Origin of the sequence: Chryseobacterium sp. CFS2 (assembly GCF_036543225.1) — a bacterium.
Lineage (GTDB): Bacteria > Bacteroidota > Bacteroidia > Flavobacteriales > Weeksellaceae > Chryseobacterium > Chryseobacterium culicis_A.
In genome coordinates this window covers 403,701-461,371 of the sequence record NZ_JAZHQU010000004.1, presented here as the reverse complement: position 1 = coordinate 461,371, position 57,671 = coordinate 403,701, and the positions used below count along the sequence as shown (strand labels likewise).

The window sequence follows — 57,671 nt, the reverse complement described above, 5'->3', positions numbered from 1 at the left end:
TCATTGATGGTGTAGGTAGATTGGTTTTTAGGAACCATTGCTAAAAAGACTTCCCCAAGACGGTCATAATTATCACACAATGCTGCGATGGTTACCCGCATAGCGATCTTAGCCTTGAAAGCGTCTAACTCTGCATCAGTAAGTTTTCTCGTATATCTGGCATTATTCAGTCTGGTTAAACCTGCAGGTACAGGGTTGGATACCGTGGCAGCATAGCCATCATAGTATACTGCATCTGAAATTATATTGGTCATGGTCGTTTGGGCGAAAACGAGATGGGCAATGAAAAAACTGAAAAAGAATAGCTTTTTATACATATTATTGATGTTTAGTGTAAATGTATGAAATATGTATTAAAAATGGCTTTAATTTATTTTATTTTTATGGTATTGAGTGTTTTTATTGTTAAATGTTTGTTGTTTTTAATTTTGAATGTATTTTTTGTTTAAATAATTTCTTGGTGTTTAAATATATAATGAAATATGTTTTTTTTTGCTATTATGAAAGTATTTATTATTAAATTAGCATGGTATTATAAATAAATGTTATTAATAATGAAAAGAATTTTACTTTTGGCTTTATTTTTTGTAGTGACGGCGGTGAGCGCCCAGATCAATATCAATATTGGAAGTTCAAATGTAGGTGTCGCTCCTATAAGCAGTTTTTTTTCCTATTCCTATGTACAGCAAATCTATCCTAAACAGGAAGTAAATGCCAATGCAGCAGGAAATATCACAGGACTCACATTTTACGTGGATTCTTCATCAACGATTACTGAATCTTCTAACTGGACAGTATATCTCGGTCATACCTCGAAAACGGCTTTTGCCTCCGGTACAGACTGGATTCCTGCCGCACAACTTACGCAGGTATTCGCAGGAACTGTTACCAAAAACAATAATAAGGTTGAAATTATTTTTACAGCACCATTTGCTTATAATAATGTAGATAATCTGGTTATTGCCGCAAAAGAGAATTCTCCGAATATGGATATCAATACTTTTGATGAAGCTTTTCATGTCTATCCTCATATTCCCTATTCAACCCTGTATTATAAAGGTGACCGCGGAGTCGTAGATATTGCATCTCCTCCAGGAGGAATCAGAGCGGATTATAAATCGGCAGTTACCATTTCAGGTCTTACACCAAGCGCCGGGCCGGCATGTCCTTTTGTTGTTTATCCGGTAAATAATACTCAGAATATTTCTTTAACTCCCAATTTCAGCTGGCTTCCGGCTTCAGGGGCTACATCCTACAAAGTTTCGTTGGGAACAAGTTCAGGAAGTGCTGATATTATTAATCAGCAAACAGTTTCAGGAAATAGCTTTACCCCTTCCACAGTGCTTACAGCCGGAACCACTTATTATTTAAAAGTGACATCCGTTTCAGGAAGTACTGGATCTTCCGGGTGTTCAGAAATTGTTTTTAAAACTGTTCCTCCAATACCTGCAAATGATACGTGTACTGGAGCATTGCAGGCATCAGTATTTCCTTACACCTATACTCAGGATGATGCTGTATCTACAACAAATAATACAGGAAATATAAGCGTATGTACAAGTAATGGAGATACAGGAATGAATGATGGTACCTGGTTCAAATTCACAGGAGATGGCAGTCAGTTTACCATTAAAGTGACCATGCCTTCTGGCAGCAGCTATGATCCGCAGATAGGCGTTTATAGTGGCAGCTGCAGTAATCTGTCATGTACCGGAACTGTAGATGATGGTGGTGGAGGTACTGCGGAAACGCTTACTATTACCACGGTATCAGGAACAGAATATTTTATAAATGTCGGAGCGTATGAAGATACTACTGATGCTCCCGAAAATATATTTACCATTACAATAACCAAGCTTTAAAATTAGATAATATAGTTTCAGATTAAATATTAAGAAGATAAATTAAAATGTTGCAAAAGTGATTTTGTGACATTTTTTATGAATTATAATAAAATAAAGATATACCTTGATATAATTTGAATTCTGAATTTGTTTATACCTAAGAAATTCAGCGTTATAGCTTTAAATATCTCGTCAACACCGGATTTTTAACAAACTTTAACTCAAAAATGGCATTTATTATGTTGATTAATGCAAGTATTTATCAGAAATTTACCACTTATTTTAAATGAAGCTATGTCAGAGATATATCAAGCTGAAGATATCCGCCAATTGACGGAAAAAGTAAAGGAAAAAAACTACTTATTTTCTCTTCTGAGACAGGAAATCAACAAGGTTATTATTGGACAGGAATACATGATAGACCGTCTTTTGATAGGACTTTTGGGAAACGGTCACGTTCTTTTGGAAGGGGTGCCCGGGCTGGCTAAAACCTTAGCGATAAAAACACTTGCAGATGCTGTGCATGGAGAGTTTTCAAGGATTCAGTTTACACCGGATTTACTTCCTGCAGACGTAGTGGGAACTATGATCTATAATATCAAAGACAACGACTTTTCTATAAAAAAAGGACCTGTATTTGCCAACTTTGTATTGGCGGATGAGATCAACCGTGCGCCGGCAAAAGTGCAGTCAGCTCTTCTGGAAGTAATGCAGGAAAAACAGGTGACGATTGGTGATGAAACCATGAAGCTTCCAAAACCATTCCTGGTATTGGCAACACAAAACCCGATTGATCAGGAAGGAACTTATCTGTTGCCTGAAGCACAGAGCGATCGTTTTATGCTGAAGTGTACCATAGACTATCCTTCTTTTGAAGACGAAAGACAGGTGATGAGAATGGTTTCAACGTCACATCAGCCAACGGTGAATCCAGTGATTTCCCTTCAGGACATTGTAGACGCTAAAGAATTGATCAACCAGATTTATCTGGATGAAAAAATTGAAAAATATATCCTGGATATGGTGTTTGCAACCCGTTATCCGGAAAACTACGGTCTCTCTGAACTTAAAAATTATATTAGTTTCGGAGCTTCCCCAAGAGCATCCATTAACCTTGCTATTGCTTCAAGAGCATATGCGTTCTTAAAAGGAAGAGCATTTGTCATTCCGGAAGATGTAAAAGCACTGGCAAAAGATGTATTAAGACACAGAATGGGCTTAACATTTGAAGCAGAAGCAGAAGAGATTTCAACAGAAGAAATTATCAATAGAATTTTAGCAAAAATACAGGCGCCATAATGAGTGATGTGATCATAAGAAAAGCAGTTGTGGAGGATTGTGCTTCCATGCTGAACCTAATTAAAGAACTGGCAGAATATGAAAAAGCGTTGCATGAAGTAACAGTGACGCTGGATGAATTTATTCAGGATGGTTTTGGTTCTTCTCCTGTTTGGGGAGCTTTTGTTGCGGAATATAATGCTGAGATTGTTGGAATATCGTTGTATTACGACAGATATTCGACATGGAAAGGAAGAAGGCTGTATCTTGAAGATCTTGTAGTAACGGAAAGGTTGAGAGGAAAGCAGATCGGAAAGAAATTATTTGATGCCACATTGGAGCATGGAAAATCAAATAACTATAGTGGAATGGTATTTCAGGTATTGAACTGGAATGAGCCAGCCATCAATTTTTATAAAAAATACAATACAAAGTTTGATAATGAGTGGTCGAATGTTTCTATTGAGTTAAAAGATTAACCCCAAAACCATATTTCACATTCAACATTAAACTTTGAATTTTAAACCTTGAACTCGTTTATGCAGATAAAAGATATTGTAAAAAAAGTAAAGCAGATTGAAATCCGTACCAGAAAAAAGACGGAAGCTACTTTAATGGGGCAATATCACAGTGCCTTCAAAGGGCAGGGAATGACTTTTTCGGAAGTACGCCCCTATCAGTTTGGAGATGAGATCAGAAGAATAGACTGGAATAAAACAGCCCGCTTCCGTGAGCCGTTTGTAAAAGTAATGGAAGAAGAAAGAGAATTGACGATGATGATTCTCGTTGATATTTCCGCTTCCATGGATTATGGTACGAAGGTCCAGTTGAAAAGAGAATATGTAGCCGAAATTGCAGCAAGTTTAGGATTTTCGGCAGCCGGAAATAATGATAAGGTAGGATTGATCCTGTTTGCAGATAAAGTATACAAGGTAATCCCTCCTCAAAAAGGAAGAAAACACATTCTATCCATTATCAGTAATATTCTGACTGCAGACTATATTCCTGCAGAGTCTAAAATAGATAAGGCTATGGAATATATGATGGGTATTTTTAAAAGAAAATCGCTGGTTTTTCTGTTCTCAGATTTTGAAGATGAATATGATTCTAAAATGTTGAGAGTAGCTTCAAAGAAACATCAACTGCTGGGAATGAGGATTTATGATGAAAAGGATAATGAAATTCCTGACGTAGGATATGCCCGTCTGCTTGATGTGGAAACCGGAAAAGAAATATGGGCCAATACTTCCAGCGCAAGGTGGCGGTATACCTTTGCGGAAGCGCAAAAACAAAAGTTGAGAACGCTGGAAGAAGACTTTACCAACAGCTCTGCCAGTTTTATGAATATTAATACCGGCTCAGATTATTCAAAATTATTGTATAATTACTTTCAGAAAAAATAACACCGGGCTTTGCTCGTACTAAAAAACATGAGGCGTTTTGCCTTTATTATTTTAACATTGAGAAAAATACTTTTAATATTATCTTTTCTGATCTGTGCAAATGCTTTTTCACAGATATTATCCTCTAACGTAGAAAAGAAAACCCTTGCTCTGGGAGAAACCAATCATATTACCATAAAGATTGATAATCTTAATGAACAGCAGGTAACTTCGGCACCCAAAAATGAGCTTCTCCCGTTTCATTTTGAAGAAACTAAAGACAGTATAGGGCAGAATGCCAATACCTATGAGAGAAAGATAGAATTTGCAGTTTTTGAGGAAGGAAAATTTACCATTCCGGAACTGGAATTCAAAGTGGGAGATAAAATCCTTAAAACAATTCCTTACGAAATAGATGTCATTAATACAGCTCAAAAAGCAGATCAGATTAATGATATCATGAATAATAAGCAGGTGAAACTTGAAGCGAAAGATTATTGGGAACTTTATAAGTTTTATATCCTTGCAGCATTGGCCGGTATTGCACTGGTTATTGCCATTATTATGTTCGTAAAATGGGGTAGAAAATCAAAAAATTCTCCAGTAGTAGCGACCAATCAGACGTTGAAAGAACTGGACTCTCTTAAAAAGAAAAAATATATTGAAGGAGGAAATTTCCGCTCGTTTTATGTGGAACTGATTGATATTTCCAGAACCTTCATTACGAAACAATACCACCTTCCGGCAGATGTACTTCTTACTGATGATCTTATAGATGTTATGAAAAAAAATAATACCATCTCGCAGGATAACGAAAAAATAGTAGAGGATGTATTCCTTAGAGGTGATCTGGTAAAATTTGCCAAAACATTCCCTGATCAGGAAACAATGGAAAGAGATTTTGCCAATATCAGGGATTTTGTGAAAAGATCATCCAAAGATTTAGAATTCGAAAATTTAAGAAAGGATGTTTAATTTTGAGTTTTACAGTCCGTGGTTCTTATTGCTTTTTCTATTGTTTATCCCACTTTTCATTAAAGATGCAGGGAGAGGCAAAAGAAAAGGTATAAAAGTTCCTACCATAAAAAATATGGATCATAGCGGAGGGATTCAGGGCGTACTTTTTTTACTTAAAATTTCAAAGTATATCATTCTTTCGGCTTTGATCATTGCTATGGCCAGACCGAGAACATTCACGGTTTCACAGGACAGAGATGATACAAAGGGAGTGGATATAATGTTATCTATTGATGTTTCTTTAAGTATGCTCGCCAAGGATCTTAGTCCGGACAGAATTACAGCGTTGAAAGATATTGCTGTAAAATTTGTCCAGAAACGTCCTAATGACAGGATAGGTGTAGTAGCATATGCTGCAGAAGCCTTTACTAAAGTTCCGGTTACTTCAGACCATCAGGTTGTTATAGATGAAATTAAAAACCTTAATTCTGCAGGTCTTGAACCGGGAACAGCAATCGGGGAAGGACTTTCCGTTGCAGTGAATCATTTGATTAAAAGTAAAGCCAAAAGTAAAGTGGTGATCCTGATGACAGATGGAGTGAGCAATATTCAGAATGCGATTCCTCCACAGTTAGCCGCAGAATTGGCAAAAAATAATAATATAAAGGTATATTCAATCGGAATAGGAACCAATGGTTATGCTCTGATGCCAACATCACAGGACATCTTTGGAGACCTTATCTTTACTGAAACAGAGGTTGCTATCGATGAAAATACCTTAAGAGAAATTGCACAGACTACAGGAGGAAAGTATTTCAGAGCTACCTCAAACAGCAGTCTTGAAGAAGTATATGATGAGATTAATCAACTGGAAAAGTCTGATGTGAAAGTTTCCAAGCTGTACAATTATGAAGAATATTTTAAGATATTCCTGTGGATTGCTTTAGGAATGTTGTTGTTGGACGCACTGTTGAGATGGGTGTTTTATAAAATTTTAAGCTGATGAGTTGGTCTTTAGGAAATTATTGGTATTTATTTTTACTGTTGCTTCTGCCGCTGTTAGCTTCTTTTTTGATCCGTTTTTTAAAATGGAGAAGCCAGAAAAGAGAAATTTTTGCTGCCAGCCAGTTTCACGAAAACTTATTTGAAAAAAGATCAGGATTTACAAAGTTTTTCCCTGCACTATATTTATTGGGAACCTTATTTCTGATATTCTCTATCATCGACCTGCTGAACGGTTCAGAAGAGGTGAAGAGCACCCAGAAACTGAATAATGTGATCTTTATGCTGGATGTATCCAATTCTATGAATGCCGAAGATATCGATCCAAGCCGTCTTACAGAAGCGAAGAATCTGATGCTGGCCACCATGAAGAAAATGAATAATGACAAGGTTGGGATTGTTATTTTTGCCGGAAATGCAATGTCTATCATGCCTCTGACAACGGATTATAATTCTGCAGAAACCTATATCAGCGGTATTGAAACAAGCTCTATGCAAATTCAGGGAACGGATTTTCTGAAAGCAATGCAGGCTGCTGCTGAAAAATTTAAAAATGTAAGCAAAGGATCCAGAAAAGTGATTCTTCTGAGTGACGGTGAAGATAATGAAGGAAATGATAATGCTGCCATCAGATTAGCTAATAAAGAAGGAATAAGCATTACTTCTGTAGGAGTGGGTACGGATGAAGGCGCTCCGGTTCCGGAGTATGTTTTTGGACAGCTTATGGGCTACAAGACTGATGTAAACGGAGGAACAGTGATCTCAAAGAGACAGACGGAAGCTTTAAAGAAAATGGCCGGATCTACGGACGGAACTTATATTGATGGCAATAATATCAATGAAGCTCCGGACAGAATTGTAGATGCTGTCAATAAAAAGTCTGCAGGGGCTGAAACCTTGGTGAAATCACAGAATGCCAATCATTATTATCAATATTTCCTTGCGGTATCTATTCTGTTTTTCTTTTTAATTTATATTTTTAATCCTAAAAAAGATTTTAATGTGTAGATTTCCCTTATTTATAGAAGAAATTCTACAAGTACTTTAACCGAATTTTAACAAATAAAACTCTGTTTCTTAACATATAAAGGAATAATTTTGCAAGTGATGAATACTAAAATCATATTTTTATCGTTTATTGTTGCCATCTCGTTCTCAGGCTTCCTGTTTGGGCAGGAAAGCTATAAGAATTTAGTGTATGAAGGCAATCAGAAATTTGACGGTAAAGATTATGACGGAGCCTCCTCAAAATACATGGAAGCGATGAAATCCAATGATAAAGATTTTACTGCTCACTATAATATGGGGAATGCATTGTATAAAAGTAAAAAATACGAAGATGCAAAGGCCGAATTTGAAAAAGCGGAAAAACTTTCACAAACACTTCCTGATAAGGCTGCAGCCCTTCATAATTTAGGGAATGCTTATATGCAGATGAACCAGCCGGAAAAAGCTGCTGATTATTATAAAAAAGCCCTGAAACAGGATCCTTACAGTGAGGTAACCAGAAAGAACTATGAGATTGCCAAACTGAAAGAGAAAGAAAAACAACAGCAAAAAAAAGAACAAAATAATTCAGGAAAAGGCGGCGGCGGAGATGATCAGAACAAAGGTGATGATCAGAAAGGCGACAAAGACAAAAAACAGGATCAGGGTAACGGCCCACAAAACGAAGGTAAAAGTGACCAGGGTGACAATCCTAAGCAGAATCAAAATAATGAAGGCAGAATGCCAAAGAATCTTGAAAATGCGATCTTAGATAAAATCAACGAAAAAGAAAAAGAAACCGCCAGAAGAATTTTAAACAAAAATTCTTATTCGATGCCTGAAAGCAACGAGAAAGATTGGTGATGCAGCAAAAATTGATTTACATATTGCTTACTCTAGCATCCGTAATTACTTACGGACAGGTAAATCTTTCTATGGATGCAGATAAATCTGAATATGCAGGTAAGGATATTATCAATCTGACCATTGTTCTTGAACTTAACGGAAGTGATCTCGTACAGCAGACAGGTTTTCAGCTTCCGGATCTTTCAAAATTTAATATTATAGGAAGCGGATCCGTTACCAATACTGTTATTGATCCGGCTACCAATACTTTAATTACCCAAAAAGTTTCCAGAATTGCCCTTGAGCCTAAGAAAAAAGGGAAAATAAAAATCGGATCTGTTCTGGTTACCGTAAACAACAGAATCTACAAAACAGAACCTTTTGATGTCAGCATCCGCGATATTGTTGACAAAAGATCACTGGCTGCCAATACCTCCAATGATGTTTTTCTGAACATGGAGATTGAGGACAGGGATGTGTATCAGGATCAGCCCACAGTAGCTGTTCTGAGAGTGTATTCTAGAAATATGGATAACCTGAGAAAGGTGAAAAATATCCATCTTCCGCAACAGGATAATATCAATGTGCATCCTATCAATTTTGATAAGTCTGAGATTGATCCGTCCGGATATGCAAACATGCCTTCACAGGTACTGGCCATGTTTATGGTATTTCCGAATGAAGCAGGCTATGTGGAAGTTCCCGGAGTATCGGCTTCTGTAAGTACTTATTCCAATAAAACTAAAATTGTTTCCAATAAAGTAAAAATTAATGTAAGAAAGCTTCCTGAGGGAGCTCCTGAATGCTTTAAAAACGCTGTTGGAAACTTTAATGTCAACGTATATAACGCTTCCAAAGAAAAACCGGAAGCTAAAAAGCCTCTGAATGTGGTAGTAAAAGTTTCAGGAGAAGGTAACTTGTCTGATATGGAACTTCCTAAAATTGCCGCCTCTCCGGATTATGAAATTTTTGCTCCGAAGATTACCTCTAACGTTGCTCCGGGAACTGCAGGAATGAAAGGCGAAATTCTGGCTAATTATGTGATTATCCCTAAAAAATCAGGTGCTATTTCCATTAAAACAGAACAATTCGCTTTCTTTGATCCTGCCAGTAAAGAATATGTAGATCTTGGACAGAAGACCTTGGATCTGAATGCCTTCTCTCACGATCAGATTATGGAGGCCCGTTCTACTGTAGAAAAGGTAAATGAATACACCAATAACCTTCTGGAGACCGTAAATACTCCGGTGTTAAAAACAACTTCATTTAAAGTAAAAGAAAAAAGTAAATTCCACTGGAATATTCTTCTCATCAATATTGCTATTCTGATAAGCTTATTTGTGGCGTATATGCTATTTAAAAATTGGCAAAAAAAACGTACATTAGTTAGGGAAACTGTACCGTCAAAACCTTTAGGTTCAGTGGCTGAAACAGAAAAAGAGATCAGAGAATTGATGAAAACGGATGTGAATGATTATTTCGGATATCTGGAAAACCTTAAAGATAATGGTGAGTATGAAAAGTTCTTTGTAACGCTGGAAGAATTGGATGAAGAAGTAAGAAGTCAGTATTTCCAAGGCTCTGCTTCCGAGTTTAAGACTTTTCTTGAAAAGCACAAAGGCGCTTCAGTAGCAGAAGAATACAGCAAACTGCAGCAAAAGGTTCAGATCGAAAAATACCATCCTGTGAAATCTGCTGAAGCTCTTGAAGAACTTTTGAAAACAATTGTTAATTTATATTCACAAATTAGCAAATAATCAGTTTATTTTCATATTTTTGCGAAATTATTAATTACAAAGAGATGGAAATTTTTGATGGTTTCTCTTTTAAAGAGATCGTTACCAGCTTTATGGTTCTTTTTGCCGTTATCGATATCATCGGCTCAGTTCCTATTATAGTAAGCCTTCAGCAGAAGTTTGGACAGATTGAAGCCGGAAAGGCAGCCGTTACTGCGGGAGCTATTATGATTGTTTTCCTGTTCGTAGGAAATAAGATCCTTAAACTTATTGGTGTTGATGTAAATTCCTTCGCCATTGCCGGAGCTTTTGTGATTTTTGTCATAGCCCTGGAAATGATTTTGGGAATTGAAATCAATAAAACCACCGAGGCAAAGGCTGCATCTATTGTACCCATCGCATTTCCGCTGGTTGCCGGAGCTGGAACCTTAACAACTGCCCTGTCTCTTAGAGCTGAATTTCATGATATTAATATTATTTGCGGAATTATTCTTAATACAATTTTCGTATATTTGGTGCTGAAATCAGCGAAATGGCTGGAGAAGAAAATTGGGGATGCTACTTTGATGATCCTTCAGAAAGTTTTCGGAATTATCCTTTTGGCAATTTCAATTAAATTATTCACCGCAAATTTTGCTCAACTGGTGCAGAATTATATTAATTTTTAAGAGTCATGAAGAAGTTTTATAAAGTATTTTTAGTACTGTTTATTGTATTCATCACCATCAATCTTTATGCTATCAACTGGCAGGCAACTGATATTCTAGGAGATGAAGATAACATTAGGTTCGCATTCTCAGCCGGAGCTGCAGCAATAGGCCTTATCCTGCTTTTTGTTATGGATACTTGGAGCAGAATCGGTGTAAAGAAATAAATTGAATATTTCATTATAGATATAGCCTCTTTCTTTTTGAAGGAGGTTTTTGTTTTTTGTTAGGTAAGAGGTGTTAGGTAAGAGGTGTTAGGTAGCAGGGAATAGGAATTAGGGAATAGATTTGCTATCAATATCCATATTTGTTTTTCTTATTCAATAGGAGCGGGCTTTAGCCCGTTCAAAAAAAGATAAGAGATCAATTGGTTTTAGCCAAAACTTATGAATACAACGCAAAGCTCACAAAGGTTTTATTCATAGCTTTAAAATCGTTCGCAAAGGCGTTGCACTAAGCAAAGAAAATATATACAACTATCTGTGCAAGTCTAACAGTATCAATCCATATATTACATAAATAATTGATCTGATTAATTCAGTAGGAGCGGGCTTTAGCCCGTTTAAATAGAGGATAAAATTCAATAGGCTTTAGCCAAAACCTACATTATTGAGCAAAGCTTGCAGAAAGATGATAAATGGCTTTAAAACCGGTTCGTAAAGGCGTTGCACTCAGCAAAGAAAATAGATACAACTATTTGCAAGTCTAACAGTGTCAATCCATATATTCCATATATTACATAAATAATTGATCTGATTAATTCTGTAGGAACGGGCTTTAGCCCGTTTAAATAGAGTATAAAATTCAATAGACTTTAGCCAAAACCTACATTATTGAGCAAAGCTTGCAGAAAGATGATAAATGGCTTTAAAACCGGTTCGCAAAGGTGTTGCACTCAGCAAAGAAAATAGATACAACTATCTGTGCAAATCTGACAGTATCAATCCACATATTACATAAATAATTGATCTGATTAATTCAGTAGGAACGGGCTTTAGCCCGTTTAAATAGAGTATAAAATTCAATAGGCTTTAGCCAAAACCTACATTATTGTGCAAAGCTTGCAGAAAGATGATAAATGGCTTTAAAACCGATTTGCAAAGGCGTTGCCACTGAGCAAAGAAAAATGAGCGTAAACACTTCTAAAAATCTGTGAAATGTGTTGGGAAATTCTCACATATAAAAAAAATATCTTTTAAGAAATAACCAGGTTTTTCAATATGGCTTCAGACTTCAGTTCTGTTTCTCTCCATTCCTTTTCCGGGTCACTTTGAGCTGTTATTCCTCCTCCTACAAAAACATGTACAGCATCTTTATAAAGTCTGGCACAGCGCAGATTGACAAAGTATAAAATACTATCTTCTGTTTCAACTTTTATATAACCGGCATAGAATTCGCGGGGAAATTTTTCGTATTTACGGATATTTTCGTTACAAAAATCTTTTGGAATCCCACAGACAGCGGGAGTAGGGTGCAGATCCTGAATAATGCTGTCCAGATCTTCAGGTTTTATGCTGGTTTTAAAATCGGTTCGTAAATGTTTGATATTACCGGAAATATGGTCATAGGTTTCCGATTGTTGTACCGTGTCTGAATAGTTTTTAAGGATATCCTGAATGTAAGTCGTAACCGGCTTCTGTTCTTCAATTTCTTTTTCAGACCATTCCTCAGATACAGGAAGAGTTCCGGCAAGAGCCATGGTTTCAAACTCGTGAGTCCTTTTATTAAACTTTCCTAATACTTCAGAGAAAGCACCCATCCAGGCATTTTGTCCGTCATTAAACAAGTACCTGAATGCATTGGGATAGGATTCACATAGATTTTTAAAGCTCTCTTTATAATTGATGAGTGTAAAGTCTATAAAGATCTTTCTTCTGGAGTAAACAAGCTTTGGCAGATTATGATCTTTAATCACCTCAATCACTTCCTGTAGTGTTTTGCAGTATTCTTCTTTAGTTTCGGCAGGAGAATTTGTAGGATCATTGGTTAGGTCTTCATTTGTAATTGAAGTATGGGAAAATTCTACAGAATTAATTTCAAAAATATCTCCGCTGAAGCTAATTTGATCTAAGCCATTATAGGAAAAAAAGCTGACTGCATTCTTTGAGTTTTTTTCATCAGCAGACAGAAGTCTTTCATCGAAAGGAAGTTTGAAATAAATCATGAGTTAAGAAGGATTTTGAAAATCATCAGCGGGAAATAATATAGGAAATTCCCAGGTTGATTTTCCTTTCTGCAAAGGTATTATTAGTCTTAAAGATGTCAAAATAAAAAGAGCTTAAATTTATTTTAAGCTCTTTATTTTTTATATGTTGTTACAACTTATCTGTGAATAATATTATTTGTCATGGTTGTATGGTTGATCAAAACACCCTTTTCATCACGGATTTCAATTTCAGAAACATGCATTGTTTTGCCTTTTCTGATAAAACGTGCTGTAGCCGTTACAATACCCTCTTTTTTGCTTCTTAAATGGTTAGAATTGATATTGGTTCCCACTCCGTAATATTTTTCGCCATCGATAAAAATATTAGACAGGCTTGAACCCAAAGTCTCAGCTAAAACACAGCTCGCTCCTCCATGCATGATTCCAAACGGCTGGTGGGTTCTTGGAAGAACAGGCATTGTTGCGGTAAGGGTTTCATTTTCGAGATCAATATCGATGAATTTTATTTCAAGTGTCTTGGCAAGAGTTACATCTCCCCAGTTATTGATGAATGCTAATATTTCTTCTTTTGTCTGACCTTTCATTTTTATAATTGATAATTAATTTTGCCTCTTGCCTCTAGCTCTGTTCGGTTCCCATAATATTGGGATTCCAGTTTTCCGGAACTTTAGGAACGATATCATTTTTCACGTAATAGTCCTGAATTTCCTGCATAATTTCTGAAAAAGGTACTGATGCTATCCTTTCGTAAGGAATGGTGTAGCCCAGGTAAACAATGTTTCTTTTAAAATCACCTGCTGCCAGCACAATAGGAACTTTTGCAGCCAAAGCCATATGATAGAATCCTTTTCTCCATTTCGGAACCCAGCTTCTGGTTCCTTCCGGAGTAATAACAAGGCTGAAATCTTCTTTGGAAAACTGGTTGGCTACGAAGTTTACAAGATCGTTTTTCTGGCTTCTGTCTATACCAATACCTCCAAGTCCTTTTACGATACTTCCATACCAGGCTTTGGTGTGTGCATCTTTAATGATAATTTTCAGAGGTTTTTCCAAAGACCAATAGGCGAAATTTCCTAAAATGTATTCCATATTATGAGTATGCGGTGCTACCACAAGGATACACCTGTTGAGATTGTTGACATCGCCCTGTAGAACGACTTTCCAACCTAATACTTTTAACATTGCTTTGCCTAACAGCTTTTTCATAGATTTCTTGAATTAAAAACAAAAAAGTATAACCAAACTTTGGTTATACTTTACAAATATATTGAAATATTATTGCTCTTAAAACAAACCGCTAATTAAATCTACGATTTTCATTACGAATTCCATTGCAAATTGTATCATGGTGAAGCTGTGTTTTTGGTTGATTGGTTATTAAATTTTAGCTTTACGAAATTAAACCTTTTTTTTCACATAAGAAACTAAATAGCGTTTTATTTTCACTTTTCTGAGAGAAGAAGGGTGTGAATTTCAAACGGTTGCCATCCACTCACACCTTCTACCACTCTCTGAAGTTAATTATTTAGTTTGTATGGAAATTTCGTTTTTTCCGTCTTTGATTTTGATGTCCATATCTTTATTTGATTTTTTGATATTGGATACTGCAGAATCAATAACTTTCTTTGCCTGGTTGTTCGGAACTTTTTTTCCATTTACGATGATACTGTCCTTATCATCAGAGTTGTACTCAATACTGGAACCGTTTACCGTGATTTTATTTTTTTCAATTCTTACATTGTTGTTGTCTTCATCCTGGTCCTGATCTTCATCATTGATACCGTCTCCGTCTAAATCTCCATACATGTTGATATGGTCTTTTTTCATGGATATAACCACTGTTTTTTGCGGAACTACAAGTTCATAATCCAGTCTGTAATCTCTGAATCTGTGCTCATAAGGATACTTTATATAGTTTGGAAGAAGAACTTTATTGTTTACCACTTCTACAGGAACAGTAAGCTGGATTGGGAAATTATAGCCTTTTCCTTCTTTTTTAATGATCAGATATGGTGTTTTGATATCTGGTTTTCTTGTTACATCTACAGACACATAGTCTTCTTCGTAAACAGATCTTTTATCAGAATAAATATCATTGTTATAGGCTTTAAAGTTCTGAGGAATGTTGATTTGTTTTACATCTACATACACTGTATCTGAAGTAGTGTTGATGGCTACGTTTTCTACATCTTCCTTGTTTCCTTTGTAAATCATGTCTTTTTTAGCCATGCTGATTCCGAAATAAGTTCCAAGTCCGATCAAAAGAAGGAATAAACCACCTACAACCCATCCGATATTTCTCAGTTTTGTTTTCGGAGAGAAGATCTTGATGCTTAATAAGCTGAAAAGGATTGCCGGAATTAAGCTTCCGATCACCATCATCGCAGCCAGTACTTTATCAAGTCCCTGGTCATCCATGTAGAATCTGATTTCATTAGCTCCGGGGAAATCTGTATCCATTCCGAAAAGTCCGAATAATACAAATACTCCAATAATACTTCCTACAGCCATTAATACAAAGAATCCTCCTACGATATACTTGAATACATTCCAGATTCCGCTGCTTGCATTGTTGATATAAGGTTTGTTTTCTGTATAGATTTCTCCGACCCTCTGAGTAGATTCATTGGCAAATTGTACCAATTTATTAGACTCATTCTTAAGATTGTCGAAGTTCATAGGCTTTCCCTGCATTTTCAGGAAATCTGCTGCGGTTTCAGCTTTTGGAAGTACGATCCAAAGGATTACATATAAAAGACCTATTAATGAAGAGGAAATTGCTGCGGTAAAAATTCCTAATACGAAGATTCCCAGCCAGATTGCTCTCATGGTAGTAATATCCATTCCTACATATTGAGCTAAACCTGCACAAACCCCTGCTACTTTTTGTTTTTCCGGATCACGGAACAGTTGTTTTTTATCTGTATAACCGGTTCCTGAATTATTTTTTCTGGTAGATGTTTTTTCAGAAAAATAAGCCTCTTCCTGTTCTTCGATTTTTTCAGGGCTTCCGATTTGTGCGATTACCTTTTCTACATCGGTATCGTTAATCACTTCACGTTTTCCTAAAGAATCTTTGAAAATCTCCACCATTCTTATTTCTATGTCATGCATTACCTCATCTGCTTCTGAAGCTTCAAGTGAGCTTCTCAGTGCATTCAGGTAATCGCTGAGCTTTATATATGCGTGTTCTTCTATGGTAAAAGAAAAACCTGCGAGTCCTATTGAGAGTGTCTTGTTCATAGCTTTGTTTTTTAATTTTGTTGGGTGATTTGGTTTACTGAGGCTGTCAGCTCATTCCATGTATTTTGAAGTTCATCCAGGAAAAGTTTTCCTTTTTCTGTGATCTGATAATATTTTCTGGGTGGTCCTCCTGTAGATTCTTCCCATCTGTAAGAGAGAAACTCTCCGTTTTTAAGTCTTGTAAGAAGAGGGTAGAGGGTTCCTTCCACTACATCCAGTTTTCCTTTTTTCAGTTCGTCAATAAGATCGGAAACATACATTTCGCGGTTATTGATGAGACTTAGAATACAGAATTCCAGAATTCCTTTTCGCATTTGCGCTTTGGTATTTTCGGTATTCATCTTTGATAAGTTTTGTTAATTAGTTATATAATTTTCGAAGTTCGGAACCTAGCTAGTTGTACCTATTTCGATTTTACATTACAAAGATATGTAAATAAAATGGTATTATGCAATACAAAGTAGTGTAATTTTTAAAATAAATCATTTAAAGTATTGAAAATCAATATAATAATTTTTGTCGTCAATTTTGAGTAAAACGAATTTTACAAGAAAATGTCTGAAAATATTTAAATTTTTAAATAGAATTTTGAAAATTGGAGAGAAAAAATGATCTTTTATCACTTATCACTTATCACTTATCACTTATCATTTATCACTCATTACTCATATCATAGCCCCGATAGCAGTGGTTACCCCGCAGCAGCAAAGGCATCGTAGAGAAGCGAGGAGTATGAACGGATAGCGGGAAACAGCTTCTCAGAAATAAATAAACTTCTATTTCAAAGGATTTAGTTGTTTCAAACTCGGGGAGATAATGACTTCTGAATTTTGAGATCGGCCTTAAGATTCGTATTTTTGTTAGGAAAAAAACACCTAAATCATTTACTATTACCATGAATTTATTCAATAAGTATAAGCATTTACCGACTTTTGTTTTACTAGGACCTGCCTGTTTTGGACAGTATCAGTTTGAAGTTAAAAATGCATCGAAGAGTTATGATGCCATCATCCAGGTGGAGAATTGCTATGATGGACAATGCAGCGGAAAAGGAACTGTAGAATTGTACAATCATAAAAATACAAAGGTACAGACTTTTATATCTGATCATCTTGTGCTGAATCTGAATCAGGGCGAAAAGCTAATACCGGGAAAAATGCTTCCGTTAAAGAATGAACAAAGCCCTGTGATCATTGATGATTTTAATTTTGATGGAACAGAGGATATAGCAGTAAGGAATGGGAATATGGGAAATTACAGTTCTGCCTCTTATGATGTATACGTATTCAACAGTACAAGAATGGCTTTTGTGAAGAGTAAGGAGCTTACGGAGCTTGCTTCCAATTCCTTTGATATTTTCGAGGTTGATGCTAAACGTAAACGCCTTATTACTTTTGGGAAATCAGGATGCTGTGATCTTTTTACGACAGAATATGCTGTAATTCCGAATAAGGGACTTGATAAGGTCTTTGAAAAAGAGGAAGATATGACCGTTGAAGGGCGCGTGAAAGTAACCACTAAAGAAAAGCTTAATAATAAATGGATTACCAAAATAAAGGTATATCCTTCAGATCAATATAACAGAAATAAGAAGTAAGATGAAAATTCAGAAAGAGATAGATTTTATCCTGGCTGTAGATGCGCTTAAAAATGTACAGCGAAGAAATTATAATGCAGACGATTCCCGAAGAGAGAATACGGCGGAACATTCCTGGCAGATTATTATTCTGGCTCAGATCCTTTATCCGTATGCTAAAAACCGTGCGGATATTGATCTATTGAGAGTGATAAGAATGCTTTCCATTCATGATCTGGTGGAGATAGAAGCCGGAGATACTTTTATTTTTGATGAAAAAGCAATGGTAGGTAAGTTTGAAAGAGAGAAAGCATCTGCTCAAAAGATCTTTGGAATTCTGGATGAACCTTTGCGTTCAGAATTCTTTAATCTATGGCTGGAATTTGAAGATGAGAAAACACCTGATGCTATTTTTGCCTGTGGAATCGACAGAATCATGCCGTTTATTTTAAATTCCCATACCACAGGAAAAAGCTGGACGGAAGCCGGAGTTACCGAAAAACAAATCCGGAATATGCTTGAAAATGCCATCAGTAGAGCATCGGATGAAATGGGAGAGGCTTTTGAACTTTTACTGAACAGAAGTCTGGAAACAGAAAAAGTGTTGAAATAACCTTAATGAAAATAAAAAGAATCGGGCGGCCTCTGGCCGCCCGATTCTTTATTTATAGTATCTGGATTGGTTTCTTGAATTCGTCAATCGCTACAAAAGTAAAATCACCTACGATGGCTTTCTCTCTTTCATACGAATACATCTGCTCTGTGTAAATTTCAACGTTCACTTTCATACTGGTTTTCCCCACGTATGAAACTTTCCCGATCAGTTCAACAATCGTTCCGGCAGGAATCGGTTTTTTGAAATCTATTTTGTCGCTGCTTACCGTTACCACTCTTTTTCTGGCAAAACGGGTAGCGGTAATAAAAGCTACTTCGTCCATCAGCTGCATAGCCGTACCACCAAAAAGGGTATCATAATGATTGGTTGTGTTTGGGAAAACCGCTTTAAAAATTCTGGTTTCGGAGGCTTCAATTCTTTCTTCTGTAGTCATATTTCATTATTAATTAAAGCGAAATGAAATAATATCAAACAACAGAATAATAACAGGAAATTCGGAAATTCCTGAAACAATTCATCAGATCAATACAACTTCAAATCGCGAAAGTTACTTGTTTAAGAAAAAGGCAGGTCTCCTGACTTGTAACATCTTTTATCTCCTTCCCATGCCTCGCACAGTGGATCTTTGATAAAGATTTCAGTTACTTACAGTTGCGCGACAGTCCGTGATTTTCACACGGTTCCCTTTTAATCTGCAGTGATGCAGAACCAATTTCTATGATGAATAAGCGTAAAACTTTTTCGGGTGCAAAAATAATGAATTTATTCCGGATTATGATAAATAATCTGGCTGATTACTCTTCCTTTTTTGATTGTCCAAAGAGTTGTATATCTGTTTTCTCCTGAACCATTGATCATATAAAGGAAAATATTATCGTTGTCAAGGGAAGTTACTCCAATGTTCTCAAAATCCATGGTAGGCTGGAACATATTTTTGATGGCTTCTCTTACAAAAACAGAACCTCTTCCGGGCTGTTGTACTCTGATGGATTTGATTTCAGTCATTCCTTCAGGAAGATCATTTCCTATTCCCCATGGTTTTACTTTATCAATGGTAAGAATTTTTCCTTCAGCATCTTTTTCCTTTTTACGGTATCCTGCATTGGAAGGATAGACATCAATCACTACTTTGCTTCTTTGGGCGGTAGGGATTTTAGGATCGGAATTGTCTGTGAAAATAATTGATCTTCCGTTTTTAGATTTAGAAGGAGTATAGGCGGGAAGCTGATCTACATAGGCAATACGTCCTTTATTTACCATTCCTTCTTTATCAAGAGTTTCATAACGTACAAAAGGCTTGTCATCATCCTGTTTCTCCGGATATTTGATCCAGATCCACTCTGTTTCTCCCGGAGCCGGTTTTACATAAACAAAAACATCTCCTTTACGCATACGGATCTTGTCTACAATTTTTCGGTAGTCGTCTTTATGTACACGTACGTTGGCATATCCTTCTTCAGCTTTTACAACTCCAAAAGGAACTTTTGTCTGCCCTTTTACAAAAGCTATAGATAAAATACTGAATGCGGATAAATAGAATGCTTTATTTATAAAAGTCATCATGAAATTTTTTTTGATCCCCAAATATATAAATTAAATACTTTTCGGGAGATAATTATACCGCTGCAGTTCTTTAAAATCTTGTATTTGTTTTAGATGGCCGTCAGAAAGCAGATATATATGGTCTGAAATATCCAGAACATCCTGGTAATTGTGATCAGAAATAATAAAACCTTTATACTTTGACTGCTGAAGAATGATTTTCTTTAATTCTTCACAAACTTTTGGAGAAAGGCTGTGGAATGGTTCGTCCAGTAAAACAAAATCTGTTTCAGAGTAAATGATCATCAGGGTTTCAATAGTTCTCTGTTCGCCTTTAGAAAGATTTTTAATTTTTTCATGAAGAAAGGGCTGTATGAGTTCCAAGGCAAACAGCAAATTGGTGTTTTCTTTATTACAGAAGAAAGGAATCAGCTTTTTAACGGTTTCATATTTAGGTAAGAAAAGGTCCTGGGGTAAATATGAGATTTTGTTTTTTCTGTCTGATATACTTTTCAAAATCTTGTTGCCACATTTTATAAACTGGGTATCACCGCTGATAACCCCGAAAATAATTTTTAATAAAGTTGATTTTCCACTTCCATTTCTGCCCAGCAGCCCTGTAATCTGTCCGGTTTCGCATCCTATATAAACATCCTGCAAAATTTTCCTTTCATTGAAGGACTTTGTCAGACTATCAACATGCAGTTTGCTCATAAAAACAATGTTATAATTTTTACAATAATCCCCGATAATATCGTTCCTGCCCAAAGAGAAATCCTTGAAAACCCTACATTGGCATAAAAGTAATATTCGTTTTTAAACCTTAATTCATAAATGAAATAGTGAAGAACGGGAAGGATTAAAAGGAAATTCAGTCCAAAATTTTTAATACTGAATGATGATAAAAAAGAAATCAATAAAGAAAATCCCAAAGTTGGAAACATTATTTTTTTATAAAAAATCCAGAGAATAGAAAAACTTTTGATCATGGTAAAAATAAAAATGGAATATCTATAAAGTATATTTTTTACAAGATTAATTTCAAAAGTATTAAAAAAAGCATAATAATATAGGGTTGTTTGGGAGATATTCCAAAAAATCTCTTATTTTTCAAGGGAATTTTAAAACTAATAAACATGACAAAAAAACTACTGTATGTATTCTCTTTTATTTTGGGAGTTTCCAGCTTTCAGGCAAACAACAAAGTAGAAGAAGAATCCCAACCCTTATTTTACTGTGATACCAATGCTCCTACTGGCGTGCAGGTGTCTACAACTCTTACCTCAGGAACTGTTACCTGGACTGCTGATCCCAATACTCCGAATAATTTTATCAGATATAGAATACCTGGATCCACTATCTGGATGGTGGCTACCCCTGTAGCTGGGCAAAATTCTTATACTATTACTAATCTGCAGCCTTGTACAACTTATGAAGTGCAGGTGGTAAAATTGTGTACCGTACAGGGAACATGGTCTAATCCTGTATTTTTTACAACAACGCTTAATTATTGTGCAAGTGCATCTACAGATACCAGCCTGATGCATATTTCCAATGTGACCGTAAATTCTGCAGGAATTACCACTCCAATGGTCAGCAATTCCGGGCCTTCCAATTATACAGATTACAGAAGTGATGTAAGCCGTAAGGTCAAGTTTTTTATAGGAAGTACAGGAAATACACTTTCAGTGACCAATACGTGGACGGGAACTCCGGGGACAACCACTGTAACGGCATGGATTGATCTTAATGCCAACGGAATTTTTGAATCCAGCGAAAGAGTTATGGTGGCGAATAATATCACTCAGACTGCTCCGGCAGTGTCTGTTTTTACAATTCCAAGTTTGGCAGCAGTGACATTGTGTGGTGTAACCATGAGGATTGTTTCCAGTCAAACAATGCCAGCAGATGGCTGTAGTACATTTACCTATGGAGAAGTTGAAGATTATGGAGTAGAATTACTCAATCTCACCCTTGGAGTTGAAGAATCAGGGAAATCTGCAAAACCTGAAATTTATCCTAACCCTGCATCCGATGTTTTAAATATCTCAGGAATTTCAGACGTAACGGATTATGAAATTTATAATGCTGTGGGACAGAAAACGGGAGAAGGAAAAGTTTCTGACCATAAAGTAAACCTTAGTAATTTGTCCAAAGGAATTTATTTTATCCAGCTGAAAGATAAAGACAATACAATCCGATTAAAATTCATTAAGAAATAAAGATCAAAAAAGAGAGCACCAGAAGGTGCTCTCTCTTACTATTTGCATTACATTAATTTCAGATGAATTAAATTCTCTCAAGTTCATCCGCATTAATTGTTGTTTTGAAAGTTCCGTAATTGACAATCACTTTATTGCGTGAAATTTTTTCAATGGTTCCTACACTGGTGCTTCCCGTAATACGAACACGCTGCCCAATTTTCATCCACACTGCCCGGTCGGTTTTACGCTGTTCCTCCAGTCTTTCATTGGTTTCTGCAATTTTTTCAATAACGTCTTCTTTTTTCAGCTGTTGGGTAATTTTTCTCTTAACCACCTGCAGACGTTTTGATTCATCTTTGTCATTCCCCAGTTTTCTGAATTTCTCCTGTTCAAGAAGCTTCACAAAATCTTTTACAACATCTTTTCTGGATTTTCCCTTAGTATAGCTGTCAATGAATGTTTCAATCTTATTCCCGAACTGAAGCTTACGGTGTTCCTCTTCATACAGCTTCTGGAAATTGAAAAGCTTCTGCTGAAGCTGATCATTCAGTTTCTGAAGGTTGTCACGTTTATCTTCTACAGATTCTTTTCTTTCTGCAAGATCAGATTTCAGTTTTTCAACCTCAAACTTTTCCTGCTGCAGTTTTACAATCGTTTTATCAAGATTGACAATATCATGCTCTACCTTTTTCTTGGCAGAATGGATAATGAATCTTGGAATCTTATTCTTTTCTGCAACTTCAAACGTAAATGAACTTCCTGCCTGTCCTACTTCCAGTTTATACATCGGTTCCAATGTTTCTTCATTGAAGAGCATGGCTGCATTCTGGGCATTGGGAAGCTGTTCTATTACCAGTTTAATATTGGTATAGTGAGTTGTAATAATGGCAAAACTCTTTTTGTCATAGAAAAACTCCATGAAACTTTCTGCCAGCGCACCTCCAAGCTCAGGATCAGAACCCGTACCGAATTCATCAATCAATAAAAGAGTATTGGCATCAGCCTCACGGATGATTCCGGACATTTTCTTCAATCTTGATGAGTAGGTTGATAAATGGTTTTCAATGGACTGGTTGTCTCCAATATCCGTCATGATTTTCTCAAAGAAAAACATTTCAGACTTCGGGTGAACCGGAACAAGGATACCACTCTGAATCATTAGCTGTAATAGTCCTACCGTTTTCAGAGTAATTGATTTTCCTCCGGCATTCGGACCCGAAATACAGATAATCCTGTTGTGGTCTGTTAAGGTAAGGCTCTGGGGATGAATTATTTTGTTCTCTACTTTATTTCTAAGCCATAACAGAGGATGATAAGCCTCTCTTAATCTCAGCGTTTTATGATGGTTGATTTTCGGAAGAACTCCGTTGATCAATTCACCAAACTTTGCTTTGGCTCTTATAAGGTCAAGGTCAAAAATATAAATCTGATATCTCCACAGCTGAGGTTGAAATTCTGCCAGTTCTGCAGTCAGTTTACGGAGAACTTTGTCAATTTCTTTTTTCTCTTCCTCTTCATTTTCACGGAGTTTGAAATAGTGCTTCACAACACTATCCGGCTGAATGTAAGTAATGGAACCTGTCTTGGAAATTCCTAACGTTCTTCCGGCAACCCTTTTTTTGAATCCTGATTTTACTGCCAGAACCCTTTGGTCATCAATAATTGTTTCCCGAATATCATCCAAAAAGTCACTCTGTCCATACGTTGTAAGAGCACGGTTGAAATTTTCCTGAATCGCTTTTTTAGCAAGCTGAATTTCAGTTCTTATGCCTTTCAAAGCTGGAGAAGCTTCATTTTTTACCTCACCAAAACGGTTAAAAACCTTATCTACCTTCTCAATGATCTCTTTTCTGAATTCCAGTACAGAAACTTCTTCTAATAAAGTAGGAAAGGTTTCCGGCATGGTAGGGAAAAATTTTTGCAGTTTTCCGATCTGTTCCGTGATGGTTTTTATTTTGATGAAAGCAGCATTTTCAAGACGGTAATTCTCAATCAACATCAATTTCAGCTCACTTTCGATATCTTCATATTCATCAAACGGAATCGCATTTGAACTTTCAAAACTCGAAAGATATTCCGAAGTTTTTTTTAATGAAAGTTCTGCCTCGTCTATTTCCATTGGACGAAGTTGAAGAATTTTTTCTCTTGTTTTCGGAGAATACGCAAATGGGGAGATTTCCGCGAGCAATTGCGGAAACTCTAATTCGTCTAAATCTTCTTTATCTATATACACAATGCAAATTTAGTGAGAATTTTGATTATTCCGTATATCTGAGAGATTTACAGAATAAATTACCTTTGAATTTGAAATTTATGATGTTACTTTTTTCTGAAAAAGATGGGAATGTTAAAAATAAGATGATATTCTTTTATTACATTTGAAATGTGAAACTGGAAACCCAAAGATTATTATTGAGAGATATCAACGAAAGCCACGTTGAGGATATTTTACGGATTCGAAGCAATGAAGTGATCAATCAGTTCGTCCTAAGAAACTCACCCAAAAATAATTATGATGCCCTTCAGTTTATTTTAACCATTAAAGAAAGAACTCGCAACAACCAAACTGTCTATTTGGGAATTTCTTTAAAAGATCAGCCGAATCTTATCGGAACGATCTGCCTTTGGAATTTTTCTGAAGACCGGAAAACAGCAGAAGTTGGTTATGAACTGTTACCCGAATATCACAGGCAGGGCATTATGTCTGAAGCTTTGAAAGCTGTTTTAGATTTTGGATTTAATGAATTGAAGGTAGAGGAAATTCTGGCAATTACCCATAAGTTCAATGAAAATTCGAAAGGGCTTCTTTTAAAACATCATTTTATTTTGGATGAAGGGAAGCAGGATGAAGGTTTTCCGGATCATATTATTTTTCGCCTAGAAAGAGTCTCTGGCGGTTCCTATGAAATCTAATAGGTTTTTCTCTATCTTTATCGCCGATTGAAATTACATATGAAAAATGAAATAAAATCTTTAACGGGACTTAGAGGGATTGTTGCATTATGGGTAGCGTTTTTTCATTTTAGTTTTTTCAGGAATGAATTCATTCAGGATGTAGTAGGAAAAGGGTATGTAGCAGTTGATATTTTTTTTGTATTAAGTGCTTTTTTGCTTACGGTTTCTTATTCCGGGAAGCTTAAAAATCTGAATTATAAAACAATAGAGGTTTTTTATAAAAAAAGAATCAATAGAATTTATCCTGTATACATTGTATCGGTTATTTTTATTGCATTGTTTTTGGTGAAGACTTCTATAGCAGGATTTCTGATTAATGCTGCATTATTACAATGTTTTTTTGATCCTGATTATCTGCTGAATGTAGTCTATTGGTCGCTAAGTACAGAATGGGTTTGTTACTTACTATTCCCTTTTATGTTATGGTTTGTTCTGCATTATAAAGTGCGCAGTGAAATTTTAATTATTGCCAGTTTGGCGTTGAGGTTTGTACTTCCTTATCTTCCCGGCCATTTGTATATTGGTTCTGAAATTCCTCTGGAGATAGGAGAATCACCAAGATATCTTGATCTTCCTTATGGGCTGGTTTCTCTTCTGAGAACAATTTCTTCCTATTTTCTTGGGATCGGAGTTGCCCTTTTACCAGCATTTAAAATGAAGAAACAAAACCTGATTATTTATATCATTCTCATATTGTTCATATCCATGTTGTTTGTGGAAAAAGGGCTGTTATTTATTCCTTTATTATCAGCATTTATGATCAAATATCTGTATGAAGGGAAGCCCAATTACCTGAAGACTTTTTTAGAAACCAAAGTTGTTTATTTTTTAGGAAATATCTCTTACTCACTATATATTATCCATTATATGGTGAAGAAACAGGATTTCGTTATTGTACATTCTTATCATCTTAATAACCTGTTATTAATATCCCTTTCATTGTTGCTGTCCTATTTTTCATATATGCTGATAGAAAGAAAAGTGAAGATATTTAAGGTATAACTGAGGCTCTTATTTTAATATTATTATTTTTGCACTATGACCTGGACAGAAATTTTAGCCCCGATAAAAAGTACGGAATACTTTACCACCCTTTGGGAGAAAGTGAAGAATGAATATGCAACAACCAAAGTTTTTCCACCAAAAAATCAGATTTTCAGAGCATTGGAGCTTACGGCTTTTGATGATGTGGAAGTTGTGATTATTGGTCAGGATCCTTACCATAATGATTATCAGGCGAACGGATTATGTTTTTCTGTATCTGAGCAGGTGGTAGCACCACCGTCACTTAAGAATATTTTTATTGAGTTAAAAGATGATCTGGGAGTGGTAAGAACCTCTAAAGAGCTTGATGACTGGGGAAAACAGGGCGTTTTATTGTTAAATGCTACGTTAACGGTTCGTGCCCATACACCCAATTCTCATAAAGATCTTGGTTGGGAAAAATTCACCAACTTCATTATTAAGGAAATTTCAGAGAAAAAAGAAAATGTGGTATTTGTTTTATGGGGCGCTTTTGCACAAAAAAAAGCCGAACTCATAGATCCGGCTAAACATTTTATTATTAAATCGGCACACCCTTCACCTTTTTCTGTGTACAGAGGTTTTTTTGGAAGTAAGCCTTTCTCAAAAATTAATGAGTATCTTATTTCCAAGGGGAAGAAGCCTATTTCCTGGTAGGATTAGCAGATGGGTCTGTTTTTTTTATCGTAATTCCGATTTTATATTTTCCGGCTAATGCTTTTGTACCATCCTGTGATTTTGGGGATGGAGCAACATCTTGCAATGTAATGGTATATCCGTTGAATTCTGTTGATTGGTAATAATTTCTTCCCGGATAATCCGCACTGGCAAGGTTCAGAATCATTGGTCGGGTAGAAGTTCCCATTACTTCTACCTGAGCAAGAGCAACTCCGGCCCAGATACAATTAGCTCCTTCAGGGCAACGGCTGTCCTCAGAAACCCCTTTGAATGTAACATTCATCTGGTATTCCCTTAAAAACTTATTTTCTCCTTCACTCAGATATATAACACCATCTTTCTGATTGTTAGTGCTTGTTGTTTTTGTACCTGCAGGCATTTCAGTAGCTTTTGGGTTAGTCTTGGCTTTCTTTTGGGCATCGCATCCTGTTAATGCAAATATTCCCAGGCTGAGTATGACAATTTTATGGAACATAGTTTCTTATATTTAATTAAATGACGTTGAACATATTAAGTAATACTACCAAAAACATTGCCACTCCTACCACAAAACTGAATCCGGTTCCATAAATGAATCCAATCAGTGCTCCTTTGGTTGACTGTAAAGCTTTATTCATATCCTTGCTGTCGTGAAGTAATTCACCAATAAATACCCCTGCAAACATTCCTATCAGAAAACCTAAGGGAATCGGAAGAAATATCCCCACAATGGTTCCTATTACAGAACCGATACTTCCCCAACGTGTACCTCCATATTTTCTATTGGTTTTTGCCGGAATCACATAGCTTAATACTACTGAAGCTGCGGTGAGAATTCCGAATGCCCAGATATAGATCATCGGAAGGTCTGCATCTGTCCCGAATTTATAGATCAGAAGTCCGCAGATACTCAGCAAAAGCCCGGGTAATACCGGAAGAAATGTTCCCAGTATCCCGATAAATAACAGAATAAGGCAGAAAATATTAATAATCGTTGTATCCATTCTTTTTAAAAAATATACATGCAATATAAAAAAAGTGGCCTTATAAAAGACCACTTTGAGAACTGAGTTATAAAATTTTATTACAAATTTAAGATTACGTATTCCAGAATCGGTCCTGATTTACCGATATTTCCACTGGCGTGGTTATGGAATGTGGTATAGTAGATATTTCCGCTGCTGGTAGTGGCTGAGCATGATCCTACATAATCACCATGCGCCTGGTGAGCGTTCCATGCATTCTGATTAATGGTAATGGTAATATTGTTACCATTTGCGGTATGGTGGCAGATGGTCATCTGGTTATTGTTTAACGATGTCCCCACAGGTGTTTTAGGAGCTGTTGTATCGACGTACTTATTGGTTCTTATCATCAATGGCTCATTATCTTTCTGTACCAATACTTCCCAGAACGACGGATCATAATGCTGGATTTTTTGCCATAAAGGCTGATCATACTGAATATCTAATGTGCTAAATCCTATTGCTGAAGCCATAGCAGCATTGGAAACGCTGCAGTTGTTATACATTGCACTATTACCATTGGTATTAAAGCATATCTTTGTAAGATCCAGAAAACCTCCATAAACACCACAGTACGGAGCATTTTTATCTCCACCTACCAGATAGGCAGCAGCCCAGTCTGAAGTATAAATGCTTCCGCCATTCGTGATAAAAGTAGAGAGATTACTGTAAATAGAAAGGTCGTTACTCGGTGTGTTGGTGCCTGAATAATTGAAGTTACGGGAACCGCAGTTCAGAAAAATAATATCGTACTGAGAAATGGTGTTGAAATTTTTTAAATCCTGATAGCTAATTTCTGTTGCTGTATAACCAAGACTTGTAATTATACTTTCTATCTCGTCATAACTGCCTTCTACATAAGCTATTTTTGCAATCTGATTCAGTTTTGAATCTTTGTCGGCCACACTGGTTGTTTCATTTTTTTTAACGGTAACAGGAACTTCTGTTCTGAAATTTAAACCATTCCCTGTCTGAATGTGAAGGGTAGAGTTTCCTTCAGGTGCCGTTAGGCTGAATGTTCCGTCAGCATTGGAATAGGTATGGTACACCTGATTTTTACTGTCAATAGTGAATACAATAGCCCCGCCAATAGGTTTTGTTCCGTTTTTAGCAAATACTTTACCTTCTATTGTTCCGGTAGGTATTGTTTTGGAATCTTCGGGATTGATTGGGTCATCGTCGCCTTTACAGTTTACTAACAACACAAGGCAGCATAGCATGATGAACAAGTAATTTTGTTTCATATTTAATTGATTTTGATGGGTTTAGTTTTAACCAAATTTAATAATTTTTTAATATTAAAACATTAAAATTGTAATTTATTTTAATATTTTTTACTAAAATTGATTATTTGTAGTTGATTTTTCATTTATAATTAAGGGTTGTGGAAGATTTGATGTTTTGAAAATTGATCCGCAATATTTTTCGTTTACTACTTTTTGGGATGAAAATTGATTATGAATAGTAAAATGATGATTCTTAATTTCATAAATTTGCTGTAATGAATGACCAGTTACAAGAAACTAAAAACTTTATACAAGAGCTGAGCGAACAGCTTTACATTTATATTACCCAGATATCACCTTCCGGGCTGGACTGGGTTTTCCATATTATTGTAAAATTGAGCTTACTTCTTGTCCTGTTTTTTATTACTGATTTTATTTTTAAATTCATCATTAATTCTGTCTTCAGGTTATTTCATAATGAACAGAAGTTTCCCATCTTAAAATCTATTTATCAGGCTAAAATCACCAACTCCGTAGCACATTTTGCAGCTTTGATTGCTGTTGCCGGTATACAGGGATCCATATTTCCTGAAAATGCATTGCCAAAAACAACCATTTTTATTATACGATGTATTAATCTGGGATTGGTACTAATGCTGGCAGGAATGCTGTACAGATCATTGACTGCTTTCAGAAATTATTTCAGCATCAAACAGGATTTCTATAAGATTATGGCACTTAATGCTATTTCTGAAACTGTGAAAATTTTAGGACTTTTCATCTTTACAGTAGTCGGGCTCTGTGTGATTTTTGGCATCAAAGGAACCACTATTGTAGGAAGTCTTGGGGCCATTACAGCGGTGCTGGTATTGGTTTTCAGAGATACAATCTTAGGATTTGTAACAGGGCTTCACGTAGCGACTTCTAAAAACCTGAAAGTTGGAGACTGGGTAAGTATTCCCAAATACAGTATTGAAGGAAATATTACGGAAATTAATCTTTTGACTACCAAAATCACCAATTTTGATAAAACCGTTTCTACCATTCCTACTTATGATCTGATGACCACAGAGATCAAGAATATGCAGGTGATGTCTGAATCCAATACCCGAAGAATAAAAAAATCAATCTACTTTAACATCAATTCTTTTAAATTTCTGACAGACGAAGATGTGGAGCGTTTAAAGGAGATTAATTTAATTTCAGATTACCTTGAAGAAAGAGCCTCAGAGATCAAAAAAGAAAAAGAAAGCCTTGAACATAAAGATAAAATCGTGAATGGAAGGCAGCTTACCAATATCGGTGTTTTCAGATATTACGCACAGAAATATATTGAAAATGATCCGGATGTTGATAAAAACGGAACCCGAATGGTTCGCCAGCTGGAGATTACCCCACAAGGGCTGCCTCTTGAAATATATTGCTTTGCCAATGATTCCAAATGGGAGCGTTTTGAGCAGATTCAGGCCGATATTTTTGACCATTTATTGGTAGCTTCAAAAGAATTTGAACTTCAGGTGATGCAGGTTAGCGTGAAAGTGTAGAAAAGCTGGAAGACAGAAGAAGGAAGCTGGAAGTTTTATCCACTTTAAAACATATTTTAATTAAACTTTTAAATGATAATGAATTTAGAAAGACAAATAGAAGTACAAAGTCTGGTTTACTTCCAGCTTCAGGCTTCTGACTTCTAACTTCTCATATCTAACATCTAAAATAAAAAATGACAAAACTAAGCGTAAACATTAATAAAATTGCGACGTTAAGAAATGCAAGAGGAGGTGAAACCCCAAGTGTTACAGAAGCTGCTGTAAAAATTCAGGAATTCGGAGGACAGGGGATTACCATCCATCCAAGACCTGATGAAAGACATATCACAAGAAAAGATGTCTATGATCTGAAGCCATTGGTTACGACTGAGTTTAATATTGAAGGAAACCCTCATCAGGATTTTATTGACATGGTATTGGAAGTGAAGCCTGAACAGGTGACTCTGGTACCGGATGCTGATGATGCTATTACATCCAATGCAGGTTGGGATACCAAAAAACATCTTGATTACCTTACAGAGATCATTGCTGAATTTAAAAAAGCAGGAATCCGTACTTCTGTTTTCCTTGACCCTTTACCGGAACTGGTAGAATATGCAGCTAAAACAGGAGCAGACAGAATTGAACTGTATACCGAAGCTTACGCAAAAAATTATCTTATCAATAAAGAACAGGCCATAAAACCTTATTACGATACCGCTGTTGAAGCCAGCAAATTAGGATTGGGAATCAATGCCGGACATGATCTGAGTTTAGAAAATCTGAAGTACTTTTCAGATACTATTCCCAATCTGCTGGAAGTATCTATCGGGCATGCTTTGGTTTCTGAAGCACTTTATATGGGATTGGAAAATACAGTACAGGCTTATTTGAAGAGACTGGCAAAATGGTAATTAATTAAGAGAAGTTAGAAGCTAGATACTAGAAGTTAGTACAACTTTGTTTCTGATCTCTTATATTATCTAACTTCTAACTTCTAACTTCTAACTTCTAACCTCTAACCTCTAACTTCTAATTTCTAACTTCTATAAAAATGGAAATTTTAAACTCAAAAATATTCGGCGAAAATGTAACCAATACGCCGCTTCTTGTATTTCACGGATTATTCGGAATGCTTGACAACTGGGGAAGTTTCGGAAAGGATCTGGGAGAATATCTTCCTGTGCACCTGATCGATCTTAGAAACCATGGACGAAGCTTTCATTCAGAAAGTATGTCCCATGATGATCTGGCAGACGATATTGCACGCTATATGGATCATTACGGAATTCAGAAAGCTCATGTTCTGGGACATTCACTGGGGGGAAAAGCAGTAATGCAGTTTGCCATAAAATATCCTGAACGTGTTGAAAAACTTATCGTTGTCGATATTTCGCCTAAAGCATATCCGCCACATCATCAGGGAATTATCAAAGCACTGGAAACGGTTGACTTTGATACCGTATCCTCAAGAAATGAAGTGGAAGCCGTTCTGAACCAGTATATTCCGGAAAGATCTACCGTGCAGTTTTTAACGAAAAACCTGTATTGGGATGACAATAAAAAACTGGGCTGGAGATTCAATCTTAAAACATTATCTGAAAAATATAATGAATTTGTATCCAACGCCATTAAATTCGGTGTTTTTGAAGGAGATACATTGTTTATTGCAGGAGCAAAATCTAATTATATCCTGCCACAGGACGAATTTGGTATCAAGCAGCAATTTCCTAAAGCTAAAATAGTAACCGTACAAAATGCAGGACATTGGGTGCAGGCCGAAAATCCCGTTGATTTTGCAAATGTTGTTAAGGAGTTTCTTGGTTTAAATTAATTTTATACTTTGATTTTTGATATTGTGTTAAAATTTTATTAAAACGCAATATTGTTTCTCCATGATTTGAATTTTTTGTACTTTGGATTTTCAAAACAATAAAAATATTAACTTATGGAAAACAAAAATTCAAAAAAGAAGCCGTTTTTTGCGTCATTCTTAGAAAAACAGGTTAAAGATCCTGAAACAGTAAAAGGAGGAGGTATTACTTCCGTACTTGTAGACCAAATTACTACATCCCTACAAGATCAGATCACGACTCCTCTTAAGGATAATGTTACCAAGCCTGATAATGACAATGTAACAATGAAATATCCATCTGACGGAGATGATGATGTTTTAGAAGTATAAAAAATATACATACAGCTTAAGCTAATTATATATCAAACCAAAACTAAAACATTATGAAAAACCAAAACTCAAAGAAGAAGCCATTTTTCGCATCATTCTTAGAAAAGCAGGTGAAAGACCCTGAAACGGTAAAAGGAGGAACTGACGTAACCCTTGCTGAAAGGGATTTGATCACAAAACCTGCCATAGATACAGTAACTTCTCCAAAAGATGATATGATGCACACGCTGAAATATCCATCGGACGGTGATGATGATACCATCTTTATTCCACTGTAAGATCAGACAGAACATTAAATAAAATAGTAGGGGAAACTTAAATAGTAAGTTTCCCTTTTTAATAAAACCGGCAAATGATTCTCTGCATCACCCATTCACAGGATTTTTATAATATCGACATCTTTTTTGAATACCTGACGTCTCAAAATATTCCCTATTTCAGACTCAATTCTGACCGTCTGAACCATCTTCAGAAAATCAGCATCCATGAAAATTCATTTGAGCTCACGGATGAATCAGGGAAGACAATCCATTCCGATACCATAAAAGGAGTATGGCACAGAAAAGCCTGGAGGATCAATGCTCCTGAAGAACTGGATCAGGATTATGAAAGAATCTTTCTCAACGAATATGGAAGTCTGAGATATAATCTGATGACAGCTTTAGAACATATTCCCTGGATTAACCCTTACGAAAATGAAAAAAAAGTAGATGGAAATAAGATATTTCAGCTGAAAGTAGCCCAAAGAAATAACTTAACCATTCCCAAAACCATTTTTTCCAATGATGAAGAAAAAATAACAACATTTTTCTATCAATACTGTCAGGGAAAAGCCATTGCTAAACTTCATGGGGTAACAGCAAAAACTATGTCAGGAGAAAACATGATTTCCACTACAGTTATTGAGGAGGAATCTTTGGAACACCTTTCAGATATCGCTTACTGTCCGATGATTTTTCAACCTTATATTGACAAAGAATACGAATTGAGAATCGTTTATGTAGACGGGGATTTCTTTACAGGAAAAATAAATAACAGTGAAAATGCAGACTGGAGAGTAGCCCGTGAAGGGTATTTCTGGGAAGCTTACGAATTACCTGAATCTGTGAAAGCAAATCTCACTTCTATGATGAATGAAATGGGACTTTATATAGGCGCGATCGATATGATCAAAGGAAAAGACGGAGCCTATTATTTCCTTGAAGTCAATCCGCAGGGAGAATGGGGAATGCTGCAAAAAGAACTGGGGTTTCCCATTGCAGAAAGAATTGCCGACAATCTTATCAAAAGAATCAATTTCCATGAATAAAATTTTAATTATAACCCATACCGCAGATAATTTTTCTATTGAAAAAGTCACAGAATACATTGAAAAAAACAACTGTGAAGTCATTCGCTTTGATGTAGACGTATATCCTTTACAAAACAAACTGTCCACTATTTTCCAGGACGGAGAATGGATAAGCATTCTTGAAACTCCTGAAGCAAAACACAGACTGGATGATATTTCTGCAATCTGGTACAGAAGAGCCTACAACATAGGAAAAGGTCTGCGAGAAGAAATGGATACTAAATTTTACGGTGCCGCAATGGGAGAAATCCGTAATACCCTTTTTGGTTTCTTCGAATCTGTAGATGCCTATTCTTTAGGAAAACCAAGTGTGTACAGAAGACTCGACAGTAAAGAAGAACAATTGAAAATTGCAGATAAATTAGGACTGACTATTCCGGCAACCTGTCTTACCAACAATCCTGATGAAGCTAGAAAGTTTATTCTGAAACATCAAAATGTAGTGGCGAAAATGCAGACGGGTTTTGCCATTTATGAAGACGGTGTTGAAAATGTAGTATTTACCAACGTTGTCAATGAAGATAAACTGGAGGAACTGGATTCTTTGTTGTACTGTCCAATGCAGTTTCAGCAGATGATTCAAAAGAAAAAAGAACTTCGTATTACCATTGTAGGAAGAGAAGTCTATGCATTCGAAATAGATTCTCAGCAGTCTGAAGATGCTAAAATAGACTGGAGAAAAGATGGTGTGAATCTTATCGATAAATGGAACAGAACAGAACTTCCCGCAGATGTGGAAGCAAAACTCCTTGAACTGCTTGATATTTATAATGTTGATTACGGAGCAATAGATATGATTGTTTCCCCTGAAGACGAATATTACTTCATAGAGATCAATGCTGCAGGAGAATTCTTCTGGCTGGATAACCTTACAGAAGGAAACCTTATTTCCAAAAGTATTGCAGACGTTCTTTGTGACAAAGCACCAAGACGAAATAATGAGGTAATGGCTTAAAAACAAAGTGTTTTTTAATCATAAAAGTCCTGAAAGTTATCAATTCTTTCAGGACTTTTAAATTTAATACCCTGATGTTGTTAAAATTTTTTCGGTTTGTTGTTCTGTGAATGATAATATTGGTTAAATTAACTTGAATTATGCTTTAAAAATCGCAAATTTGCAAAAGCAGTTTTTCGGGGTAATTTTTACAGAAACCTGAAGAATTGCCGGATAGAAAATATTGTTATATTTTAGTCAGCAATCAAGAAAATAATTAATGATTTTTGTAACAGGTGCTACCGGAATTCTGGGAAGAATAATTGTACTGGAACTTCTTAAAAGAGGGGAAAAGGTGCGTGCTTCCAAACGGCCGGGCAGCAATTTAAACGAAGTAAAGCATTCATATAGCTTTTATACGGAGAATCCTGACGATTTTTTCAACAAAATTGAATGGGTAAACGTAGATTTTGACGATCTCGATTCCTTGAAAACAGCTCTGGAAGGAGTAGATGAGGTGTATCACTGTGCTGCAAAAGTAAGCTTTCATCCAAAAGATGAAAAAGAAATGTACCGCACCAATATCAAGGGTACAGAGAATCTTTTGTTTGCCTGTGAAGGATCGGAAGTTAAAAAATTTCTCCACGTAAGTTCTGTTGCTGTTCTCGATAATTTTAATGAAAAAGGAGAACTGGATGAAGATTCTGACTTTAATCCGAAACTGGAACATTCTGCCTATGCAATTTCAAAACATCTATCCGAAATGGAGGTGTGGAGAGCTTCAGCGGAAGGCCTTAATGTGATCATCATCAATCCGGGAATGATTGTAGGAAGCGGAAACTGGAATCAAAGCAGCGGTGAACTTTTCTCTACTTTTGAAGACAATAGTTTTACCTTTTCAGGAGGTTCTGCTTACGTAGATGTAAGAGATGTTGCCAATACGGCGATAGGATTAATGGAAAATAACCTTTTCGGAGAACGTTTTATTATTGTTGCTGAAAATAACAGATATGCCGACCTTGCAAAACAGGTCAGAACCCGCCTGGGACTTAAAGATGCCAGAATTCTTTCACAATCTGTATTAAATATCGGAAGAATTGCCAATACCCTTTTCGGATGGCTGATCCCGAAACTGAAAATGGTTACCAAATCGAATATTGAGGCCATTTCTTCATTCAACACCATTTCCAATCACAAAGTCAAAGAAAAGCTGAACTATCAGTTTATTCCTGTAAAAGAAAGTATAGACTTTCACCTGAATAATTATATTAACGACAAAAAGCTGAAGAAATGAATCTTGCAGAGGCAATTATCCTTAAAAATGTAGAAAAACATCCTATAAAAGCGGCCATCGGATTTAAAAAGAAAGATGCAGCCTGGAAAGAGCTGAGCTGGAAAAAATTCAGTGAGATTATTTTTAAAACAGCCAATGCCTTACAAGAATCTGGAGTTCAGGAGAATGACAGAGTGGCTATTTATTCAGATAACTCATCAGAATGGATGATCTTTGATCTGGCTTCAATGGCTATTGGTGCCGTTACGGTACCGATTTATTCAACCAATAATGCTGAACAGGCAGAACACATCATTAATGATTCAGGAGCTAAAGCAGTTTTAGTAGGAAATCAGATGCAGTATGATGCCTGCCTGGAATTTTTACATAAAGAAGAAAACAATCTGGAAACGATTATTGTTTCCAAAAAAGCAGTGTGGATCAAAAAGGAATTCAACAGTTTTTATCTTGAAGATTTTATTGCAAAAGCTTCAACAGAGCTGGAAATCTGTAAGAAAGAACATGATGATACCGCTACACTGATCTATACCTCGGGAACTACCGGAATCCCAAAAGGAGTAATGCTTACCCATGGAAATTTCATCAAAGCATTTGACTCTCATTTTGAATTTTTTAAATTTAAAAACTTTGAAGAAGAGCTCTCAATGGCATTCTTACCATTAAGCCATGTTTTTGAAAGAAGCTGGAGTTTATTATGCTTATATGGCGGAGCCCGCGTGTATTTCCTGGAAGATCCGAAAAATGTAGCCAAAGCACTGGAAGAAGTAAAACCTACTATGATGTGTGCGGTACCAAGATTTTTCCAGAAAGTATATGCAGGAGTTCTGGAAAAAGCAGAAGAAGGTTCATCATTGAAGAAAAAAATCTTCAACTGGGCGCTTAAAACCGGCTGGGAAACTGCTGAATTGAGAAGAAATGAAAGACCAATTCCTTTTGGATTAAAATTCAAAGAAGCTGTTGCCGATAGATTGGTTTTCAGTAAAATTAAGGAAAAAATGGGTGGCAGACTTTGGTTCTTACCTTGTGGAGGAGCTTCATTATCACCGGAAGTTACCCGTTTCTTTGAATCAGTAGGAATTCATGTGACTGTTGGGTACGGATTAACGGAAACTACAGCAACCCTGACTCTTTTCCCTTTAACTTATTTTGAACATGGTACAAGCGGAAAACCACTTCCGGGAGTAGAAATGCGTATCGGAGAAAGCGATGAGATTCAGGCGAGAGGAAACGGAATCATGAAAGGATATTATAATAAACCTGAAGAAACCCAGAAAGTATTTACGGAAGACGGATGGTTCAAAACCGGTGATGCAGGAAAGTTTGATGATAAAGGAAACCTGATCATTACGGATAGAATCAAAGATCTGATGAAAACTTCCAATGGAAAATATATTGCTCCGCAGCAGATCGAAAATCTTCTGACCAATAATAATTTCATCCAGCAGATTATGCTGATTGCAGAAGGTAGACAGTTTGTTTCAGCATTGATTGTTCCTAACTTTGAATTTTTACAGGATTATATCAAAAAGAATAATATTTCTTTTACCAATTGGGAAGATGCTGTAAAAAATGAAAAGATCATCAACCTTTATAAAGAAAAAGTTAAAGAATTACAGAGTCACCTGGCAGACTATGAGAAAGTGAAGAAATTTACTTTAATGCCTGCAGAATTTGATATCAATACAGGAGAAATTACTCCTACGCTAAAGGTCAAAAGAAATGTGGTGATCAAAAAATATGCGGATATTATAGAGAAGATGTATTAAAAATTTTAACCTCCTGTTTTTCACGTCAAGTACAAATAAAGGTGTGAGAATTCCTCTCTTTTGGAGGGGTGGCGAAAATTCAAAGAATTTTTGACGGGGTGGTTTAAAATAATGACTTAAATGAAACTATGACGACACAAGAATTTATAGGAAAAGAAAATTTCAACATTCATACACAAACGGTTTCGGAAAGCTGTCCGTCTAATATTGCTCTGATTAAATATTGGGGGAAATATGACAATCAGATTCCTGCCAATCCAAGTATCAGTTATACACTAAACCATTGTAAAACCAATACTTCAATGGAGTTTACAGCAGATGAAGTTTTTTCAGTACAGACTTTTCTGGCTGGAAATGAAGAAGTGAAGTTTGCGGAGAAAATTGAGAAATATTTCAGAAATATAGAGCAATACGTTCCCTGGATTTTAAAAGGGAAATATATTATCAGAACTGAAAATACATTTCCCCACAGTTCAGGAATTGCGAGTTCAGCTTCAGGATTTGGAGCCATTGCAAAATGTCTGATGGAATTGGATGCATCATTTACGGGGGGGAATTCCGAAGAAGAATCTTTGAGAAAGGCTTCATTTCTGGCAAGGCTGGGAAGTGGAAGCGCATGCCGAAGTTTGTATAATGGGCTTGTAGTGTGGGGGAAAACAGATGAGGTAGAAGGCAGTTCAGATCTATTCGGAGTACAATATCCGGATGCTGAAATTCATGAATCATTCAAAAATTTTAATGATTGGGTTCTTTTGATTCATGAAGGACAGAAAAGTGTTTCCTCAACAGTAGGACACGGGTTGATGAATACCAATCCTTACGCGGAGAGAAGATTTCAGGAAGCAAGGGAAAACTTTGTTCCGATGAAAGAAATCCTGAAAAACGGAGATATGGAACGTTTCATCAAGCTGGTAGAACATGAAGCACTTACCTTACATGCAATGATGATGATGAGTGACCCTGCTTTTATCCTGATGAAAACAGGTACATTGGAAGTCATCAATAAGATCTGGGATTTCAGAAGAGAAACAGGGCTTCCTTTATTCTTTACCCTTGATGCTGGAGCTAATGTTCATCTTTTGTTCCCTAATAATGGTTCCGAAGAGCAGATTAAAGCCTTCATTGAAGCTGAGTTATTAAAGCACACGCAGAAAAATGGAGTAGTGAAGGATGTGATGAATTTCTAAGTATGAAAAAGAAGAAGCTTTATATCCTTGTTGCTATTGCCATTGCTGTATTGTTTATGCTTTTTGCTGAATATGAGGAAGGTCCGGTAAAAGTAGCCTTTGGCTGGAACAGGACAATCAATTGGGGCTGGAACTTTGGATTCTGATAAAAAATATTTAATAGAAGTGGGCTTTAGTCCACTTTTTTTATTAACCTTCAGTAACGATAGTTTCACGTTCGCCATCTTCTTTCTTTCCTTCCTCTATCATGATTTCTGCTTCTGCTTTCTCTTCGGAAGTTGCTGTTTCAATCAATTCTTCCTGTTCATCATTGTGATGATCTATAAAAAATTCGCAGTATACCGGAAGGTGGTCTGAACCAAAATTTTCCAAAGTTTTCAGCTGTTTAATAAAAATGTCTTCGCTGTGAAACATCAGATCGATAGGAAACCTTAGGAGACGGTATTTCGCATGGAAAGTAGAAACAAAAGAATGCCCGATTCTCGGATCTATCAGGTGGCTTGTTTTTCTGAACAGAACAGATGATCTTGACCATGCAACATTATTAAAGTCTCCTACAACGATAACAGGTTTCTTGATGTCTTTTACACGCTTGGCAGTGCTTAGAAGATCACCATCTCTTTCCTTTGAAGTTTCTTCTTCCGTAGGACTTGGCGGCGGCGGGTGAACTCCGAAGAAAACAAAAGAAAAGCCATCTGCCGTTGTCATATGGATCTCAATACTCGGAATATCATCAGCTACGAAATAATGAGTTTTTGCTTCTTTGATTTCAATCCTGGAATAGAAATGCATACCATAAGTATTTTCAAGAGTCACTTTATGTTGGAAACCATATTCTTTTTCTAAAGGTCTCATTGCCTTTTCCCAATCGCCATTGCTTTCCATAGTCATGAAAAAATCAGGATTATGCTTTTTAACAAGCCTCATGAATTTCTCGTAGTCTTTATTGAACTGATAAACATTGGCAGAAATAAAATGCAGTTTATCAGAAGATTTGTGACGTTGTCTGTGTTTTTTTACGGGATAAAAACGGGTGTACTTGATGAGGGTATGGCTGTGATGAACAAATAAGACCAGAAGAAGTCCCTGATAATACCATAAATATTCTTCAGAATCAGTAAAAAGGCCTAATAAAAAAGTGAAAAAGATAAGATAGGTGACCTGTATTTTTGCAAATTCCGGAACCCTGAATATCCAGTGAGAATGCTGAATTTTTGGTAATATTGTCATGACCAGAAGAAGTATGGCCAAAGTCAGATAAATAATCCACATATAAAAAGCTCTGAAATAATTTTGGGTACAATTTAAGGAAAATGAATTTTAAAATTTGTTAATCAATTTAAATTTTATTTTATCTATTTTTAATTATCTAAATCTATACTATGAATAAAATAATTGTACTTCTTGTTCTTATAAGTATTTCAGGCTTCGGGCAGCAGCATAAAGAGATTGAAAAACCTATCCGTAATCTCTTCCTTGGCATGAAAAATGCAGATTCTGAGCTTGTAAAATCAGCTTTTGCAGAGAATGCGGTGCTGCAAACCATCACTAAAGATGGGACTGTGAAAAGTGACAGTATACAGGATTTTGTTGCCTCTGTTTCAAAATTTACAAAAGGAGATCTGGATGAAAGAATTATCATAGAAGCTATTCATACAGATGGAAACCTGGCAAGTGTATTTACTCCCTATTCTTTTTATGTAAAGGAAAAATTATCACATTGTGGAGCTAACAGTTTTCAACTGGTAAAGCAGAATAATGAGTGGAAAATTCAATATATTATTGATACGAGAAGAAAGGATAACTGTAAAGAGATAAAATAACAACGTTGAATTAAGAAGTAGTTTAAAATTTAAAGAATGAAAATCCATCATATCGCCATTATCTGTTCAGATTATGCTGTTTCCAAAAAGTTTTATACAGAAATTTTAAACCTGAATATCATCCGGGAAGTATACCGCGAGGAAAGACAATCTTATAAACTTGATCTGGCTATCGGAGATCATTATGTAATAGAATTATTTTCCTTTCCTGATCCTCCACAACGGCCGTCAAGACCTGAAGCATGTGGTTTAAGACATCTTGCTTTTTCAGTAGAAAATGTTACTGAAAAAAGAAATGAGCTGATAGGAAAGGGGCTTAGCTGTGAAGAAATCCGCATAGATGAATTCACCGGAAAAGAGTTTTTCTTTACCCAGGATCCGGACCAGTTGCCGTTAGAGTTTTATGAAATGTAAAAAATTAGTGAGCGTACCCTGCAAAGAAACTTACCGCCATAATTGCTAAAACAATAGAAGAAATGACTACATACACGTAGTCTTTTTCTTTTAAATAGCCTATTAAAGCGAAAACAATTCTCATCAGAGGGGTGAAGATCAACAAAAGAATACCCAGCTGAATAATCGCTACACCTTCTCCTTTGCAAAGAGAGGTCCAGAAGTATCCCCATACTTTTTCAGAAGAAGTACCTACGACAAGGCTGGTATATTTTTCAGGCATTTTAAAACCTTCAATAAATAACTTGATAAAACCGATAAGCGATGTAGCCACAGACAGAATAACACCCAGTCTCAGAAGATTTCCTACGGAACGGTTCAGATCTACATCTGTAAAATTCTTTTTCATTATCTGAAGCTTTTGTTGATACCGTTATACATCATATAAACTGAAAGAATGGTAATAACAATGGCAAAAAATACTTTTAATTTTTTGGTTTTTGATACCATCAGCGTTTTTGAACCAATAAAACTTCCAATAACAACTCCTATCAATACGGGAGCTACAATTACCGGAATGATTTCTCCTCTCTGGAAATAGATCAGTGCACTGGCTACTGCCGTTACTCCAATCATAAAATTACTGGTTGTTGTAGATACTTTGAAAGGCAGTTTCATCATATTGTCCATCGCCAATACTTTTAATGCACCCGAACCTATTCCTAAAAGTCCGGACATTGCACCGGCAAACATCATCATCAAAAATCCGGGAACGGTATTTCTTGCAGAATAGCTTTTTAAAATCCCTTTATCCGGGAATGTTCCGTATAATTTTAGCTTCTCTTCCAGACTTCCTTTGATCAAAGGTTCCTGATGATCAGGCTTTCCTTTAAGATTTAAAATAACTGTAAGAAGAAGGATACTTGCGAAAATAATTCCGATTGTATTGGGGTTAAGCATTCCTGAAACCAGCGCACCAATAATAGCACCTGCTGTAGTCGCTATTTCGAGAAACATCCCGATTCTCATATTGGTAAAGCCTTCTTTTACGAAAGCTACAGCCGCACCGGAAGAGGTGCCAATCACAGAGATGAGTGAAGCACCGATAGCATAATGCATTGGAACGCCGAATCCCAGCGTTAATAAGGGAATGATAATAACTCCTCCTCCTAAACCCGTAAGTGAACCTAAAAGACCCGCGGAAATTGCGCCAAGGAAGAGTATGATGATTTCTGACATACTACAAATAATACTACAAATATAAAATTATTGTCGTAGTCTGCCAAACATTTGAAAAAGATAAATTTAACGTATTTTTGCATGCATGAAAAACGAAATGAAATTATTTTATGTCATTCTTGGGGCAACACCTAAAGGAAGAAATATTGAGCAGCACGATGTTTTCTTCGGAATAGCAGAGAATCTTAAAGATTTGATTCCGGATATGAAAGACTTTTGGAAGGAGGCAGAAGGGAAAATTCACCTGGACTGTTATCAGGAAGTAAAATTCGCTGATGGGTACAAAGTGGAGATTGTGGAAAAAGGAGAAAAATCTTCAGAAGATCAATTGTTTTTCCTCAATTTAGGAGGGTATAAGCCTGGTTTCTTTGAAGAATTCCATGAGCAACACCTTATGGTTGGGCAGTCTATGGGTGAAATTGTAAAAAGAGCAAAGGCTACTGAATTTTACCAGACCATGGGATTTGAAGGCGCTGTAAGCCATATTGATGATAAGCACGGAGTGGATATTGATGATATTTTCAATGTAAGTGATATTCTTCCTGCTTATATGAAAGAAAAATATGCTATCGTTCTTAAAAAGTCTGATGAAGAAAATCAGATAAACCCAATGGGACTGGGCTATTTAAAAATTGATAAAATTCAATAAGAATAAATCTAATAAAAATAAAAAATGAAAATAGGAATTCTGGGAGGCGGACAGCTGGGAAGAATGCTGATACAAAGTGCACTGAAGTATGACGATGAGTTTTATACGCTGGATCCTGCTTCTGATGCTCCGTGTCATAATATCTCGTATTTTACACAGGGAAATTTCAATGACTACGAAACGGTTTTGAACTTCGGAAAAGATAAAGATGTTGTAACCATTGAAATAGAACATGTAAATGCTGATGCACTGGCAGAACTTGAAAAGCAGGGAATAAAAGTGGTTCCTAATGCCAATATTATCAAAACAATCCAGCAAAAGATCCTTCAGAAAGAATTTTATAAAACACACGATATCCCAAGCCCGGAATTTCAGGTGGTATGGAACAGTGATGAAAAGATCATTATGCCATTACCATTCGTTCAGAAAATGAATACCGGAGGATATGATGGAAAAGGGGTACAGGTCATCAAAACAGAAGAAGACTATCAGCATCTATGGACAGAAGCATCTGTTATTGAAAGTCTGGTTGATATTGAAAAAGAACTTTCTGTCATTGTAGCGAGAAACGAGAAAGGAGAAACCAATATTTTCCCGGTAACGGAAATGGTTGCTGATCCCAAGCTGAATCTTTTAGACTTCAATGTATGTCCGGTTCTTCTGACAGAAGATGTTCAGAACCAGATTGATTCTATTACTGAGAAATTTTTAGCTGCAGTAAACTCACCGGGATTATTTGCCATTGAATTATTCCTTGATAAAGAAGGAAAAATATGGGTGAATGAAACAGCACCAAGACTGCATAATTCCGGACACCAGAGTCAGGAAGGAAATACAAATTCTCAATTTGAGCAGATGTACCGTGTGGTTAAAAACTTACCTTTGGCAGATACCGATGCTATCACCTACAGCGGAATGCTGAATCTGGTAGGAGCAGAAGGATTTTCCGGAAAAGTAATCTATGAAGGAATGGAAGACGTTCTTCAGTTGCCTGAAACCTACATCCACTTATACGGTAAGACAGAAACCAAACCAGGAAGAAAAATGGGACATATTAACGTTCTTGCAGATTCCAGAGAAGAGCTTATGGAAAAGCTTGTCATGGTGAAGGGAATGGTAAGAGTAATTGCTGAGTAAAATCAGTTTAAAATAAATAAAGGGAGCCGTTTCAATTCAAAAACGGCTCCCTTTACTTTGTTATACAATCAATTCAATAGGAACGGGCTTTAGCCCGTTTACAAATAATTATAGATTCAATTGGCTTTAGCCGAAACCTAAAATTAAGTTTTGGCTAAAGCCAATTTTATGTATGTTATTCTTATTCTTATTCATATCGGGCTAAAGCCCGATCCTATTGATGACTGAATGGTTTGATGGTTTAATAAAAAGTGATTATTTGTGCATAGATAACTTCCATCATCCCTCTTCCTTCTTCCAGCTTTTTATTTAAAAATTTTCTGAATTACATTTCCAATCTCCACAAAATCTCCATGATTTCCTACAGAACGTATTTCCGGACTGTTTTTGTCATATTCTGAGAACGGGAAAATCAGAAGGTAATTATTATCTTTCAGGTTCCTGTTCAAAAGTTCCGGAATCAGTCTCATTCTTGGAATGTAAGACTTCATACCGCGTTTTGCCATAAGGATAATCAGGGCTTCATCATCTTTCAATTGGGCAGCCGTTCTTTCCCCGTCCTGCCAGGTATTCATAATGATAAACTCTGCTTCTATATTGGCTTTTTTGATGATTTTCTGCAGAATATCAAGGATATTTTCAGGAGCATAGAAAACAACTGTTGCTCCGGAATTTCTGGCAATGTTCCAGACTCTCAGCAATGCATGGAAGAATCCTGCTTCCTGATGGGCATTTTCAGGAATCATCACTGCATATTTTTTTATGGTGGAAAGTGGTTGTGCCGCATGATATACCAGCACATTCACATCATCATTCTGCAGATAACCGTTGTAAAGATTATAGACAAAAGAAGGGGAGAACCCTTTTTCATCCTCCAGTCCTATAATAAGGTCTGTAATTTTCTGTTCTTTAATCACATTATTTACACCGTTGATGACATCATTGTCATACCTTTTTAAAGCCTGTAATTTAACATCTGCGGCTGCGGCTGCATCTGCTGCCTGGTGAAGAAGTTTTTCCGCATTCTTTACTGAAGATTCGTTTTTGTCTTCATTAATGACATTCAGGGCGAAAAGATCTTCCGTATTGGAATGTGCTTTGATGAGGATTCCCAGATTTACCATTCTCTCAACCGTTGCTTCATGATTGATCGCTAAGAGAATACTTTCTTCCTCATGGGTATTTCCTGAAACCGTATCTTCATTGTCACTTTCCGCAATTTTCTGAGCACTTGCCATAGAAATGAAAGAGGAGATGGTACACGAAATCAAAATCAATAAAATACTTCCGTTCAGCACGTGTTCATTCAGTAATCTTACAGGCTCTCCGGTTTCAGTTTCAGAAAGAATAATATTATATCCTACCATTACTGAAGCCAGTGTTGCAGCAGCAGAAGCGGAACTCAATCCAAAGATGAGTTTCCCTTCTTCTTTGGTCAGTCTGAATGTTTTTTGAGTGGCTACGGCAGAAAGATATTTTCCTCCAATTGAGGCTACCAGCATAATTCCTGCTACTTCCAGTGTTTCCCAGCTTTTAAAGAACACTTTAAAATCAATCAGCATTCCTACACTGATCAGGAAAAACGGGATAAATATGGCATTTCCCACAAATTCCACTCTGTTCATCAAAGAAGAAGTATGAGGAATAAGTCTGTTTAAAGCCAATCCTGCAAAGAATGCCCCGATGATTGCTTCTACACCAGCCAGTTCAGCCAGCATAGCAGCAAGATAAATCATAACCAGTACAAAAATATACTGTGAGATTTTATCATCTACTCTTTTGAAAAACCAGCGTCCTATAATAGGGAATACAATCAGTACAATCAGGGCAAAAACAACAAAAGAAACGGATAATTTAATCCAAAACTCTGTTCCTACGTCACCCTGAGACATTCCTACAATCACAGCAAGTACCAATAGGGCAAGAATATCTGTGATCATCGTACCGCCCACGGTAATATTAACTGCTTTATTTTTCGCAATTCCCAACTTGCTCACTAACGGATACGCAATAAGGGTATGAGACGAAAAAAGACTGGCGAATAGTATAGATGTCAGCATGGAGAAATGAAGAAGGTAATATCCTCCCAGATATCCCAGTACAAAGGGAACCGTGAAGGTATAGATACCAAAGGTGAGACTTTTCCATTTGTTCTTTTTAAAATCTCCCATATCAATCTCAAGACCTGCCAGAAACATAATATAAAGAAGTCCGGTAGTTCCCGTTACCACAATACTGCTGTCTCTGGATAATACATTGAATCCGTTCGGACCAATGATGGCTCCGGCGATAATAAGACCCAACAGGTGTGGAACTTTAATTTTATTAAGCAGCAGGGGTGCTGCCAGGATAATGACCAGTACCAACAGGAACTTCAGTACCGGATCTTCTATGGGAAGACTCAGGTTGTGTATACTCAGTAAAATCATATGTGTTTATTTTGTGGAACGTACTAATTCAACAGAGAACTTGGCGGTACAGCCATCAGAAGTGATGGTTCTTGTTCCTTTGATCTTGTTGTCTGAAATATCATTAAGAAGAACGCTCATTTCTACATTCTTTTTGGCCGTAGAATCTGTTTTAAAAGACAGTCTGATCTCATTATTTTCAAACTTGCCTGTATACAGCCTTACCAGATTATTATTATTGATAATTTTGGTAATAGGCTGGGTGGAATCATTATCGAATTCCCAGATGTCCGTACGCTGGTCTCCTACAGCATATTCACTGCAGTTAGACTCTGTACAGATAACTTTTCCATTCCATGGGCCGGAAATTTCAGTGGGCCATGTTGCAATAACTACGGAATCTTTTTTAGCAAAAATACTGTCTCTCATTTTCAGAAGAGACTGATATTCGGACTCTTTTTTAGCGAATATTTTTTCTTTTTCTAATAATTGTTTTTCCCGGTCTGTCAGGTTCTTTTCTTTCTCTTTGTAATCACAGCTTACCAAAAGGAAAGAGGCGGTCAGAAATAAAAATAATGTGTTTTTCAGCATATTGTATAGGTTGGAGTATACAATATAAGAAAAATGAAGGGAATATGAAAATAGTCCTGGCAATATTCCTTAGTATTCTAAAGGAATAAAGACAATTCCCGACACATCAAACCCTTGTATATTGGTCTTCCAGACAGGAGATGTTTTTACGATATCGGTGAGTTGTTTTTTGATGGTATCAGCAATATTCAAATTTTTTATTTCTACAAAAGTTGGAACACCATTTGGGTCTATATCTAAAATAAGAACAGAATTCCCTTTCTCTTTTTTCTTATATTTCTTTTCCAGAACCGGATAGATATTTTTTTCAATCCATTGATACAATGCTGCTTCACCACCTGCGAATTCGGGATGCGGAGGTTTATTGTCTTTGAATTTTGGAGGAAGATCCTTTGGATAAGAGGCCAGATTTGAATTTTCTTTGACTAAGGTAAGTACTCCTTTTTTATTGGGACTATAGATTTTATGGTTGATTTTTTCTGTAGTAAGATCAATATCTACAAAATGAATTTCTGTATTGTTCATTCTGTACATACCTCTGTGAGTTTCTTCCCCTGATATTTTTTTAATAAGAGCATTTTCTCTGATAGTATCCCCTTTATTAGGAATCATATATAATTCCTGATCGGTTTCTTTGTCTTTTTTGTTTTGAATATAGATTTTGTAATCAAAGCTTTTCAGTTTGATATCTTCCCTGGGCTCTGCTTTTTGAGAAAAATAAAATGCAGGAAGAAGTAAAACAGTAATGATGGATAGTTTTTGCTTCATGGTTATACTCGTTGTGTTTGGGCAAATGTAAAGAAATTCTGATACTTACCTGTAAATTTTAACTGAATTTAATGGTTAGAAATACAACAGAGCAAATAAAAAATTGAGGAAAATTTTACATATTATGCTACTTTCTGCCTCCTGAACATCTCCGGTTTGTAGTTAATAATAAAAACACCACAAATGATCATGACAGCTGCAAGAATAAATTTGAAAGTCACTTTTTCATCCATAATCAGCCAGCCTAGAAATATCGCAATGATGGTGTTGATATAAGCAAGGATGGAAACCTGAACCGGTGAAATTTTTGTCAATGCATAATGAAAGGCAAAAAAAGCAGCTACAGAACCAAAAACAGAAAGGTATAGCATGGCTGAAATACTTTTAATGGTCCAGCTTCCAAAGTTATAATTTTCAGAAAACAGGAAAGCAAAAATAATCTGAACAACGCCTGCAAATAAGAATTGATAAAACAGGTTTAACGTTATATTTCCGCTCTGAATATTTAATTTCTTTGTGAAAATAGTTCCGGAAGCCCAGCCTGCAATGGCACAGAACAGGAAGATCATACCCATTCTGTAATCGGGGTTGGCAAGATCTTTCAGTCCATCCCAGAAAATAAAAAGAATTCCGCTGAAACAAAGCAAAACACCACTAAGGGCACGCAAACTAAACTTTTGTAATCCTACAGCCACACTTCCCAGAAATACCAGAATAGGTGAGCAGGCACTGATCAATGATGCAAGGCTGCTTGATACCGTTTCTTCAGCTACCGTAGTCATACCGTTGGCAACCACCAGCATCAGAGAAGCGAAAATGATCTGATATCCCAGATTCTTCCATCCAATCCATTTGAATTCCTTTCTTGAAAGAAGAACGATAAGCATGATAACAGAAGCCAGAAACTGTCGGATTCCGGCAACAAACCATGCAGGAATTGTTTCCACAGCCACACGGATGGCCAAAAAAGTTGTTCCCCAAACAATGGCAACAGTGAGAACAGCAAAAATAAGTTTATAATCTTTCAACGTGAATAAAGTGTAACAAACAAATGTAGAGGTTTTAAAATGATTATAATGGGTACAGTTGTTTCAATTTTTAATGATACAGATAAGAAAGGAAATAGTGGTAGGTTTTTGTTTAAATGTTGGATTGTGATTAAAAGAACTTCCTGCTTCCTGCTTCCAACTTCCAGCTTTATTTTTTATCTTTGAACATCTAATAAAATTGAAGATGGTAGGAATTATTATGGGCAGTCAGAGTGATCTGCCGATCATGGAACAGGCTGCAAATTTTCTTAAAAGCCTTGATATCCCTTATGAATTAACGGTAGTTTCAGCACACCGAACACCGGAAAGAATGTTTGATTATGCAAAGACTGCTCAGGAAAGAGGGTTGAAAGTAATTGTGGCAGGAGCTGGCGGAGCGGCACATCTTCCGGGAATGGTAGCAAGCTGTACTACACTTCCGGTAATTGGAGTTCCTATTTTGTCCAGTAATTCAATAGATGGATGGGATTCCGTTTTGTCTATTCTTCAGATGCCTGGTGGAATTCCGGTAGCGACTGTAGCTTTGAACGGTGCTTTGAACGCAGGGATTTTAGCAGCAAAAATTTTAGGAAGCGGTAATGAAGAAGTAGCCGCAAAACTTCAGAAATATCAGGATTCCTTGAAAGATAAAGTATTAGGAACAGTAGATGATATTAAAGCTCAGCATCCTAATCATTTTGACAAATAGTTGATCTTTACATTCACAATAAAAAGCCTCACTTTCCAGCGAGGCTTCTTTGTTTTATTTCTTAATGAACTTTGAAGAGAGGGTAGTATCTTTCAGAATGAGTTGTAAAATGTAATTTCCTTTTGGTAAAGATCCTACATTAATCATATCCTTATTGGGATTTCCTTCCAGTACAAGTCTTCCACTTGCATCAAAAATTCTATACTTTTTAATATCACTTAATCCTTCAATATGAATATCATCTACCGCGGGATTGGGATATAGTGAAAGTTTTTTATTCAGCTTTACCTCCGATGAAGAGAGTAAACAATTTCCTATTGTATCACCAGACATTGTCCATCCTTTACTGATGAGAATATTCCTTTTATCTGCTGCATTGGAAGCATAAGTCAAAGGAGTTACAATATCTAAATCAACATTATTGGCAGCATTAGGATTATCTGCCCATCCGGCAAGGGTTTTACTGAAATTTTCACAATCCATTCCTGTCTGCATCAAAGCCTGCGCTCCATTATTAACGCTGGCAAGATTCCAGCTTGCAAGCGATTGATTAAAGTTCGGAGTCTCCTTAAGGATCTGATCTATTCTGGTAACCTTGGTCATGTCCCAATTTTCCAGAGAATGGTTAAAAGCTGTACAGCCATGAATAGCATGGGCCATATTGGTAATTTTAGACGTATTCCAATTATTTAAAGATTGATTGAAACCAGAATCAAAATGAAACATAAAACGAATATCTTCAAGGCTTGAAGTATCCCAGTTATCCATAGGTTGATTGTAGCTTGGGCAAAGCGCAAACATCCATTTCATATCCTTTACATTGGAAACATTCCAGTTGTTCACGGTTTGATTAAAGATTCCTCGTCCTGCAAACATAAAGCTGAGATCAGTTGCTGATGACATATCCCAGTTATTAAGATAAGGAGAATTGAACTGATCAGGAAGCGTAGTATTGATACTGTCAAAAATAAGAGCAAACATAAATCTGAAATTCTTAATCTTTGAAGTATCCCAATTTTGCATAGAACTGTTCCCCGTAAAGCTTTTTGCAGCATAAAACATATACGAAGCATCTTTAACATTATTAAGATCGGGAGTATCCGTGGCTGTAATCTGAATGAGCTTACATTGGCTGAAAGCACTGTTCATAGAGTTCCATGCGATGTTTCCCCATTGTTCTATTTCCAATACTTTATCAGCACTTCCATTGATCTGCCAGATCGGGAAAATCTGGTCCGGAAGCTGAACCTCCTGTACGTCTCCAAATTTTATTTGCTGAAAAACACCATTTCCATTGCTTACTTTTACTCTGTACTTTGCATCATTTTTTTCTGCGATTGATGTACCAAAATCAATAAAAACCTGTTTTGTAGATGTTACATTGGTAAGGGAGCCATTATGTTGGGGGAAACCTACTTCCTCCCAATAGATGTCATAGTTTTCACCAATTCCGGGAAACCATATTTGTTGAGTATCTGCCTGATAGGGAGCACTTACAGTGATTGGTTGTATTACCGTAGAAGCAGGCTTCCAGATAGTGATAAATTCATTCTGGGCTTTCGCAACGAATATCAGTAAAATAAAAAAGCCCACCCAAATTTTTTTCAATACCATATTGAGGTTTTATAGTTATTTCTTAATGAATTTTGAAGAGAAGGTGTTTTCTTTCATGATCAGTTGTATCATATAATTTCCTTTAGGCAGGGAGCTTACATTGATGATGTCATTATTGGGATTTCCTTCCTTGACAAGTCTTCCGCTGGCATCATAAATTTTATAGCGCTTTATATCACTTAATCCTTCAACATGAATGTCATCTACTGCAGGATTAGGATATAGCGAAAGTTTTTTACTCAGTCTTACATCTGATGAAGATAATAAGCAACTTCCTACTGTATCACCTATTAATGACCAACCTTTATTGATGAGAATATCCCTTTTGTCCGACACGTTTGAAGCATATTTTAATCCCGTTAGAGAACCTAATGCAATATTGTTGGCTGTATTAGGATTGTTGGCCCATCCCATCAATGTTTTGCTGTAATTTTCACAATTAAGGCCTGACAGTGTTAAAGCACCATTACCATTGATAAGAGAAACTAAGTTCCAGTTTCCCAATGACTGATTGAAACCTGATGCAATATTAAGCATCTGATCTATTCTGGTCACCTTTGTCATATCCCAATTTTCTAAAGACTGATTAAAGGTTGTACAACCATGAAATACATGGGCCATATTGGTCACTTTGGAAGTGTTCCAGTTTAACGGCTGATTGAAAACAGGAATCATATGAAACATAAAATGCATGTCCTCTAAACTTGAAGTATCCCAGTTATCTAGACGCTGATTGAAGCTTGCACACTGGCCAAACATCCAGCTCATATCCGTCACTTTTGAAACATCCCAGCTGTTAAGAGTCTGGTTAAAAACAGTTCTGTTTCCGAACATATAGCTGAGGTTGGTGGCTGAAGACATATTCCAGCTGTCCAGATAAGGGGAGTTGAACTGTTCTATTACGGCAGAAGATGGATTCACATCGAATAAGAGAGAAAGCATAAAACTAAAATTCTTAATTTTCGAAGTATCCCAGTTTTGCATAGAACTGGCTCCCTTAAAGCTGGTTGTACCATAAAACATAAAAGAAGCATCTTCCACATTATTAAGATTGGGAGTATCTGTTGCTGTAAGCTGCATAAGCCTGCACAGGCTGAAGGCGCTTTCCATGGTAGTCCATGAAATATTACCCCATTGTTCTATTTCCAGTATTTTATCTGAACTTCCATTGATCTGCCAGATAGGAATGACTTGCTCAGGACCAGGAAATAGTTGAGGAGTTCCGAATTTTATTTGTCTGAAAGTTCCGTTACCATTCGTAACTTTTACCCTGTATTTTGCATCATTTTTTTCTGCGATTGACGTACCGAAGTCAATAAGAACCTGTTTTGTGGAAGTTACATCGAGAAGGGAACCATTGTGCTGCGGATAGCCTACTTCCTCCCAATAAATGTCATAATTATCACCAATTCCGGGAAACCATATCTGCTGAGTCGTTGCCTGGTAGGGAGCATCTACATTTACTGCGGGTAATACGGTAGAAGCAGGTTTCCAGATGGTGATGAATTCGTCCTGAGCCTTTACAATGAAAGCCAGCAAAAGAAAGATGAATGTTGGTATTTTTTTTAAAGTCATGATGAATGTCTATCGTTTTCTTGGGTTATTTTTTGATGAATGGGAAAGAATGCATTGTATTCTTCGTGAAAATCTGCAGGATATAACTGCCCGGAGATAAAAGTCTGACAGATATTTCGTTATGCTCCAGTTGGTCTTTAGCAACTGTTCTTCCGCTCATATCTGTTATTGTATACCTTACTGCATTCGGAATATTTTTCAGATAAATATGATCTTTTACCGGATTGGGATAGATGGAGGTTTTGTTTTTAATTTCCGTTTCAGAAGTTGAAAGTGTCTGGTTGCATACTCCATTGTAAGTATCACCGGAAATAGTCCATCCTTTATTATTGATTAAATAATTTCTTGCAGCTACAGCATCGACATGAGAATAAACCAATGGTGCTGCGCTGGATAGATTGATATTATTCGGGGTTGATGGGTTGTGGCTCCATCCGTAAAGGGTTTTATCATAATTCAGGCAGCTCATGGCAGAATTGAGAAACATACCGGTTGCTGTTGTTAATGAGCTTAAATCCCATCTTCCAATATTTTGATTGAAAGCAGTGTCATGGAACATTTCGTTCATATTCGTTACGCTTCCCGTGTTCCAGTTTTGTAGATCCTGATTGAAATTTTCTGAATCATGAAACATATGCTCCATGGTGGTAACTTTAGCTGTGTTCCATTTATTCAAAGGTTGGTTAAATCCTGTGTAATCAAACATATAAGACATATCTGTAACGTTCGAAGTATCCCAGTTTCCCAAGGGTTGGTTGAAAAGATTATCATCACCAAACATATAATGCATATCTGTAATGGTGGAGGTATTCCATGTATTGAAAGAAGAATTACCAATAAGTGAAATGCATAAATAAAACATCTGACGCATACTGGTAACCATACTGAGGTCTGGAGCATCTGTGGCTGTTACATCCATATTATCGCAGTATACAAAAGCATTGTCAAAACTCTTCCATTTTATATTTCCCCACTGAGCAATTTGAGTGAGTTTGGAACGGTCTGCCGCATTGTAAACCGGGATTGATGAACCATTATAAAATCTTACCTGATCAAAACTTCCGTTTCCATTGCTGATTTTGATTCTGTAACTGGCCTGGGTAGGAGATGGGTTTAATGGTGTTCCTAAGTTGATGATGAATTCAGTGGTTGAAGTTACACTGCTCATTGTTCCGTTATGCTGAGGATATCCTACTTCTTCCCAGTAGACATGAAAGTTGGTTCCTCTTCCTGGAAATTTAATGAGTTGTGCATTCTGAGTTTTCCAGATGGTGATGAACTCATTTTGGGCCTTTGCCATGAGTATCATCAAAAGAAAAATGAGTATTGGAATTTTTTTTAAGATCATGTTTATTGTTTATGGAATTAGTTTTCTTGGGTTATTTTTTGATGAATGAGAATGAATGTACTGTATCCTTTGTGAAAATCTGCAGAACATAATTTCCCGGAGACAAAAGACGGACAGATATTTCGCTATGTCCCAGCTTGTCTTTAGCAACTGTTCTTCCGCTCATATCGGTTATTGTATACCTTATCATATTCTGAATATTTTTCAGATAAATCATATCCGATACAGGATTGGGATACATCTGAGGGGTAGTATTAAGGCTGTAATCTGAAGTTCCCAGTTGATGTTCACAGGTGCCTAAATTATCTCCCAGAAAGCTCCATCCTTTTACATTGAGAAGATGATTTCTTGAAGGAGTTGCAGTATCGGAATAAGTTAAGTCTGAAACGATACCAAGGTGAATACTATTGGGAGTATTACCGTTATTAGACCATCCAATAAGGGTGTTACTGTAATTTCTGCAGTCTAATCCTGAAGAAGTAAGCATTGAGGCGGCAGTTGTTAAGGAGTTCAGATTCCATTTTTCTAAAGTGTGGTTGTATGAAGTGGTCTCCATTAGCATTAAATCCATATTGGTAACGGTACTGACATTCCAGTTTTCCAGTGAATGGGTGAATTCATAGCAGCCGTGAAGCATGTGTTCCATGTTGACAACTTTAGCTGTATTCCAATTGCTTATATTCTGATTGAAATACGGATTGAAATGAAACATAAAAGACATATCCGTCACGCTTCCCGTGTCCCAGGAAGTCATAGGCTCGTTGTAGCTTACAGCGAGTGCAAACATGAGTGACATATTACCTACTTTGGAGGTATCCCAGCTGTTAATATTTTGATTAAAACTTAAAGCTCCGTTAAATGTTCTGGACATATCGGTTACTTTTGAGGTATTCCAGTGATTGAGTGGCTGGTTGAATTTTGGGGCTAATGAAAAGATACCACTAAGACTTGTTACATTTGAAATATTCCAGGTATTGATTGGTTGATTAAATTCCTTTGCTCCATTGAATATATCAATGATGTTCGTAAGAGACTCTGTATTCCAGTCTTGTAAAGGCTGGTTAAACTTTTCTGCACTCATAAACATCGATTGCATATTGGTAACTTTAGAGACATCCCAGGTTTTTAAAGTTTGATTGAAATGTTTTGAAAAATAAAACATACGGGACATATTGGTAACATTTGATGTGTTCCAGTTATCAATCGGAGAATTGAATGTTGTTTGCGAAAACAGCTCAGACATATCTTGTACAGATGAAGTATCCCAGCTGTTTATTGAATTATTGGATGTGAAATTCTTTGCAGATTTGAACATTCCGGACAGATCTGTAACTTGGGACAGATCGGGTGCATCGGAAGCCGTGAGAGTTATATTAGGACAGTTCGCAAAAGCATTGTTCATTGTACTCCATTGGATATTCCCCCATTGGGAAATCTCAAGCAGTTTATCCATACTTCCATTGTATTTCACTCCTGTAGAAGGTAAATATTCAGTAGAAAGTATTCTGAAAGTCCCATTTCCACCGCTTACTTTTACCTGATAACTGGCTTGCATTGAATTTGGATGTAATGGTGTTCCGAAGTCTATAAGTACCTGCTTTGTGGAAGTAACATTATTCATTGTTCCCTGGTGTGACGGATAACCTACTTCTTCCCAGCTTATGGTAAAATTATTGCCGATAGCAGGAAACCAGATTTGATTGTTCCCTGCGGGATAGGGAGCTGTAACGGATATGGGAACGGTGCTTATAAAGCCGGGCTGCCAAATAGTAATAAACTCATCCTGAGCTTTTGAAAGCTGAAATAATAGAATAAACAGAAGAGAAAAGAGTAGTTTTTTGTACATGTCATTAGTTTGTGAAATAAGCACAGCTAAAATAACAAAAAACTTAATATATTTTTAATGTAAATGTTAAATTTGTAGTATTTTATAAATTTTAATGAATTTATTTAAATAAAAAACTCTCCAAAATGGAGAGTTTACTTTATTCCTGAAGCATGTTGTCACGTGTATTTTTCTGGACTGCGATGGCTCCGAAGAGCGCAAGCAAAAAGGCAAATGCATAAAAACCTTTTTCGCTGGGAAGAATGGTGGCATTCCAAAGTCCGATAGCCAATAATACAATAGATGATAATGTGGCAAACCAGCAGATCCCATAATAAATATCTGTCACCTGAATGTTTTCTAACCTGTCACGTACTGCTTTCTGTAACGAAACAACGGCAAACAAACCATAAAGAAGTATGGTGAAATAATATCCTTTTTCATTCAGCAGCATTTCCGCTCTTGCAAGACCAACAATAAAGCCAATCATTCCTGCGCCTAATGCTACCCATGATGCGGCAACGAACGCATTCGATACTCTTTGTTTTTTCATAGTTTAATGTTTTGTTTAAAGGGGCTAAGATATTCATTTTTTATAAATAGAGCCTAAGCACAGGGGAAATATGGGTAAAATACGGGTGATGGTTAATATATTTTAAGTTTTAGCTAAAGCCAGTGAATTTTATTTAACAGCCAACAGATTTATAATTCATCATTCATCATTCATCATTCATCATTTACTTCCCTAGCCCCGATAGCAGCGGTTACCCCGCAACCAGCGTTGAGGCTCTTCGCCTGGCGTGAGGAGTATGAGCGGATAGCGGGATCAGCTTATAAAAAAACTCCCCAAAATTGGAGAGTCTGTTATTATTGAGTGATATATTCGTAATTATACTGAGCTGAAAGGTTTCCGTTGGCTTCTTTTGAGACTACCTGAGTAGGTAAACCGGCGCTGTTGTATTGTATCGTGGAGGTTCTGGTTTGGTTTTGTATCCAGGTTCCGTTACTTTTGTAGCTTATCTTTTCTATCAGATAATTATTGGGGCTCATCACAATGGCTCTGCCCATCATAATTCTAATATACTTGTTGAGATTGGTATAGGGGTTCAGTTTATCATCGTAGGAATACACAACTTTAGTACTGTAACTGGATCCTCCACCCTCTGAAATCTCTGAGGAAATATTGTTCCCATTATAAGCATACGTATCAACGATGGGATTGGAACAGTCTGGCGACTGGCAAAGAGATGTAGAGATCACCTGTCCGTTGGTATTATAATTATAGGTAATCGTTCGGTTGTAATCCGGATGAGTGTCGTAGATTGCTTTAACGCTTGCCAGCTGATCT

General features: G+C 36.4%; 59 protein-coding genes and 1 riboswitch (2 of these 60 cut by a window edge). Of the genes, 33 read left to right on the top strand and 26 right to left on the bottom strand.

Annotation, left to right across the window (positions count from 1 at the left end; all coding sequences use genetic code 11):
* A protein-coding gene (locus ODR02_RS11990) for a peptide-N-glycosidase F-related protein (protein WP_309512581.1) crosses the window boundary here: on the bottom strand, positions 1-317 show its 5' portion. 1,018 nt of this gene lie to the left of the window's left edge; 317 of the gene's 1,335 nt are visible here — the first part of the coding sequence; it begins with the start codon at positions 315-317; its stop codon lies off the left edge, out of view.
* A 237-nt stretch (positions 318-554) separates the two neighbouring features.
* Between ODR02_RS11990 and ODR02_RS11985 the strand changes: the two genes are divergently transcribed.
* The 11 genes from ODR02_RS11985 to ODR02_RS11935 all read left to right on the top strand — a co-directional run bounded on the left by ODR02_RS11985 (position 555) and on the right by ODR02_RS11935 (position 10,906).
* Entirely contained in the window at positions 555-1,862 is a 1,308-nt protein-coding gene (locus ODR02_RS11985; protein ID WP_309512580.1) for a hypothetical protein, read from the top strand.
* 276 nt (positions 1,863-2,138) lie between these two features.
* Positions 2,139-3,143, top strand: a complete 1,005-nt coding sequence (locus tag ODR02_RS11980) for an AAA family ATPase (protein WP_209788338.1) — start codon at positions 2,139-2,141, stop codon at positions 3,141-3,143.
* Positions 3,143-3,601, top strand: coding sequence for a GNAT family N-acetyltransferase (locus tag ODR02_RS11975; RefSeq protein ID WP_209788339.1), 459 nt, complete (start codon positions 3,143-3,145; stop codon positions 3,599-3,601). Before ODR02_RS11980 ends, ODR02_RS11975 begins: the two co-directional genes overlap by 1 nt.
* Before the next feature lie 60 nt (positions 3,602-3,661).
* Entirely contained in the window at positions 3,662-4,525 is an 864-nt protein-coding gene (locus tag ODR02_RS11970) for a DUF58 domain-containing protein (protein WP_309512579.1), read from the top strand.
* A gap of 57 nt (positions 4,526-4,582) precedes the next feature.
* On the top strand, positions 4,583-5,479 hold the full coding sequence (locus tag ODR02_RS11965) for a BatD family protein (RefSeq protein WP_105681794.1): 897 nt from the start codon (positions 4,583-4,585) through the stop codon (positions 5,477-5,479).
* Positions 5,472-6,464, top strand: coding sequence for a VWA domain-containing protein (locus ODR02_RS11960; RefSeq protein ID WP_209788345.1), 993 nt, complete (start codon positions 5,472-5,474; stop codon positions 6,462-6,464). Before ODR02_RS11965 ends, ODR02_RS11960 begins: the two co-directional genes overlap by 8 nt.
* Positions 6,464-7,471 (top strand): vWA domain-containing protein, encoded by a 1,008-nt coding sequence (locus tag ODR02_RS11955; RefSeq protein WP_309512578.1) that lies wholly within the window; start codon positions 6,464-6,466, stop codon positions 7,469-7,471. The genes ODR02_RS11960 and ODR02_RS11955 overlap by 1 nt, the downstream gene beginning before the upstream one ends.
* A 99-nt stretch (positions 7,472-7,570) precedes the next feature.
* On the top strand, positions 7,571-8,314 hold the full coding sequence (locus tag ODR02_RS11950) for a tetratricopeptide repeat protein (RefSeq protein WP_209788353.1): 744 nt from the start codon (positions 7,571-7,573) through the stop codon (positions 8,312-8,314).
* 23 nt (positions 8,315-8,337) lie between these two features.
* Positions 8,338-10,053, top strand: coding sequence for a BatD family protein (locus ODR02_RS11945; RefSeq protein ID WP_309512577.1), 1,716 nt, complete (start codon positions 8,338-8,340; stop codon positions 10,051-10,053).
* Positions 10,054-10,097: 44 nt separating this feature from the next.
* Complete coding sequence (locus ODR02_RS11940; RefSeq protein WP_209788359.1) at positions 10,098-10,700, top strand: MarC family protein; 603 nt, start codon at positions 10,098-10,100, stop codon at positions 10,698-10,700.
* A gap of 5 nt (positions 10,701-10,705) precedes the next feature.
* Entirely contained in the window at positions 10,706-10,906 is a 201-nt protein-coding gene (locus ODR02_RS11935) for a hypothetical protein (RefSeq protein WP_047434073.1), read from the top strand.
* 1,028 nt (positions 10,907-11,934) lie between these two features.
* On the opposite strand, the gene ODR02_RS11930 is transcribed toward ODR02_RS11935, so the two are convergent.
* From ODR02_RS11930 to ODR02_RS11910, 5 genes are all read right to left on the bottom strand, one after another.
* On the bottom strand, positions 11,935-12,903 hold the full coding sequence (locus ODR02_RS11930) for a chorismate-binding protein (protein WP_309512576.1): 969 nt from the start codon (positions 12,901-12,903) through the stop codon (positions 11,935-11,937).
* 158 nt (positions 12,904-13,061) lie between these two features.
* A complete protein-coding gene (locus tag ODR02_RS11925; RefSeq protein WP_209788365.1) occupies positions 13,062-13,490 on the bottom strand; it encodes a PaaI family thioesterase in 429 nt (142 codons plus the stop codon).
* Positions 13,491-13,524: 34 nt separating this feature from the next.
* On the bottom strand, positions 13,525-14,112 hold the full coding sequence (locus tag ODR02_RS11920) for a 1-acyl-sn-glycerol-3-phosphate acyltransferase (protein ID WP_309512575.1): 588 nt from the start codon (positions 14,110-14,112) through the stop codon (positions 13,525-13,527).
* A gap of 315 nt (positions 14,113-14,427) precedes the next feature.
* A complete protein-coding gene (locus tag ODR02_RS11915; RefSeq protein ID WP_209788369.1) occupies positions 14,428-16,149 on the bottom strand; it encodes a PspC domain-containing protein in 1,722 nt (573 codons plus the stop codon).
* Positions 16,150-16,160: 11 nt separating this feature from the next.
* Entirely contained in the window at positions 16,161-16,490 is a 330-nt protein-coding gene (locus ODR02_RS11910; RefSeq protein ID WP_103234940.1) for a PadR family transcriptional regulator, read from the bottom strand.
* Between the two features lie 554 nt (positions 16,491-17,044).
* Here ODR02_RS11910 and ODR02_RS11905 point away from each other — a divergent pair.
* Positions 17,045-17,746 (top strand): XAC2610-related protein, encoded by a 702-nt coding sequence (locus ODR02_RS11905; RefSeq protein WP_309512574.1) that lies wholly within the window; start codon positions 17,045-17,047, stop codon positions 17,744-17,746.
* Position 17,747: 1 nt separating this feature from the next.
* The gene (locus ODR02_RS11900) at positions 17,748-18,338 is read left to right on the top strand and encodes an HD domain-containing protein (protein WP_209788373.1); all 591 of its coding nucleotides are present in this window, start codon (positions 17,748-17,750) and stop codon (positions 18,336-18,338) included.
* Between the two features lie 52 nt (positions 18,339-18,390).
* Here ODR02_RS11900 and ODR02_RS11895 read toward each other — a convergent pair whose 3' ends face one another.
* From ODR02_RS11895 to ODR02_RS11885, 3 genes are all read right to left on the bottom strand, one after another.
* Complete coding sequence (locus ODR02_RS11895) at positions 18,391-18,774, bottom strand: acyl-CoA thioesterase (protein ID WP_002977578.1); 384 nt, start codon at positions 18,772-18,774, stop codon at positions 18,391-18,393.
* Between the two features lie 115 nt (positions 18,775-18,889).
* A riboswitch (cobalamin riboswitch) is annotated at positions 18,890-19,069 on the bottom strand.
* Positions 19,070-19,103: 34 nt separating this feature from the next.
* Positions 19,104-19,904 carry a hypothetical protein gene (locus tag ODR02_RS11890; RefSeq protein ID WP_105681793.1) on the bottom strand — a complete coding sequence of 267 codons (801 nt, stop codon included), beginning with the start codon at positions 19,902-19,904 and terminating at the stop codon, positions 19,104-19,106.
* 30 nt (positions 19,905-19,934) lie between these two features.
* Entirely contained in the window at positions 19,935-20,597 is a 663-nt protein-coding gene (locus tag ODR02_RS11885; RefSeq protein ID WP_309512573.1) for an ATP-binding cassette domain-containing protein, read from the bottom strand.
* 422 nt (positions 20,598-21,019) lie between these two features.
* Between ODR02_RS11885 and ODR02_RS11880 the strand changes: the two genes are divergently transcribed.
* A complete protein-coding gene (locus ODR02_RS11880; RefSeq protein ID WP_309512572.1) occupies positions 21,020-22,105 on the top strand; it encodes a GEVED domain-containing protein in 1,086 nt (361 codons plus the stop codon).
* 67 nt (positions 22,106-22,172) lie between these two features.
* On the opposite strand, the gene ODR02_RS11875 is transcribed toward ODR02_RS11880, so the two are convergent.
* Positions 22,173-24,320 carry an endonuclease MutS2 gene (locus ODR02_RS11875; RefSeq protein ID WP_105681020.1) on the bottom strand — a complete coding sequence of 716 codons (2,148 nt, stop codon included), beginning with the start codon at positions 24,318-24,320 and terminating at the stop codon, positions 22,173-22,175.
* 152 nt (positions 24,321-24,472) lie between these two features.
* Here ODR02_RS11875 and ODR02_RS11870 point away from each other — a divergent pair, with 152 nt between their 5' ends.
* The 3 genes from ODR02_RS11870 to ODR02_RS11860 are packed head-to-tail and all read left to right on the top strand — an operon-like array spanning position 24,473 to position 26,722.
* Positions 24,473-25,000: a GNAT family N-acetyltransferase gene (locus ODR02_RS11870; protein ID WP_209788385.1), complete on the top strand. Its 528-nt coding sequence runs from the start codon at positions 24,473-24,475 to the stop codon at positions 24,998-25,000.
* 39 nt (positions 25,001-25,039) lie between these two features.
* Entirely contained in the window at positions 25,040-26,044 is a 1,005-nt protein-coding gene (locus tag ODR02_RS11865; protein ID WP_209788388.1) for an acyltransferase family protein, read from the top strand.
* Between the two features lie 36 nt (positions 26,045-26,080).
* Positions 26,081-26,722 (top strand): uracil-DNA glycosylase, encoded by a 642-nt coding sequence (locus ODR02_RS11860; protein WP_309512571.1) that lies wholly within the window; start codon positions 26,081-26,083, stop codon positions 26,720-26,722.
* Here ODR02_RS11860 and ODR02_RS11855 read toward each other — a convergent pair.
* The 3 genes from ODR02_RS11855 to ODR02_RS11845 form a co-directional block, all read right to left on the bottom strand.
* Positions 26,709-27,218 carry a hypothetical protein gene (locus ODR02_RS11855; RefSeq protein ID WP_209788393.1) on the bottom strand — a complete coding sequence of 170 codons (510 nt, stop codon included), beginning with the start codon at positions 27,216-27,218 and terminating at the stop codon, positions 26,709-26,711. The two genes, ODR02_RS11860 and ODR02_RS11855, sit on opposite strands and share 14 nt — an antisense overlap.
* 16 nt (positions 27,219-27,234) lie before the next feature.
* Positions 27,235-27,726: a DUF456 domain-containing protein gene (locus ODR02_RS11850; protein WP_105681015.1), complete on the bottom strand. Its 492-nt coding sequence runs from the start codon at positions 27,724-27,726 to the stop codon at positions 27,235-27,237.
* 80 nt (positions 27,727-27,806) lie between these two features.
* On the bottom strand, positions 27,807-28,991 hold the full coding sequence (locus tag ODR02_RS11845) for a carboxypeptidase-like regulatory domain-containing protein (protein ID WP_309512570.1): 1,185 nt from the start codon (positions 28,989-28,991) through the stop codon (positions 27,807-27,809).
* A 257-nt stretch (positions 28,992-29,248) separates the two neighbouring features.
* Here ODR02_RS11845 and ODR02_RS11840 point away from each other — a divergent pair, with 257 nt between their 5' ends.
* The 11 genes from ODR02_RS11840 (at position 29,249) to ODR02_RS11790 (ending at position 39,362) form a co-directional block, all read left to right on the top strand.
* On the top strand, positions 29,249-30,517 hold the full coding sequence (locus tag ODR02_RS11840) for a mechanosensitive ion channel family protein (RefSeq protein ID WP_209788395.1): 1,269 nt from the start codon (positions 29,249-29,251) through the stop codon (positions 30,515-30,517).
* 176 nt (positions 30,518-30,693) lie between these two features.
* Entirely contained in the window at positions 30,694-31,413 is a 720-nt protein-coding gene (locus tag ODR02_RS11835) for a pyridoxine 5'-phosphate synthase (RefSeq protein ID WP_105681013.1), read from the top strand.
* 140 nt (positions 31,414-31,553) lie between these two features.
* The gene (locus tag ODR02_RS11830; RefSeq protein WP_209788397.1) at positions 31,554-32,333 is read left to right on the top strand and encodes an alpha/beta fold hydrolase; all 780 of its coding nucleotides are present in this window, start codon (positions 31,554-31,556) and stop codon (positions 32,331-32,333) included.
* 114 nt (positions 32,334-32,447) lie between these two features.
* Positions 32,448-32,684, top strand: a complete 237-nt coding sequence (locus ODR02_RS11825; protein WP_209788400.1) for a microviridin/marinostatin family tricyclic proteinase inhibitor — start codon at positions 32,448-32,450, stop codon at positions 32,682-32,684.
* A gap of 53 nt (positions 32,685-32,737) precedes the next feature.
* On the top strand, positions 32,738-32,962 hold the full coding sequence (locus ODR02_RS11820; protein WP_105681010.1) for a microviridin/marinostatin family tricyclic proteinase inhibitor: 225 nt from the start codon (positions 32,738-32,740) through the stop codon (positions 32,960-32,962).
* A 74-nt stretch (positions 32,963-33,036) separates the two neighbouring features.
* On the top strand, positions 33,037-33,993 hold the full coding sequence (locus ODR02_RS11815) for an MvdC family ATP-grasp ribosomal peptide maturase (protein ID WP_209788402.1): 957 nt from the start codon (positions 33,037-33,039) through the stop codon (positions 33,991-33,993).
* A complete protein-coding gene (locus ODR02_RS11810; protein WP_209788404.1) occupies positions 33,986-34,990 on the top strand; it encodes an MvdD family ATP-grasp ribosomal peptide maturase in 1,005 nt (334 codons plus the stop codon). Before ODR02_RS11815 ends, ODR02_RS11810 begins: the two co-directional genes overlap by 8 nt.
* A 259-nt stretch (positions 34,991-35,249) precedes the next feature.
* On the top strand, positions 35,250-36,263 hold the full coding sequence (locus ODR02_RS11805; RefSeq protein ID WP_209788409.1) for an NAD-dependent epimerase/dehydratase family protein: 1,014 nt from the start codon (positions 35,250-35,252) through the stop codon (positions 36,261-36,263).
* Positions 36,260-38,029 carry an AMP-dependent synthetase/ligase gene (locus tag ODR02_RS11800; protein WP_309512569.1) on the top strand — a complete coding sequence of 590 codons (1,770 nt, stop codon included), beginning with the start codon at positions 36,260-36,262 and terminating at the stop codon, positions 38,027-38,029. The genes ODR02_RS11805 and ODR02_RS11800 overlap by 4 nt, the downstream gene beginning before the upstream one ends.
* Positions 38,030-38,157: 128 nt before the next feature.
* Positions 38,158-39,216: a diphosphomevalonate/mevalonate 3,5-bisphosphate decarboxylase family protein gene (locus ODR02_RS11795; protein WP_309512568.1), complete on the top strand. Its 1,059-nt coding sequence runs from the start codon at positions 38,158-38,160 to the stop codon at positions 39,214-39,216.
* Between the two features lie 2 nt (positions 39,217-39,218).
* Positions 39,219-39,362: a hypothetical protein gene (locus tag ODR02_RS11790; protein ID WP_209788419.1), complete on the top strand. Its 144-nt coding sequence runs from the start codon at positions 39,219-39,221 to the stop codon at positions 39,360-39,362.
* Between the two features lie 43 nt (positions 39,363-39,405).
* Here ODR02_RS11790 and ODR02_RS11785 read toward each other — a convergent pair whose 3' ends face one another.
* On the bottom strand, positions 39,406-40,446 hold the full coding sequence (locus ODR02_RS11785) for an endonuclease/exonuclease/phosphatase family protein (RefSeq protein ID WP_309512567.1): 1,041 nt from the start codon (positions 40,444-40,446) through the stop codon (positions 39,406-39,408).
* 152 nt (positions 40,447-40,598) lie between these two features.
* Here ODR02_RS11785 and ODR02_RS11780 point away from each other — a divergent pair, with 152 nt between their 5' ends.
* Both ODR02_RS11780 and gloA2 read left to right on the top strand, forming a co-directional pair.
* Positions 40,599-41,039 carry a nuclear transport factor 2 family protein gene (locus ODR02_RS11780; protein WP_309512566.1) on the top strand — a complete coding sequence of 147 codons (441 nt, stop codon included), beginning with the start codon at positions 40,599-40,601 and terminating at the stop codon, positions 41,037-41,039.
* A gap of 36 nt (positions 41,040-41,075) precedes the next feature.
* On the top strand, positions 41,076-41,453 hold the full coding sequence (gloA2, locus tag ODR02_RS11775; RefSeq protein ID WP_209788424.1) for an SMU1112c/YaeR family gloxylase I-like metalloprotein: 378 nt from the start codon (positions 41,076-41,078) through the stop codon (positions 41,451-41,453).
* Positions 41,454-41,457: 4 nt separating this feature from the next.
* On the opposite strand, the gene ODR02_RS11770 is transcribed toward gloA2, so the two are convergent.
* Both ODR02_RS11770 and ODR02_RS11765 read right to left on the bottom strand, forming a co-directional pair.
* A complete protein-coding gene (locus ODR02_RS11770) occupies positions 41,458-41,841 on the bottom strand; it encodes a DUF1634 domain-containing protein (protein ID WP_209788425.1) in 384 nt (127 codons plus the stop codon).
* Positions 41,841-42,671, bottom strand: a complete 831-nt coding sequence (locus ODR02_RS11765) for a sulfite exporter TauE/SafE family protein (RefSeq protein WP_105681000.1) — start codon at positions 42,669-42,671, stop codon at positions 41,841-41,843. The genes ODR02_RS11770 and ODR02_RS11765 overlap by 1 nt, the downstream gene beginning before the upstream one ends.
* Before the next feature lie 97 nt (positions 42,672-42,768).
* Between ODR02_RS11765 and ODR02_RS11760 the strand changes: the two genes are divergently transcribed.
* Positions 42,769-43,320, top strand: coding sequence for a DUF1543 domain-containing protein (locus tag ODR02_RS11760; protein WP_209788432.1), 552 nt, complete (start codon positions 42,769-42,771; stop codon positions 43,318-43,320).
* 24 nt (positions 43,321-43,344) lie between these two features.
* Complete coding sequence (locus ODR02_RS11755; RefSeq protein WP_105680999.1) at positions 43,345-44,457, top strand: 5-(carboxyamino)imidazole ribonucleotide synthase; 1,113 nt, start codon at positions 43,345-43,347, stop codon at positions 44,455-44,457.
* Positions 44,458-44,762: 305 nt separating this feature from the next.
* On the opposite strand, the gene ODR02_RS11750 is transcribed toward ODR02_RS11755, so the two are convergent.
* The 4 genes from ODR02_RS11750 to ODR02_RS11735 form a co-directional block, all read right to left on the bottom strand.
* Entirely contained in the window at positions 44,763-46,886 is a 2,124-nt protein-coding gene (locus ODR02_RS11750) for a cation:proton antiporter (RefSeq protein WP_309512565.1), read from the bottom strand.
* A 6-nt stretch (positions 46,887-46,892) separates the two neighbouring features.
* Entirely contained in the window at positions 46,893-47,456 is a 564-nt protein-coding gene (locus ODR02_RS11745; protein WP_209788438.1) for a hypothetical protein, read from the bottom strand.
* 69 nt (positions 47,457-47,525) lie between these two features.
* Positions 47,526-48,224, bottom strand: coding sequence for a hypothetical protein (locus ODR02_RS11740; protein ID WP_209788441.1), 699 nt, complete (start codon positions 48,222-48,224; stop codon positions 47,526-47,528).
* 122 nt (positions 48,225-48,346) lie between these two features.
* Complete coding sequence (locus tag ODR02_RS11735) at positions 48,347-49,252, bottom strand: DMT family transporter (RefSeq protein WP_309512564.1); 906 nt, start codon at positions 49,250-49,252, stop codon at positions 48,347-48,349.
* 205 nt (positions 49,253-49,457) lie between these two features.
* Here ODR02_RS11735 and purE point away from each other — a divergent pair, with 205 nt between their 5' ends.
* Positions 49,458-49,961 carry a 5-(carboxyamino)imidazole ribonucleotide mutase gene (gene purE, locus ODR02_RS11730; protein ID WP_034699885.1) on the top strand — a complete coding sequence of 168 codons (504 nt, stop codon included), beginning with the start codon at positions 49,458-49,460 and terminating at the stop codon, positions 49,959-49,961.
* Positions 49,962-50,015: 54 nt separating this feature from the next.
* On the opposite strand, the gene ODR02_RS11725 is transcribed toward purE, so the two are convergent.
* The 6 genes from ODR02_RS11725 to ODR02_RS11700 form a co-directional block, all read right to left on the bottom strand.
* Entirely contained in the window at positions 50,016-51,575 is a 1,560-nt protein-coding gene (locus ODR02_RS11725; protein WP_408915464.1) for a BspA family leucine-rich repeat surface protein, read from the bottom strand.
* 15 nt (positions 51,576-51,590) lie between these two features.
* The gene (locus tag ODR02_RS11720) at positions 51,591-53,150 is read right to left on the bottom strand and encodes a BspA family leucine-rich repeat surface protein (RefSeq protein ID WP_309512562.1); all 1,560 of its coding nucleotides are present in this window, start codon (positions 53,148-53,150) and stop codon (positions 51,591-51,593) included.
* Between the two features lie 25 nt (positions 53,151-53,175).
* Positions 53,176-54,450 carry a BspA family leucine-rich repeat surface protein gene (locus tag ODR02_RS11715; protein ID WP_309512561.1) on the bottom strand — a complete coding sequence of 425 codons (1,275 nt, stop codon included), beginning with the start codon at positions 54,448-54,450 and terminating at the stop codon, positions 53,176-53,178.
* Between the two features lie 79 nt (positions 54,451-54,529).
* Complete coding sequence (locus ODR02_RS11710) at positions 54,530-56,344, bottom strand: BspA family leucine-rich repeat surface protein (RefSeq protein WP_309512560.1); 1,815 nt, start codon at positions 56,342-56,344, stop codon at positions 54,530-54,532.
* A 139-nt stretch (positions 56,345-56,483) separates the two neighbouring features.
* The gene (yiaA, locus tag ODR02_RS11705) at positions 56,484-56,876 is read right to left on the bottom strand and encodes an inner membrane protein YiaA (protein WP_034699887.1); all 393 of its coding nucleotides are present in this window, start codon (positions 56,874-56,876) and stop codon (positions 56,484-56,486) included.
* A gap of 314 nt (positions 56,877-57,190) precedes the next feature.
* Positions 57,191-57,671: the 3' portion of a hypothetical protein gene (locus ODR02_RS11700; protein ID WP_309512559.1), read on the bottom strand. Its footprint extends 320 nt past the window's final position; the window shows 481 of its 801 coding nt (coding positions 321-801); the start codon falls outside the window, past its right edge; the stop codon is at positions 57,191-57,193.

Coding starts and splice junctions, on each gene's coding strand:
- ODR02_RS11985 (WP_309512580.1), top strand. CDS start 555: ATGAAAAGAATTTTACTTTTGGCTTTATTTTTTGTAGTGACGGCGGTG.
- ODR02_RS11980 (WP_209788338.1), top strand. CDS start 2,139: ATGTCAGAGATATATCAAGCTGAAGATATCCGCCAATTGACGGAAAAA.
- ODR02_RS11975 (WP_209788339.1), top strand. CDS start 3,143: ATGAGTGATGTGATCATAAGAAAAGCAGTTGTGGAGGATTGTGCTTCC.
- ODR02_RS11970 (WP_309512579.1), top strand. CDS start 3,662: ATGCAGATAAAAGATATTGTAAAAAAAGTAAAGCAGATTGAAATCCGT.
- ODR02_RS11960 (WP_209788345.1), top strand. CDS start 5,472: ATGTTTAATTTTGAGTTTTACAGTCCGTGGTTCTTATTGCTTTTTCTA.
- ODR02_RS11955 (WP_309512578.1), top strand. CDS start 6,464: ATGAGTTGGTCTTTAGGAAATTATTGGTATTTATTTTTACTGTTGCTT.
- ODR02_RS11950 (WP_209788353.1), top strand. CDS start 7,571: ATGAATACTAAAATCATATTTTTATCGTTTATTGTTGCCATCTCGTTC.
- ODR02_RS11940 (WP_209788359.1), top strand. CDS start 10,098: ATGGAAATTTTTGATGGTTTCTCTTTTAAAGAGATCGTTACCAGCTTT.
- ODR02_RS11935 (WP_047434073.1), top strand. CDS start 10,706: ATGAAGAAGTTTTATAAAGTATTTTTAGTACTGTTTATTGTATTCATC.
- ODR02_RS11930 (WP_309512576.1), bottom strand. CDS start 12,903: ATGATTTATTTCAAACTTCCTTTCGATGAAAGACTTCTGTCTGCTGAT.
- ODR02_RS11925 (WP_209788365.1), bottom strand. CDS start 13,490: ATGAAAGGTCAGACAAAAGAAGAAATATTAGCATTCATCAATAACTGG.
- ODR02_RS11920 (WP_309512575.1), bottom strand. CDS start 14,112: ATGAAAAAGCTGTTAGGCAAAGCAATGTTAAAAGTATTAGGTTGGAAA.
- ODR02_RS11915 (WP_209788369.1), bottom strand. CDS start 16,149: ATGAACAAGACACTCTCAATAGGACTCGCAGGTTTTTCTTTTACCATA.
- ODR02_RS11910 (WP_103234940.1), bottom strand. CDS start 16,490: ATGAATACCGAAAATACCAAAGCGCAAATGCGAAAAGGAATTCTGGAA.
- ODR02_RS11905 (WP_309512574.1), top strand. CDS start 17,045: ATGAATTTATTCAATAAGTATAAGCATTTACCGACTTTTGTTTTACTA.
- ODR02_RS11900 (WP_209788373.1), top strand. CDS start 17,748: ATGAAAATTCAGAAAGAGATAGATTTTATCCTGGCTGTAGATGCGCTT.
- ODR02_RS11895 (WP_002977578.1), bottom strand. CDS start 18,774: ATGACTACAGAAGAAAGAATTGAAGCCTCCGAAACCAGAATTTTTAAA.
- ODR02_RS11890 (WP_105681793.1), bottom strand. CDS start 19,904: ATGATGACTTTTATAAATAAAGCATTCTATTTATCCGCATTCAGTATT.
- ODR02_RS11885 (WP_309512573.1), bottom strand. CDS start 20,597: ATGAGCAAACTGCATGTTGATAGTCTGACAAAGTCCTTCAATGAAAGG.
- ODR02_RS11880 (WP_309512572.1), top strand. CDS start 21,020: ATGACAAAAAAACTACTGTATGTATTCTCTTTTATTTTGGGAGTTTCC.
- ODR02_RS11865 (WP_209788388.1), top strand. CDS start 25,040: ATGAAAAATGAAATAAAATCTTTAACGGGACTTAGAGGGATTGTTGCA.
- ODR02_RS11860 (WP_309512571.1), top strand. CDS start 26,081: ATGACCTGGACAGAAATTTTAGCCCCGATAAAAAGTACGGAATACTTT.
- ODR02_RS11855 (WP_209788393.1), bottom strand. CDS start 27,218: ATGTTCCATAAAATTGTCATACTCAGCCTGGGAATATTTGCATTAACA.
- ODR02_RS11850 (WP_105681015.1), bottom strand. CDS start 27,726: ATGGATACAACGATTATTAATATTTTCTGCCTTATTCTGTTATTTATC.
- ODR02_RS11845 (WP_309512570.1), bottom strand. CDS start 28,991: ATGAAACAAAATTACTTGTTCATCATGCTATGCTGCCTTGTGTTGTTA.
- ODR02_RS11840 (WP_209788395.1), top strand. CDS start 29,249: ATGAATGACCAGTTACAAGAAACTAAAAACTTTATACAAGAGCTGAGC.
- ODR02_RS11835 (WP_105681013.1), top strand. CDS start 30,694: ATGACAAAACTAAGCGTAAACATTAATAAAATTGCGACGTTAAGAAAT.
- ODR02_RS11830 (WP_209788397.1), top strand. CDS start 31,554: ATGGAAATTTTAAACTCAAAAATATTCGGCGAAAATGTAACCAATACG.
- ODR02_RS11825 (WP_209788400.1), top strand. CDS start 32,448: ATGGAAAACAAAAATTCAAAAAAGAAGCCGTTTTTTGCGTCATTCTTA.
- ODR02_RS11820 (WP_105681010.1), top strand. CDS start 32,738: ATGAAAAACCAAAACTCAAAGAAGAAGCCATTTTTCGCATCATTCTTA.
- ODR02_RS11815 (WP_209788402.1), top strand. CDS start 33,037: ATGATTCTCTGCATCACCCATTCACAGGATTTTTATAATATCGACATC.
- ODR02_RS11810 (WP_209788404.1), top strand. CDS start 33,986: ATGAATAAAATTTTAATTATAACCCATACCGCAGATAATTTTTCTATT.
- ODR02_RS11805 (WP_209788409.1), top strand. CDS start 35,250: ATGATTTTTGTAACAGGTGCTACCGGAATTCTGGGAAGAATAATTGTA.
- ODR02_RS11800 (WP_309512569.1), top strand. CDS start 36,260: ATGAATCTTGCAGAGGCAATTATCCTTAAAAATGTAGAAAAACATCCT.
- ODR02_RS11795 (WP_309512568.1), top strand. CDS start 38,158: ATGACGACACAAGAATTTATAGGAAAAGAAAATTTCAACATTCATACA.
- ODR02_RS11790 (WP_209788419.1), top strand. CDS start 39,219: ATGAAAAAGAAGAAGCTTTATATCCTTGTTGCTATTGCCATTGCTGTA.
- ODR02_RS11785 (WP_309512567.1), bottom strand. CDS start 40,446: ATGACAATATTACCAAAAATTCAGCATTCTCACTGGATATTCAGGGTT.
- ODR02_RS11780 (WP_309512566.1), top strand. CDS start 40,599: ATGAATAAAATAATTGTACTTCTTGTTCTTATAAGTATTTCAGGCTTC.
- gloA2 (WP_209788424.1), top strand. CDS start 41,076: ATGAAAATCCATCATATCGCCATTATCTGTTCAGATTATGCTGTTTCC.
- ODR02_RS11770 (WP_209788425.1), bottom strand. CDS start 41,841: ATGAAAAAGAATTTTACAGATGTAGATCTGAACCGTTCCGTAGGAAAT.
- ODR02_RS11765 (WP_105681000.1), bottom strand. CDS start 42,671: ATGTCAGAAATCATCATACTCTTCCTTGGCGCAATTTCCGCGGGTCTT.
- ODR02_RS11760 (WP_209788432.1), top strand. CDS start 42,769: ATGAAATTATTTTATGTCATTCTTGGGGCAACACCTAAAGGAAGAAAT.
- ODR02_RS11755 (WP_105680999.1), top strand. CDS start 43,345: ATGAAAATAGGAATTCTGGGAGGCGGACAGCTGGGAAGAATGCTGATA.
- ODR02_RS11750 (WP_309512565.1), bottom strand. CDS start 46,886: ATGATTTTACTGAGTATACACAACCTGAGTCTTCCCATAGAAGATCCG.
- ODR02_RS11745 (WP_209788438.1), bottom strand. CDS start 47,456: ATGCTGAAAAACACATTATTTTTATTTCTGACCGCCTCTTTCCTTTTG.
- ODR02_RS11740 (WP_209788441.1), bottom strand. CDS start 48,224: ATGAAGCAAAAACTATCCATCATTACTGTTTTACTTCTTCCTGCATTT.
- purE (WP_034699885.1), top strand. CDS start 49,458: ATGGTAGGAATTATTATGGGCAGTCAGAGTGATCTGCCGATCATGGAA.
- ODR02_RS11725 (WP_408915464.1), bottom strand. CDS start 51,575: ATGGTATTGAAAAAAATTTGGGTGGGCTTTTTTATTTTACTGATATTC.
- ODR02_RS11720 (WP_309512562.1), bottom strand. CDS start 53,150: ATGACTTTAAAAAAAATACCAACATTCATCTTTCTTTTGCTGGCTTTC.
- ODR02_RS11715 (WP_309512561.1), bottom strand. CDS start 54,450: ATGGCAAAGGCCCAAAATGAGTTCATCACCATCTGGAAAACTCAGAAT.
- ODR02_RS11710 (WP_309512560.1), bottom strand. CDS start 56,344: ATGTACAAAAAACTACTCTTTTCTCTTCTGTTTATTCTATTATTTCAG.
- yiaA (WP_034699887.1), bottom strand. CDS start 56,876: ATGAAAAAACAAAGAGTATCGAATGCGTTCGTTGCCGCATCATGGGTA.